This is a genomic window from Sphingobacterium sp. B29 (assembly GCF_001952815.1).
In the GTDB taxonomy this organism is placed as follows: domain Bacteria; phylum Bacteroidota; class Bacteroidia; order Sphingobacteriales; family Sphingobacteriaceae; genus Sphingobacterium; species Sphingobacterium siyangense.
Window position 1 is genome coordinate 3517957 of the sequence record NZ_CP019158.1, and the last position, 57671, is coordinate 3575627.

Below are 57671 nucleotides of genomic sequence, written 5' to 3' on the forward strand. Positions count from 1 at the left end.
AATTGATACTATTGATATAATGTAATCCTTTGTCAGAAATCAGATGTTTGAATGTCGTGTAGGGAATACGTAATTCTGTATTTCCCTCTGCATAGGATTTGATCTCATACACGTTATAATAAAATAGAATATCGTCCTTTTCAAACGTAAAATTATCTGCGAGCGAAAACCTACCATCTTCAAAAAAATACTTTCCACTTAAAGAATCGTCCGTACTTAAGCCTTCTTGTTTGCGGAAATATTGCTCAGCGATTTTGACAAATTTATCTTTATTCTCTTTTTGAATAATGTCATCAATCATAATCTGTTTGTTTGACTGTCTATCGAAGTTTGAATAAAGGGTGAAGTGATCACCATGTGCACCGCCCGTGTATTCGTCCTGCTTTGTTCTTAGTCCCAGAAACACAGGAGTATTGGCGATCACATCGACCTGTAGATCCCGGTTCCAGGTTGCAGTGGATTTGCCGTTATTATCCTCCACATATTCATTGTAAGAATTAATAAATCGATGGGCGGCCTCCTGCATACTTGTGTCGCCTTCGAGATGAACAATATTGGTGATAAGTTCATTAATTTTATCTTCCTGAAAAACAGGGTATCTTGCGCGAAAATACGTTGTATCCAATCGATCATCTTCTCTAAGAAAATAATTGCTATGCTCATCTATGCTTTTTTGACTATAGGAGAGTGTGTCTGTGGGCTGTGTCACTATAGCGGCCTTTTTGTGGTCATTGCAAGCAGACAGCAAACAGCTGATAACTAAAACTATTAAAGAAAAGTAAAATCGCATTGAATAGATTATCTCCGTTATTTAATAAGTGATTGACACATTGATCCATTCGGCATCAAAGTTTGCTTTATATTTTTCATAAAACTGTATAGCGGGCTTATTCCAATCGAGGACTTGCCATACCATGCCATGGAATCCACACTGTTTGCCGTAAGCTAAAGTTTTATCAAAAAGCAGTTTTCCTATCCCCAGACCTCGCATTCTTTCGGTGACAATCAGATCCTCCAAATAGAGTCTTCTGCCTTTCCACGTTGAATATCGGACATAATATAATGAAATTCCGACAATTTCGCCATCCACTTCAGCAACGAATGCGCCCCATACGGGATTCTTTCCAAAGCCAGCATCTTTAAATTCTTCAATTGATACTGTGACTTCGTCTGGTGCTTTTTCAAAAATAGCCAATTCTTTAATCAGCTCGAGCATTTGTGGGCAATCATTGTCGATAGCCTCTCGTATGGTTGCTTTAATCATTGTTTTTGAAGTGCTTAATTACTCTTTTACCAAATATTGTGCTTCCGATGCGTACCATTGTTGAACCTTCTTCAATCGCCAGCTTATAGTCTGAAGACATCCCCATGGAGAGAATATTGAAGTACGCTTCCTTCCGGTAAAAACTTGCTTTAATTCCATCGAATAACATTTTTAACTCATAGAATTCAGCTTTAATGACTTTTTCTTTATCCGTATTGGATGCTATGCCCATTAAGCCGCAAATTCGAATATTTTTTAATTCAAGAAACTCGTCGTCGCGAAGAAGCTCCACTAGCTCAGCATGGTCGAAACCAAATTTTGTTTCTTCTTCTGCAATATATACTTGCAACAAACAGTCGATTGTACGCTTCGCTTTCTGAGCATGTTTGTTAATCTCTTTTAATAATTTTAATGAATCAACTGACGCAATTAAGCTGATGAATGGTGTAATATATTTAACCTTATTTGTTTGAAGGTGGCCAATCATATGCCACTGAATATCTTTGGGTAAAAGCTCTGCTTTTTCAACTAATTCTTGAACATGATTTTCACCAAAGATACGTTGTCCTGCCTCATAGGCTTCCATAATGTCCGAATTGGATTTTGTTTTTGAAACTGCTACAAGTTGTACCCCAACAGCCTCGGTTTCCAATCTTAACGTTTCTAAATTACTAGCAATACTCATTTCCGATATAGTTTTGATGATGTAAAAAGTGCCAAATGTCGGTGCTTTTTGTAAATTTGTACAAAACTACGAAATGCTACGATTAATACTGAATCTACTTGCAGTGATTTTTTTATTTGGTTCTTGTGTCGGAACTGGGGGGAAAGATATTATCTCTCAAAGTAAGTTTGTGGATGCCTTGACAGAAATTCAGCTGACAGACTCTTATCTTAATATTTTACCCATTGATAGTGCACGTAAAGTGATGTTGCCTTTGTATCAAGTGACCTTTGATAAATATGGATTGGATTCGGTTTCTTTTCGAAAGAACTTAGACTATTATGGTAAGGATGCTGAAGTGATGTCTGCGATTTATAAAAAAGTGGAGGATAATTTAACGAGGGAAAATAAGATTTATGCAGATTTAGAACGGAAAAAACAAGATTCAATTCGAACGCGCGATTCAATCCAAAATATGCGTATTCAAGATAGTACCAATCGTGTTATGCGTGCACAGCAGGCTTATCAGGAACGAATTGCAGCCCTTATCCATTATCTGCCGAATAAGACGAAATTCAACTTTAGAGAAGCTTCTTCCTTGTTTAATACAAACTTTCAAACAAAGACCGGTATAAACTTGAACGGCTATCTCATGAACCAATTGTCGGTCGGTAATTCAAATTTACCAATTGAATCACCTTCTCCACAGAAAGATACGGTTTCCCAACTGAAAACACCTGGTACTTCAGTCAAGGATACTGTTGTGACACAAAAGCGTGTGGAGCCACAATTACCAACAAATGAATTGGAAAAAAGACCAATTCTTACGCCGCCGCAGCATATCAAGCCGCCGACGAAACTTTAACCATCAAAGAATATAATTTCTATGGTATATCCAATAAATGCAATTGATAAACTCGGGTTTTCCGAGATAAAAGATAAAATAAAACAAAAATGCCTAAGCGAGTCGGGGCGTGAGTTGGTTGAAAAAATTCAACCTCAAACTCGGTTTGACCAAATCGACCGGTTTCTAAGACAAACCAGCGAGTTTAAGGATCTTCTAATGAATGATGGCGCATTTCCGGTTGAAAATTTCTTTCCGCTTCGATCTATTATTGAGAAAGCTCGGGTAGAGGGGGCGTTTTTATTCGAGGATGAATTCTTTCGGGTGTTATTATCCCTCAAGACTGTTTACGCGATTATTCGTTATTTTAATGAACGGGAGGGACTCTATCCCAATCTAGAGGTATTATTTGAACATTTACCGATCGAGAAGGGAATTATTCGCGATATTGAAATGATCATTGATGAACGTGGAAAGCTTAAAAATAATGCTTCCCGATTATTGTTGGAAATAACTCAACAGATTCAACGAGCGGAACAGGAGGCACTTAAACGTATCAATAGTATCTTTAAGAGCGCACAGGACAGTGGCTGGACAGCGGACGGGAATCTGACGATACGGGATGGAAGGCTCTGTATTCCTATTCTTGCGGAAAATAAAAGAAAGCTCAAAGGTTTGATTCATGATGAGTCAGCTACAGGACAAACAGCTTATATAGAACCTGAAGAAGTATTTCAGTTAAATAATAAGATTAGGGATTTAGAGTTTGAACGTAGACGTGAGGTCATCCGTATTTTAGTGGAGCTAACGGACAAGGTCCGACCACATATTCCGCTATTGCTTTCCTATCATAGCCTATTGACCAAAGTAGATTTTGTGCGTGCGAAAGCACTTTTTGCCTTGGATATTGAGGCGGAAATGCCGGAGTTATCGAAGGAGGCCGAGATTAATTTGGTCAATGGTCGACACCCGCTTCTATTGCTGAATCAGCATCATACTGTTGTTCCGTTGAACATTCAAATCGATAATATTCAACGCATTATTGTTGTCTCAGGGCCGAATGCGGGTGGGAAATCTGTATGTATGAAAACTGTTGGTCTGTTGCAAATCATGGTACAATCGGGCTTATTAATACCAGCGGAACCGACAAGTAAAGTCGGTGTTTTTAAGCAAATATTTGCAGATATAGGCGATGATCAATCCATTGAAAGTGATCTAAGTACCTACAGCGCGCATCTGTCCAAGATGAAATATTTCACGGAATTTGCAAACGGGCGTACTTTGGTACTGATCGATGAGTTTGGAACAGGTACTGACCCTTTGTTTGGCGGACCTATTGCTGAGGCTGTATTGGAATCACTTAGCAAAAAGCAAATTAGGGGAGTTGTGACAACACACTATTCAAATCTTAAAGTTTTTGCTAGTAACACGACGGGTTTGGAAAATGCTTCAATGTTATTTGACAATCGCGAAATGAAACCGATGTATATCCTTCAAATTGGCAAGCCAGGAAGCTCTTATGCTTTCGAAATCGCGCAGAAAATAGGATTAGGTAAGGATATTCTGGAATCTGCTAAAAGTAAAATTGGTGTTCAGCAGAAGAAGGTAGATACACTATTGATCGATCTTGAACGAGAGAAGAAAGAGGTGTTTGATACAAAAATTGCTATTAATAAGCGCGAGAAGGAACTGGAGTCGATTAAATCGGAGTATTTGGAATTGCAAAGTTATTTGGAAGAAAATAAGCGCGTGATTTTGAAGAAGGCGAAAGAGGAAGCGCAGCAGATTATTAAAAGTTCGAATAAGTTAATCGAAAATACCGTAGCACAGATCAAATCTGCAAAAGCGGATAAAGAGAAAACACGTGAGTTGCGCAGCAATTTGGATCAGGCACTTCAAGCTGTTCTCCCCAAAGAGCAAAAACCAGCAAAGCAAATCGTCAAAGAGAAAACACCTGAAGCCACTGTATTAAATATTGGGGATTGGGTGCAGATTATTGATAATGGTGCTGAAGCGCAGATTGTCGAAATTGCAAAGAACAACCTTATTCTTGCCATGGGTGAATTGCGTACTGTTCAAAAGCGAAAAAATGTCGTTAAACTCGAAGGTCGGGAAGGGAAGAAGTCCGCAAAAAGCCTGTCAAAATCACTGTCTTCTGGTAGTGTTGCTGATTTTAAACCAGAACTTGATTTGAGAGGCATGCGCACAGAAGACGCACTGAATGAATTAGAACGTGTTCTGGATCGGGCCGTCATGATAGGTTACCCATCCTTAAAAATTATTCATGGTAAAGGCGATGGTATTTTGCGCAAATTTATTCGCGACTACCTCCGTAAATATAGCCATGTAAGCCGTTTTGAGGACGAGCATCAAGATCGTGGGGGCGATGGTATAACATACGCTTATCTATAGCCTATATTGCATGGAGCTGCGAATGTTCGGAGCTCCATGTTTCATCTTTCTGCAAAGTTTAGTATGGAGAATATTATTAACTTTTTGACTAGTGAGCCTTTGTTAAACGCGATCACTTCAATTCTGTGTGGCAGTTTAATTGGTTTTGAACGTGAATATAGGAATAAATCTGCTGGATTTCGAACGGTAGTACTTATTTGTTTCGGTTCGGCGATGTTTACTATTGTCTCCTGTTTGTTTATTGGAAATAGTACGGATCGCGTAGCTGCAAATATTGTGACTGGTATAGGCTTTATTGGCGCTGGTGTGATCTTTAAAGGCAAGCTATCGGTCAGTGGTCTCACAACGGCGGCCGTTATTTGGGCGACAGCTGGTATTGGAATGTTTGCCGGATTGGGGCAACTGGTTTATGCCATTTCCTTTGCTGTCTTTATGGTGGTAATACTCGCGCTTTTTCAGCGGATAGAAATTCTTCTGGCTCGTTATTACCTAATCCGTTCTCTACACGTGAAATTTAGTTCCAATGAGTTTTATCACTTACATGAGTTTGAACAATTGGCATTGGATTTTAAGATTAAAGCTACTAGACGTGTTATTGAAAAGATCAATGGTAAGTTGGAGGTAATGTATGATATTTCTGGCAAAATGACCGATCTAGATCGTTTTAACCAACAATTGGCAGGTTCATTAGTTATAGATGAGTTTTACTATAACAAATAAACACATCTATAACTAATTTCAGCATAGCTTAGGTTGTTTCTTTACCTCCAAAAGTAATCAAAACCATGCCTGAAATAATGACAAACATACCCAGTACTTGCTGCCAGCTCAATGAACTTTTAAAATATAGCGCCATCGCCAACTGGACGGTCAAAAACGTACCGCCAGAACATAAGGCAATTACGATGGGTTGAGAGACATTTTTAAATAACTGTACAAGAAACCAACTTGCTGATAAAAGAATAATGTTTCCAATAATTAAAGTTGTCCATTTATACTTCGGATGTACCCCGCCAAGTTTAAATAGGATAGATGAAATAATTTGACAGGCCCAAAATGCCACAAAATAGATATAGTTCAGCATAGATTTTTTATTCGTATCTACTGTAAGCATTGTTAAAAGATTGGCGCATCGAAGCGAATTGATTGATCACACTCTTTAGAAATTCTTCGTCGAGTAAATCAAATACCCCATTTACACCGCCAATTATATCCATTTCTGCAATTTTATAGGATTGTTCTAAGTTTCCTTGCTCAAATTTAATAATGAATTTTTGATTCATACCAAAAATTGAAATCTTGCAATCGGGATGGGGGAGTTCAGCTATTAATCTCATGTAAATTTCGTGTTTTTTAAAATTAGCATAAAAATATAAAAAAACGCCCAAATGCAATGCATTTGAGCGCTCAGGATTATGATATGATTAGAAAAAGGCGTGTTATACGATACCTTGTGCTTTCATCGCGTTAGCGACTTTTATGAAACCACCAATATTGGCACCTTTCAAATAATTAACGAATCCACTGTCTTGGCCATATTTCAAACAAGTTTCGTGAATGCTTTCCATAATAATTTTTAAGCGATTGTCAACTTCTTCTGTACACCATTGTGTCCGGATTGAGTTTTGAGACATTTCTAAACCGCTGACAGCAACACCTCCAGCATTCGCGGCTTTACCGGGTGCAAAACTGATTTTTGCGTCTAGAAAAACTTTAATAGCTTCTGCAGTAGAAGGCATATTGGCACCCTCAGCTACGCAGATACAACCATTTGCTACAAGCGCTTTAGCATCCGATTCTTCTAATTCATTTTGTGTTGCACATGGCAATGCGATATCACATTTAAATTGCCAAGGCTTTTGACCAGGTAAGAACTGGGCATTCGGATAACGTGCAGGGTATTGATCGAGGTTTCTTCCCAAGGTAGCTCCAAATGCCATTTTTTCGGCATCAAAACCATCAGGATCATAAAGTGTACCCAAGCTATTTGAAACTGTAATCACTTTGGCACCAAGTTGAACGGCTTTTTCAACAGCGTAAAAGGCTACGTTGCCAGCACCAGATACTGTCGCTACTTGACCTTGTAAAGATTTTCCTTGATATTTAAATATACAGTCAACAAAATATAGAAGCCCATAGCCAGTAGCTTCAGGACGAATATATGATCCACCCCATAATTCACCTTTACCTGTTAGAACACCTGTAAAATTGTTTTGAAGTCGCTTAAATTGACCAAATAGGAAACCTATTTCACGTCCACCAACTCCAATATCTCCTGCAGGAACATCTGTATCTGCACCAATATGACGATAAAGTTCAGTCATAAAGCTTTGACAAAAACGCATAATTTCATTATCTGATTTACCTTTAGGGTCAAAATCAGAGCCTCCTTTACCACCACCAATTGGCAGTCCTGTTAAGCTGTTTTTAAATACTTGCTCAAAAGCGAGGAATTTTAAAATACTTTGATTAACAGAAGGAGCGAAGCGGAGACCGCCTTTATATGGACCGATTGAACTGTTCATTTGAACACGATAACCACGATTTACCTGTACCTGATGGTTATCATCCAACCAGGTTACACGGAAGGATATAATCCGCTCTGGTTCAGTCAGTCTTTCAAGAATCTTTTGGTCGAAAAATTCAGGATGGTTTTCGGTAATATAAGGAAATAAATCCTCGGTAACTTCTTTTACAGCTTGTAAGAATTCTGGTTCATTTGGATTGCGTTTCTCAACGATTGAGATGAACTCGTTAAAATTTTTTGACATGTTTTAATTAGTAAAATTTCCCTTTGGCTGGCACTAATTTATGTATTTTTTAATGAAAAACCAATATTTGTTAATTATTTACAAATATTAATCTGTTTTAATGAAATTTCATATTTTATTTTTTTTGTCTAAAATCGATGATTCATTGGTGAAATGTGTGTGTAGTGATAAATTGACTGTATTTTGTTCGATTTTTATTATTGAAAAACGAAAATGATTCTGTTTTGATAAAATAGATTGAAATAGAGCTAATAATTATAAAATATCTAACATCTAATGCTTTTTTATGATTATTTGGCAAATATTTCAGCTTAGTTTTAACTCGGATGCCTATATCCTTTTTGTATATTAGTTATTTATAATTTATATTATGTTAAATAGTTGTTTTGAATACTCTCCTTTTATATTGATTCAATAGTATTTTTTTAAATCAACAGATTTTAATAATAAGCCGAATACTGAGATGTTCGTTGTAATAGTTGTAATAATTGTCTCTGCTTTTGTACTACAGCAAATATAAAAGGAACCCAAACATTGTCTGAGTTCCTTAAAAAATATTTAGGTTGAATATTTACGATTAATCGTCTTTGTTAGTCGACAGCTTGAATCATCAATGCGCCGACTGTTAAATTTGTCCGTGGATCAATAACAATGGCTTGAGAATTTGCGGCATTTTCCTGCTGTAAATCAAATACTAGATTCTCAGCAGATTTAAGGGTTATTCGACCAATATCATTTAGTTTGATCGGGTCGTGATATATTTTTTCCTGTGTATTGATATCAAATTTATACAACACATCTACGATCTTAACTTTGGTTAATTTACTGTGACTTTGGACAAGATACACTTGTGTTGTATCCAAAGGTTTATTGTCGAACCAACATAAATTTGCTTGAATATTACGCTCAAACTTTGGTGGATGTTTTACACTCGCAATGGTATCGCCACGACTAATATCAACATCATCACTGAGGTGTACAATAACAGATTGTCCGTTTTCAGCCCGTTGAAGTTGTTGTCCGTTTAATTCAATGGCGTGAATTGTACTAGATGTTTCTGCTGGATAAACAATAACCTGGTCACCAACCGTTAAGCCCTCTCCTAGTACGCGGCCTGCATAACCTCTATAATCGTGCAAATCATCTGTTTGCGGTCTTACAACCCATTGGACGGGAAACCGCCAGCTGGCTGCTTCCTGTTCGTGAATTTCCACATTTTCTAGGTAATCCAATAAAGATTCGCCTGCATACCAACTCATTCTTTCGGACTTATGGACAATATTGTCTCCTTTTAAGGCTGAAACTGGTATGAAATCAATATCCTTAAGTCCGAGATTGGTTGCTAAAGTTAAATAATCGGCTTTGATCTGTTCGAAAATAGAAGCGCTATAATCGACCATATCCATCTTGTTTATGCAAACCAAAACTTGTTTCATGGCCAATAATTTAGCAATGAAAGAATGGCGTTTTGTTTGCTCTATTACACCTTTACGTGCGTCAACCAAAATGATTATAAGATCCGAATTGGACGCGCCAGTTACCATGTTTCTGGTGTATTGGATATGTCCTGGAGCATCCGCTATAATATATTTTCGGTGTTCGGTCTGAAAATATTTATATGCTACATCGATTGTTATCCCTTGTTCGCGTTCAGCTTTAAGTCCATCAGTCAATATGGCCAAGTCTACTGTTCCGTCGTCATTTTTTCGGTTGGCACGTTGTATAGCTTCCAATTGGTCATCCAAAATGGAGTTTGTATCGTATAGTAATCGGCCAATCAAGGTACTTTTACCATCATCTACAGAACCGGCCGTTATAAATTTCAATATATTCATTGTTGTCAATATCAGGTATTTGATTTGAATTAAAAGTATCCTTGTTTTTTGCGTTCTTCCATAGCTGCTTCCGATACCTTATCGTCCATTCTGGCGCCACGCTCACTTACCGTTGAGGCCTTGATCTCAGCGATAATATCATCTAGCTCTGTTGCCGTTGAATCTACCGCTGCTGTACAAGTCATGTCACCCACAGTTCTGAAACGTACAGATTTGCGTTCTACGATATCCTCTGCATCGATATTTAAGAATGAGGCGGCAGCCATCAATTGCCCATTTCGGGTAATAACCTCCCGTTCATGGCTGAAATAGATAGATGGCAATGCGATCTGTTCGCGTTTGATATAATTCCAGACATCGAGCTCGGTCCAGTTTGAAATGGGAAACACGCGTACATTTTCACCTTTATTTATTTTGCCATTAAAGATGCTCCACAGCTCAGGTCTTTGGCGTTTGGGGTCCCATTGTCCAAATTCATCACGCACTGAGAAGATTCTTTCCTTGGCACGGGCTTTTTCTTCGTCCCTACGTGCGCCACCGATACAAGCGTCAAAACCATGTTTTGAGATTGTATCGAGTAAGGTAACTGTCTGCAAGGCATTTCTACTTGCATTTTTTCCCCTTTGCTCAACGACTTTACCCTGATCAATGCTGTCTTGAACATAACCAACAATAAGTTTTTCTCGTATATCTTCAATCAGTGAATCCCTGAAAGTGATTGTTTCGGGGAAATTGTGACCAGTGTCAATGTGAACTAATGGAAAAGGAAATTTACCGGGTCTAAATGCTTTTTTTGCCAAGTGGACAAGCGTAATGGAGTCCTTACCACCAGAGAATAATAGCGCTGGTTTTTCAAATTGTCCGGCTACCTCTCTTAAAATATATATTGCTTCCGCTTCTAAATGATCTAAATAGTCCATTCTCTGAAATAATAAAATTTGATTTAATGAATTTGGGTTTCTGCTTCGCTATTTTATGATTTAACACCGTGCAAACCACATTCTTTTTTACTTTGATCTTCCCACCACCATCTACCAGCACGGAAGTCCTCTCCTTCTTGTATCGCTCTTGTGCAAGGTTGACAACCGATACTTGGGAAGCCCCTGTCGTGCAACACATTGTATGGAATATGTTGTTCTTTACAATAATTTTTTACTTCCTCAAAAGTCCAGTCAAATAAAGGGTGGATTTTGAGGATTTGGTTTGCTTCATCGTATTCGATAAAGTCCATATCGTGGCGATTGATGGATTGATCTGATCGGATGCCCGTTACCCAAATTTTTTTTTCCTTTAATCGCACGTTGTAAAGGTTCAATTTTCCTTATCCTACAACATTCCTTTCGATTCTCAACCGATTCATAGAAGGAGTTTGGGCCTTTTCTGCTGATAAAATCTTCCAACAATGTTGTATCTGCAGTATAGGTTTTGATGGGCAATTGATAACGCTCCAAGGTACGGCTCCACAGGGAATAGGTTTCTTTGAACAGTCGTCCAGTATCCAGCGTGAATATTTCGATATTAATATTATTTTTACCAATCCATTCCGTGATTACTTGATCCTCAATACCGAAAGAGGTTGAAAAAACTACCTCATTAGGAAATAGTGATGCTATTGTTTGTAAGAGCTCCACTCCTTTTTTTTCGCCAATAATTTCTTTAATTTCCTTAACGTTCATAACGTAATATATTTTTGGTATGCTCGTTCAACTGCTTTACTTTGTATTCGAAATCTCCTCTAAGCTGCTCTCGATAAGTACTCATGAGTGACAGTGTTTCGTCAATTTCCTCAGGTAGCAGGTCATTTAATAGTTCTTTCACCCTTTTGGCAATTGTTGGTGATTTACCATTGGTGGAAATGGCTATTTTCAGGTCGCCTTTTTTAACAATGGATCCCAGATAGAAGTCGCATAAGTCGGGTTTGTCCGCAGCATTAAATAGGATGTTATTTTGCGTTGTTAGATTACGCAACTGCTCGTTAAGCTCTATGTTATTGGTTGCTGCAATGACAAGTTGTTTGTCGGTAAGGTCATCTGGTGTAAAAGGGCGAATGAAGAGCTGAATTTGTGCGTAATTTTGCAATAGTTCCTCAAATTCTGGGATGATTTCCCTAGTCACAATGGTCAGTCTTAATTTCTCATCATTGGAAATTAAAGCCTGAAATTTTTCCAATGCAACTTTCCCGCCTCCAACAAGTAAGGTGTCAATTTGATTTAGTTTGACGAATATTGGAAATAGCTGGTTCATATTTATAAAGCTAAAGCTTTTTCTTTAATGTTCTGGAATGAACGATGCTTAGCAACGACCTCGCCGATTACAATAATCGCTGGTACACCGACCCTTTTCTCAGTTGATTCATCAAGAATATTATCGATAGTACCCAGTACAACCTTTTCATTAGGCAATGAACCATTTTGAATCAAGGCTATTGGTAAATTGTGAAGATTTCTTTCACGGTAAATTTCCACGATCTCTGCCAATTTTCCATAGCCCATCAAGACAACGACGGTGGCCTTGGATTCTGCCGCCAGATAAAGATCTGTTGATAGTGAGCCATCCGATTTGGAGCCTGTGATGACCCAAAAGCTCTCACTGATTCCCCGGTAAGTTAATGGAAGTTGTTGTAGTCCGGTAAGCCCAATTGCGGAGGAAATACCCGGCACAACTGCAGTTTCAATACCGTATTGTTGTACGTAATCAATTTCTTCTCCACCACGACCAAAAACAAATGGATCACCACCTTTTAGACGGACCACATGGCCATAGTTTAAGGCATAATCAACCAAAAGGCGATTAATTTCATCCTGTGAAGTAGAGAGTTGTTCTGCTCGTTTTCCAACATATATCTTGATGCATTCAGCCTGTGCGTAATCCAGTAATTCTTCATTCACCAAGGCATCGTATAAAATGACATCTGCTTTTTCTATTGCTTTGATGCCCTTTAGGCTGATCAGATCCGGGTCACCCGGACCTGCTCCTACCAATGTTACTTTTGCTTTTATTGACATACCTATTCCCTCCTATACCAATACTGGTTTTAAATTTTTGCGTTGATAGACTTCATTGATAAACTTCGTTGCTTCCTGAAGATAGTTAATTGCAAAATGCTCCGTTGGTTCATTTTTACTCATCTGTAAGACTAATTCCGGAAACGTTTGGTCAAAATTATATTCACCTGTTTCCACGAAATGCGTTTGGAATTCGTTGATTACGATATTTTGTGTACTTGCGCTAACTCCCTTATCCAATAATAGGGCTTTTGCTGCTTGTACAAAGGCATTATAGGCATGATAAATTGCATCCGAGAATTTGGATTCTTGAAATGTTTCATTTGCCCATTGTAACTTTTCTTCCGCCTCATAGATCAACGTGGCAACCAAGTCAATAACGACACCCGCACACTCGCCAACCCCGATGGCTGTTTGGAAAGTTCCTTCATGCCCCCAGTCGACAAATTCGTCTTCAGCAAGATTGGTTAGATCCGATAGCGGTTTTAAAAGATTATAAAAGTAATTCTTACTTTGTCTGTCGTAGTAAGCATGGAAATTTTCATTTGCTTCCGCATTTTTTTTTATAATCATTTAGCACCCATTCGACAACATGTAGAACTCTTTTTGTTGGTACTTTGATAATACGCTCTGCGACACGCCCTTCACCATTGCCAATTGTTCCACCGCCAAGCATAACTTGTGCTGCAGGAACCACTTTGCCCTCCGCTTTGACGGAACTACCATGAAAGCCAATATGTGCCAGGCCATGTTGCCCGCAAGAATTCATACAACCAGAAATTTTTATTTTTAAATCACGATTAAAGACAAAATCTTGGTGAAATTCAGCGATATAAGATTCAATAACCCGAGCCATTTCGGTACTGTTTGAGATACCTAGATTGCAGGTGTCTGTACCAGGGCAAGTTGTTACATCTGCTGTACTATCAAAACCGACCTGAGCTAGATCCAAAGATTTAAGTAATTGATAGATATGTGGCAGTGACTTTTCTGTTGCGTATTTTAGCAGTAAGCTTTGGTTTTGCGTGATACGGATATCGTCAGCGACCAAATTGTTCAGACCAGCAACCAACGCGCGAGATTTATCTGTACCAATATCCCCCGTGGATACCCGCACATAAACACCATAATATCCGTCTTGTTTTTGCGCGAATGTATTGGTGCCCTTCCAGACCTGATAGTTTAAATCGCTATCTAGATCAATAGTAGATAGCCGGCTGTCATCTGGTGGTAATGGCTGTTCGATTTTGGTTCGGTCGATCGGATAGCTTTTCACCTTCGTAGCAATTTTTTCGGCTTCAATTAAATTTAGCACTTCTTCCAACCCTAATTTCTGAATAAGGTATTTGAATCGAGCTTTATTGCGGTTATTTCTTTCACCATAACGATCAAAGACACGAAGTGTAGCTTCTATATAAGGGATCAGTTCATCTTCTGGTAGAAACTCACTTGTTACTGATGCTAAGAAAGGCTGAGATCCCAATCCCCCACCCAATAGTACTTTAAAACCCCTCGTTTCCACACCATTGACAACTTTTAGTTTTGGAATAAAACCAAGGTCATGAATATAGGAAAATGCAGTGTCTTCATCACTGGCAGAAAATGACATTTTGAATTTTCTTCCCATTTCCGCACATACTGGATTGCGCAAAAAATATTCAAAAGTTGCCTGAGCATATGGCGAAACATCAAAAGGCTCCTTTGGATCGATTCCTGAACTTGGAGATGCTGTGACATTACGGACTGTATTCCCACAAGCTTCACGTAATGTAATATCGTCTTCAGCTAATTTGGACCAAAGTTCTGGTGTACGGTCAAGACTAACGTAATGAATCTGTATATCTTGACGTGTGGTCAGGTGCAGGTTGCGGCTTGCGTATTCGTCTGATATCGCTGCAATTTTGTTCAATTGCTTAAACGTAACCTTTCCAAATGGAAGTTTTATACGAACCATTTGAACTCCAGGTTGTCTTTGTCCATATACCCCCCTAGCCAAACGCAACGATCTAAATTTCTCGTCGGCAATTTTGCCCTCATGGAACAATCGAATCTTTTTTTCAAGTTCGATAATTTCCTTTTCCACGATTGGGTTCTCTAATTCTGTGCGGAAGCTTTGCATATAACAAATAAAATCTATTGATTTAGTATTCTTTTCTCGAGGTCAAATGTAAAAATATTTTTTTAATATTCTATAATATCTACCAAATTAATATATATTTGCCCTATAAAATTTAATATACAAAACCTGTAGACTTTTAGGTGTAATGATGAGAAAGTGTTTTATAGTTCTGATTTTAAGCTGTGTAATCGTATTTAAAATGACTTCCTGTGCGCCGAAAGTTAAAAATGGTTACAGCAAGGAACATGGTTTTGAAGGGAATATTTCTTTGTCCGGTGCATTTGCCCTTTATCCTTTGGCAGTGGTTTGGAGTGAAGATTTTAAAAAAATGCACCCGAATGTTCGCTTCAATATTTCAGCTGGAGGTGCTGGAAAAGGGATTGCAGATGTTCTTACAGGGATGGTTGATATCGGGATGGTGTCGAGAGATCTGCATGAGCAAGAAATAAAAAAAGGAGCTGTTCCGATTATTGTTGCTAAAGATGCTGTTATCTGTACAATCAATCCTGACAACCCTAATTATCCTGCTATTTTGAAGCGTGGTTTGAGTCGCGAAGAATTGTTGAATATTTTTGTGGATCGAAAGTTCAAGACCTGGAAAGAGATCGATTCTCAGTTTACGGCGGACCCTATCAACGTGTATGTGCGTTCCGATGCCGCTGGAGCAGCTGAAACATGGGCCAAATTTTTTGGTCATAAGCAGGAAGATCTGCAAGGTATTGGCATTTTTGGTGACCCCGGGATTGCCCAAGCTATTAAGGATGATATCAATGGGATTGGATTCAATAACATTAACTACGTTTATAATCTAAAAACTAACAAGGTCTTTGACCGTATTGCTGTTGTTCCTTTGGATCTGAATAAAAATGGACATGTTGAAGATGATGAGCAGTTTTATGGTACCCTATCTAATTTGACTGAGGCCGTTGCTACGGGGAAATACCCTGCTCCACCTTCAAGAGAGTTAACCTTTGTAACGCGTAATAAGACCGAATCCCTTCTGTTGAAGGAGTTTATTTCTTTTGTACTCCAGAAACAGGGGCAATCGCAACTCCTTGAAAATGGTTATGTCCCACTAAATGAAACACTGATAAAAGAAGAACTTAATAAGTTATAGCATGCTAAATACTCGTCTCGTTAAAGATACACTGGTCAAGCGATCCACTTTGCTCCTCTTACTGATTTCACTTTCAGTTGTGGTGATTATTGCAGTTGGTTTAACCATAAAATCGATTCCGTTATTTGAATATAGTAATATCTTTCAACTGTTAACCGACAAGGTTTGGTCACCAATGAAAGGGTCGTTTGGCTTTTTGCCTTTTATTGCAGGTACGCTTGCTGTTACCTTGATTTCTCTTGCTATTGCGATTCCGCTTTGTATACTGACAGCTGTTTATTTGACTGAATATGCTTCGGATGCCTTAAAGAATATGATGTTTCCGTTGGTCAATATTTTAGCGGCAATACCACCGGTTCTTTATGGTGTTTGGGGAGTGTTATTTATTGTGCCTTTAATTCAGTTGTATATAGCTCCCGTCTTTGGGGTTGTTACATCGGGTTATTCTGTGCTTGCCGGTGGAATTGTATTAGCGGTGATGATTTTTCCCATTATGATTTCTATTATGGTAGAGGTGCTTCAAACGATACCCTATGAGTTAAAAGCGGCTTCGCTATCCTTGGGTGCGACAAAATGGGACACCATCAAACATGTTATTCTGAAGAAAGCTAGACCTGGGATTGTGGCTGCAATTGTTTTGTCAACATCTAGGGCCTTTGGTGAAACAATTGCGGTATTGATGGTCTGCGGCAATGTTGCAAAAGTACCGACTTCGGTATTTGATGCGGGATATCCAATTCCAGCATTAATAGCCAATAATTTTGGGGAAATGATGTCAATTCCACTCTATGAATCTGCATTAATGTTCTCCGCGTTGCTGCTGTTTGTAATCATATTTGTTTTTAACTTAATATCTCGTCTTATATTGAGACGACTGGAAGGAGCTCAGCATGGATAATACGAAAAGACGGCTATTGAGTGAAAAGGTAGCCAAAGGTTTTATGCATCTCTCTGGGATAACTGTGACTGCTTCCCTATTTTTTATCGTAGGAACTATCTTGTATAAGGGGCTTCCTTATCTCAGTTGGGAGATGGTTAGTCAGTTACCAAAAGGTGGGTTTTATATTGGAAAAGAAGGTGGGATTTTGAATGCGATTTTGGGTTCTCTTTATTTAGCAGGTGTCGCAACAGCCTTGTCTGCAATTATAGGAATTCCGATTTCGTTGTACCTTAATGTTTATTTGGGAACAAAATCAAAAGTGACACAACTTTCTAAACTGTTGTTTGATGTATTGTATGGTGTCCCTTCTATCGTGTATGGGGCTGTTGGTTTTGGGATTATGGTTTATTTAGGTATTCGAGCTTCACTGTTGGGGGGAATCATTACAGTGACATTGCTGACCATTCCAATTGTGGTTCGTACCGTGGATGAATTGATCAAAACCATTCCTGAAGACCTAAAAAATGTCACTCTTTCGCTAGGGACGACACGCTGGGAATTGGCTAAGGTTATGCTAAAGAGCATCCGAACAGGGCTTCTTACTGCGATTTTACTGGCTTTTGGACGTGCTATTGGTGATGTTGCAGGCGTTTTATTGACAACTGGTTTTAGTGATAATCTTCCAAAATATATTGATGAACCGGCAGCAACGTTGCCATTGGCCATATTTTTTCAGTTAAGTAGTCCTATTCCTGAAGTTCAGGGTCGCGCTTATGCTTCAGCTTTAGTTTTAACAATCATTATTTTAATTATTGTAGTATGCACTCATATCCTTCAATCGAAACAAAAAAATCGTCGATAACAGACCCCTTGAGCGATCCACACATTGAAATCAAGGATCTTAATGTCCATATTGACGGCCGACATATACTCAAAAACATTAATCTTGCCCTGCCTAACAATAGTGTAACTTCTATTATTGGTCCTTCGGGTTGTGGAAAGACTACGCTTTTAAAGACGCTTAATAGATTGGTAGATGATACCAAGGGTGTTGAAATAACGGGTTCTGTTCTCGTTAATGGTGAGGATATTTATGGCAGAAATGCTGAGGTAACACATATCCGTAAGAAAATGGGTCTCTTATCCCAAAAGCCCTACCCGTTGCCAATGTCGATCTATGATAATGTGGCTTATGGCCCCCGTATACATGGTACACGAAGCAAAAAGGAATTGGATAGAATTGTAGAGACGCAATTGCGAAATGTGGCTCTATGGGACGAAGTTAAGGATCGACTTGGACATTCGGCCAGCGGATTGTCCATTGGTCAGCAACAAAGGCTTTGTCTTGCAAGAGGTTTGGCTGTAGAGCCTGAGATTATCCTTGGGGATGAATCGACATCAGCATTAGATCCCCTTTCTACTGCTAAAATTGAGGAATTATTAATTGAATTGAAGAAAGATTATACCATTGTATTGGTGACGCATATATTGCGGCAGGCGCGACGCGTTTCTGACTATATTTTGTTTGTCTATGGTGGAGAGATTCTTGAGTTTGGACCAACAGAACAAGTTTTATTGAATCCGCAGAATGAAATCACAAAACAGTATGTAAAAGGATTTATTTCCTAAAAGGTTAAGAAGCGTCCACGCTGGATCAAGTTTATGAGAAAGCAAAGAAGATTTGCTGATAAAAAGAAAAGGCCAAAGGTTTATTTTGAAGCCAAAAACGATGGTCTAATTTCTTCTGAGGGTTATGTTCCCGATAATTGTCAAGACGATTGCTTTGTTGGATAAACTTCAGTAAAATCAGCATGCTGCTGGTGTTGTTTCCATAAAATCAGTTTGTAAACTTTGTTTCAGGAATTATGCGGGACGATTCTAGTTAAAACATGAATAATCCCGCATTTTATTTTACTATAGTATCAGATAAGTTCTACTTCAGATGAAATAAATCATCAACGCCAAGTATCTTCTTTGAAGTAAACCCTTCCGCATATTTCGCTTGGATGTACCGTCCAAATTCTCGCGCTCTAGCAGCAGTTGATTCCATGAAATCCGGATTAGAAATATAAGTCTGTGGTTCATCCGGGTTTACATTTTCTCCGGTATAAAATTGAGTTTTGTAAGCTAATACAGATTTTTCTTTAATGTGATAATAATCCGTTATATCAATGACAACATCAGGTTTGATATAATAGTCCTGTACAAATTGCAGTACCAATCTGGGGCGGTAGGCCTCCTGGGAAATATTGTTCTGATCAAAAGTTTCCACTTTTCTCAAGCCGGCAAGAAAGCAGGCTTCGTTGACCATCTGTCCGGCTCTTCCGTGGTCTGGGTGACGATCCGTAATGGCATTTGTAATGATAATTTCCGGTTGGTATTTGCGGATGGCTCTTATTACAGCCATTTTTTCTTTTTCAGCATTTTCAAAGAAACCATCTCTTAGGCCAAGATTTTCTCTAACGGCCAGCCCTAATATTTCGGCAGCATCTTTTGCTTCCTGTGCTCTGGTCTCCGCTGTGCCGCGTGTGCCGAGCTCACCTTGGGTTAAATCAACAATTCCTACCTTTTTTCCTTCAGCAACATATTTTGCCATCACACCTCCGGCGCCTAGCTCGGCGTCATCTGGATGTACAGCAATGATAAGTAAATCTAATTTTAACATATAATATTTCTCTCTTTAAATTGGCTTCCCTTTTCATGGTAAATCATTCCAATTGACCGATGGATAGCTTTGGCAGAAAGCCTTTACTAATCCCGCGTAGTTATTGATGCTAAGTCGATATACAACTTGGCCTGCGCTGTGGGGAGCTGCCGCAAATGTAAGCAGTTTATAGATTACTCTTGTAAAAGACGCTCAATATTGCGGCAAATTTTACTTGACAATGGCGAAGTAGTCGGATAATAGAAATCAATGACCTCTCCTTTTTTGTTTACCAGATATTTGTGGAAATTCCAGGAAGGTTTACTATTAATGTGTCCATTTTGATCTTTGCTCGACAGAAAACTGTATAGAGGTGTTGTATATTCGCCGATAACATGGCTACGCTTAAAAACAGGGAAACTCACCTGTTGATTGATCCGGCAGAATGTCTCTAGCGTACCACCGGTTAACGGTTCCTGGTTACGAAAGTTATTTGCTGGAAATGCCAGAATTTCGAAGCCTTGGTCTTTATATTTTTGGTAGAGTTTTTCGAGCGATTTAAATTGTCTGGTAAAGAGACATTGGCTGGCAGTATTGACGATGAGTAAAACTTTACCTTCAAAGTCAGCGAGGGATTTTTTTTTACCGTTAAACTGAAGTGCGTCAAAGTCGTATACTGTTTTCATCTGGTTTTGGTTTGATTGGTCACATGACAGGTTGAGGTCTCGACTTTTCGAATTCCCTAATGATATTTTCAATGGCAAAGTCTTCTTTTGGGTCATAAGTTGACTTTAGGTTGTGACCGAATATTTTCGCAACTCCCTGATAGAAAAAAGCGGAAATCCCACCTTTCATTTCCTTTACCATTTCATAGCCAGTATGTCCCGTATAACGATCGATCAATTTAATGAGTATTTTGCCTTGTGAAATAGTCATATTTTTGATTTCTCGGTCAAACATCTGTTTTACGTCACTTTCACATTTTTCAACCAATGCTTTATGTTCCTTTTTATCCGAAGTCAGCGCGAGATCTCTGTCTAGCTGATCATATCTTTTTTGCGCATATATCGCATAAGGAAGAACCTTTAGAACATTTCTTCTAAAGCGGAGATATTCTCTTCGTGCTTCTTCACTTGACCAGGTTCTTTTGGCCACGACAGTGACCTCTGGGATCGGAAACCAGGGTAACACCTCTCCGGTTACCAAGGTTGTTGTCATATAACTGTTTACGGTCTCCTGCGCACCTTCTCCGTACAAAGGAAGAGTGAGTGATTGAGACTGTGCCCATACGGACAAAGTCCCTGTGAGGAAAAGCAAACAAAATAATATTGTCTTCATTTGGGCAATTATATAACGCTTTTTAATTTGTCAATGCTATAATATTTTGGTAGATTTATTACAAAATAAGTTAGCTTGAAAATAGTATTCAAGAATACATTAACTAAATTACACAAATTTACTCAAAAAACATCATTTACCTGCAACGTTTATGAAAGATTATGTGATTGATATTGAAGCAGAAAACAAAGAGATTAGGAAACGTTACCGTGCATTGTTGCGCGCTTGTAAGCCAACTTTACAACGCGGAGACAAGCAGGAGATCCGAAAGGCATTTGATTTAGCATTGGATAGTCATAAAGAGATGCGACGCAAATCAGGAGAGCCTTATATCTATCACCCTATTGCTGTTGCCCAGATTGCTGCTGAAGAGATTGGCTTAGGAACAACATCTATTGTATGCGCCTTGCTCCATGATGTAGTTGAAGACACCAATGTTACATTGGATGAAATTGAAGAAATGTTTGGTAAGAAAGTTCGCCGAATTATCGATGGGCTTACCAAGATTTCAGGGATTTTTGATCCAAATAGTTCCATGCAAGCGGAGAATTTCAGGAAAATGTTGCTCACACTGGCTGACGATGTTCGTGTAATTCTCATTAAATTGGCAGATCGATTGCACAATATGCGCACCATGGAATTTATGGCCAGGGATAAGCAGTTGAAGATTGCTTCGGAGACAAGTTACCTTTATGCACCATTAGCGCATCGTCTTGGGCTGTATGCGATAAAATCTGAATTGGAAGATCTCTCGATGAAATTTACCGATCCGGATACCTATAAATTTATCGCTCGAAAACTGAATGAGAAAAAAGCCGAGCGCGAAAAATTTATAGGCGATTTTATTGGTCCCATCAAAGAGATATTGGAGGAACAGGGTATTAAGGCGTCCGTATTTGGACGACCTAAATCAATCCACTCTATTTGGAATAAGATGCGAAAAAAATCGATTCCTTTTGAGGAGGTTTATGATTTGTTTGCTATACGTATTGTAATAGATGCTGTTGATGAGAAAGAAAAGACCGAATGTTGGAAAGTCTATTCTATTGTCACAGATTTATATCGCCCTAACCCCGACCGTCTTCGGGATTGGATTTCCTCTCCAAAAGGGAATGGTTATGAGTCTTTACATACTACGGTAATGGGGCCTAAAGGGCAATGGGTCGAAGTTCAGATTCGAACCAAACGGATGAATGAAATTGCAGAAAAAGGGTTTGCAGCGCATTGGAAGTATAAAGAATCAAATTCCGATTCTGGCCTGGATCAATGGATCAAAAAGGTGCGCGATGTCTTAAGTAGCCCGGATCAGAATGCGATGGATTTTGTGGATGATTTTAAGATGAATCTTTTCTCCGATGAGATTTTTATATTCACTCCCAAAGGAACGCTGATTCAACTACCCAACAATGCCACTGCTTTAGATTTTGCCTTTGAGATCCACTCTGATATTGGGGCAAGTTGTATTGGCGCCAAAGTAAATCACAAACTTGTTCCTTTAAGTCATATTTTGCAAAATGGGGATCAGGTAGAGATTATTACATCAAGCAAGCAGTCGCCTAAGGAGGATTGGTTGAATTTTGTTGTGACTGCAAAAGCAAAATCCAAAATCAGATCTTCTCTAAAAGAGGAAAAGAGAAGAGTTGCGGAGGATGGGAAAGAGATTTTGGAACGTAAGTTGAAATCGTTAAAAGTTACCTATAATACGGATAATATTAACAAAATTGCCAACTTTTTAAAATACCCCAGTTCGCAGGATCTTTTCTACAATGTTGCTAAGGGCATTGTTGACATTAGGCAACTGAGAGAATATGTAGCGCATGAAAAAGCAGTTGAAATTAATGTAAGTTCTTCATCAGGAAATCAATTTAATACCCATATAGGTGGACTAGTTGAAAAGATAAATAAGAAGGAATTCGATACGATCTTAATCGGGGACGATATGCAGAAAGTCGATTATACCTTAGCTCCTTGTTGTAACCCTATCCCTGGTGACGATGTCTTTGGCTTTTTGACCGTAAATGATGGTATAAAAATTCATCGTACAAGTTGCCCAAATGCATCCAAGCTGATGGCAAATTATGGTTATAGAATTCTAAAAGCACGTTGGGCTTCTACAAAAGATTCTGCATTTTTGACAGGTTTACATATCGTTGGCATAGATGATGTTGGATTAGTAAATAAGCTTACAACTGTTATTTCGCAAGAATTTGCTGTTAATATTCGGTCCTTGTCAATTTCAAGTAACGATGGTATTTTTGATGGTAATATTATGGTCTATGTGAATGATACTGCTCAGCTTGAAAGTTTGATGAGAAATTTAAAGCAAGTCAGAGGGATAACAGGTGTCAATCGATATGAATCGGAAAATTAATAACCAAGTGTTGGATTGAAAATTTCGCTAAGGCGACTACTATTAAGCACTATTTTTAATAGAGGAAATATCAATCTTAATTGGTAAATTTGTACAAGAATATTTTTACTATGAATCAAGCTGAAAATTTTGCAACTGTAAAAAAAATCTTTGAAGCCTACTTAGAAAATAAAAATCTAAGAAAAACACCAGAGCGCTATGCGATTTTGGAAGAGATTTATTCACGTACTGATCACTTTGATGTAGAGTCTTTGTATATTCATATGAAGAACAAGAAATATCGTGTCAGTCGTGCTACAGTTTATAATACCCTAGAACTTTTGGTCTCTTGTGATTTGGTTACAAAACACCAATTTGGAAGGAACATGGCACAATTTGAGAAGTCTTACGGGTTCAAACAACACGATCACGTGATCTGTATTGAATGTAATAAGGTTGTTGAATTCTGTGATCCACGTATCAACCAAATTCAGAGCCTCATGGGAGATCTTTTAAAATTTGACATTAAGCACCACTCACTCAATTTGTATGGTGTATGTCAAGACTGTCAACTTAAGAACAAAAAAGAAGAGGCCGTCGCTCACGAAGCTATTTCAAATTAATCTTATATTTTCTTAAATATAATAGTACATTTGTTCAGGAATGTTCAGGGGAAAAATTCCTGAACATTTTATTTTTAAATAGAGTCTATTTTTATTAATAACATTTTAATTACTATACTTTAAAAGCTATGCAAGTTGATGTGCTTTTGGGCTTACAATGGGGTGACGAGGGTAAAGGTAAAATCGTAGACGTATTTTGTCCAAAATACGATTTAATCGCTCGTTTCCAAGGCGGCCCTAACGCCGGACACACGTTGGAATTCGATAACAAGAAATTCGTACTCAACACAATTCCATCTGGTATCTTCAATGAAGGTACACTAAATCTTATTGGTAATGGTGTCGTTATCGATCCGATTATCTTAAAAAGAGAGTTAGACAACCTGAAGACAGCTGGTTTTGATCCGGTGGGTAAAGGCAATTTGGTTTTAGCGCGTAAAGCACACCTTATTCTGCCGACACACCAATTATTGGATGCTGCCTCAGAATCAAAAATGGGTGCAGGAAAAATTGGATCCACTCTGAAAGGTATTGGTCCAACTTACATGGATAAAACCGGTAGAAATGGTTTGCGTGTAGGTGATACAACACTTCCAGACTTTCAAGAGCGTTACCAAAAGTTGAAAGAAAAACATCTAAGTATTCTTTCGCACTATGGTGAAATACCTGATTTCAGTGAAAAAGAGAAAGCATTTTTAGATGCAATCGAATTCATAAAATCTATCCCACATGTGGATTCAGAGCATTTGGTGAATCAATATTTGAAAGAAGGCAAACGTGTGTTAGCTGAGGGTGCTCAAGGTACGCTTTTGGATGTTGATTTTGGTTCTTATCCATTTGTTACTTCATCTAATACCACAACAGCCGGAGCTTGTACAGGCCTGGGTATCGCACCAAATAAAATAGGTAAGGTATATGGTATCTTTAAAGCATATGCTACTCGCGTAGGTGGCGGTCCCTTCCCTACTGAACTTCACGATGAAACTGGCGAAAAATTACGTCAATTAGGTCATGAATTTGGAGCGACTACAGGGCGTGCTCGTCGCACCGGATGGATCGATATTCCGGCTTTAAAATATGCTATTATGCTGAATGGTGTGACAGACTTGATTATGATGAAGGCTGACGTTTTGGACACCTTCGACAAAATCTACGCATGTACACATTATAAATATAATGGTGAAGTGATTGATTATATGCCTTATGAAATCATCACGCATCAAGCAGAACCTATCTTAGAAGAAATTGATGGGTGGAAACAAGATTTGACCGGTATAACGTCTGAACAAGAAATACCTGAAGCATTAAAAAATTATATTTCTTATTTAGAGAAAGCTCTTGAAGTACCTATCACGATCCTATCGGTAGGTCCTGATCGTAAACAAACATTAGCTTTATCGAAATAAACTATGCGGATCGAAAGTTTTGATCTTCTCGATTCTAAAGATAAATTTCATCAAAAAGCCCTGCATTGGTCGGGGCAATTTGATGAAATTTCTTTCTTTAATAGTAATGGGATGTCGGATCAATGGGGCAAATTTGAACAGATACTGGCTGTCAAGGCATTATTCTCTTTCCGTGCAAATGAAAATGTATTTGACCAGCTCGACACTTTTTTGAGATTACATCAATCTCAGTTTATCCCTGGATTTCTATCTTACGACCTTAAGAATGAGATAGAAGAATTAAAGACAACAGGAAAGGATCAGCTCGAATTTCCAGAAGCTTATTTCTTTGTGCCAGCAATTACGCTTCGATGGACGGCAGATCAAGTGCATATAGAAGCCGAGGATCCTGTTAAAATCTATCAGGCCATTTCGGATACTCAGATTCCTGCGATAACCCCAATTTCTGTACAGGTAAAGTCGCGTTGGACAAAGTGTGAATATGTCAAAGCTTTTGAAAATGTACAGGCACATATTCAGCGTGGAGACATCTATGAAGTGAACCTTTGTCAGGAATTTTTTGCTGATGATGCTGATATCGCTCCTATGGAAGTTTATCATCGGTTGAATACCATATCACCTACGCCCTTTAGTTCATTTTTCAAGGTAGGAAATCATTTTATCATGAGTGCTTCTCCGGAGCGATTTTTAGCGAAAAGACAAGGAAAGTTGATTTCTCAGCCGATTAAAGGGACGGCCAAAAGGGGGGCAAATTCAACAGAGGACCAACAGATTATAGCTGATATGTTGAGGTCAAAAAAAGAGATCGCCGAAAATGTGATGATCGTTGATTTGGTTCGCAATGATTTGACACGAAGTGCTCTTCCCGGAACGGTTGAGGCCACTCGCCTTTTTGAGATTCAATCCTTCGAACAAGTGCATCAAATGATTTCAACTATTACCTGTATGCAAGACCCAAAAGTCGCCAATGTGGATGTATTTAGAAATACTTTTCCTGCAGGTTCGATGACAGGTGCTCCCAAAATTGCAGCTATGCAAATTTGCGATCAGCTTGAAGCTCGAAAGAGAGGTATCTATGCAGGATCTATCGGTTACTTTGACACCATGCGCGATGAATTCGATTTTAACGTTGTTATCCGTTCATTGCTTTACAATAAACAAAAAAGGTACCTTTCCTTTCATACAGGGGGAGCAGTTACTAATCAGCAGCTGCCGATCAGGAGTATCAAGAATGTCTTTTGAAGGCTTCAGGTATTCTTGAAGCTTTAGATGCTAGCTTGGGAGAATAAAACTATACTAATTTTGTAGAGAATATTTTTTGCTTCAAGTATTTTTTCGACCTTTGTCTCGTTGGCTACACAGATTCCCTATATCGATCTACACACGCATCGGAATTATCCGATGAAAGAACGTGCTACTCTTTCCATTAAGAATATCACCTTGAACCATTCGGAGATAATTTCTGAAGCGGATTGTTCAGTAGGTTTGCACCCATGGTATATCAATGAGAATACTGAACATGATTTGGGACTCATGGTGGATGCATTAGCGCTGAGTCAGGTTTTAGCCATAGGTGAATGTGGTATGGACAAAAATATCGCCACTCCCCTCGCCGACCAACAGCTTGTGTTTGATCAACAGGTTCGCTTGGCTAAAACGTATAGGAAGCCTTTGATCATTCATTGTGTTCGAGCTTTTCAGGAGATTGTTGGTTGTTTGAAAAAAGTGAATTTTAGCGAAGCTGTTGTTTTTCATGGATATCGTAAGAACTGGACCTTGGCTCAACAGTTAATCGATCAAGGGTATTATCTTTCCATAGGAAAACATTGTTTAAACGGAAGTCAAGACGAACTTTTAGAAAATATTTCACTCAGTCATTTGTTTCTAGAAACGGATACAGATACGACCGTAGAAATTGCTACACTTTACCGATACGTTGCTCAGATCAGATCGATCGAATTGGAAGAGTTAAAGCGGGTTTTATACCAAAATTATAAGAATGTATTTAATAAATGAGGCCATCATAGTCTGTTTATTCACGTTGTCGGATAGCTATAAGGTTTCATTATAATATAAAAAACAAATTTAGATAAATGAAAGATTTAAGTTGGCTGTCACGTACCGAAGCATTGATAGGTCGATCAGCGGTTGAAAAATTGGCAAATTCGCATGTGATGGTTTTGGGATTAGGCGGTGTTGGATCATTTGCTGCCGAATTTATATGCCGAGCAGGTGTTGGAAAAATGACCATTATTGATGGAGACACCGTAGATCCATCCAATCGTAATAGGCAGCTACCTGCCTTGGCAACTAATCATGGTGAAGCAAAAGCTGAGATTATGCGAGAAAGATTAATGGCGATCAATCCGGAATTAGATTTAACTGTGATACAGGATTTTATTATTCCGGAAAAAATACCAGCTTTGCTAGATTTAGCGCCAGATTATTGTGTGGAAGCTATTGATAGTATTACACCTAAACTATTTTTTATTCGGAGAGCATTAGAAGCCAATATACCATTTGTCAGTTCAATGGGCGCCGGTGGCAAAGTTGATCCTACAAAAATAAAAATTGCTGATATCGGTAAATCTTATAATTGTAAGTTGGCCCAGCATATCCGTAAGAAATTGCGTAAACATGGTATACGTGATGGAGTGAAAGTGGCATTTTCAACTGAACTTCCAAACAAGGATTCATTATTATATACTGATGGGAGTAACTTTAAAAAGTCTGCTTATGGTACCATGTCATATCTACCAGCAGCCTTTGGTGGGGCAATAGCTTCTGTTGCTATACGAGATCTAATAGAAAATGCTTAACTTAGGTATTAAATAAACATATGAACAAATGAAGGAAGCTACCCGTTAATCGATGGATAGCTTCTTTTCGTTGTTTAGCGACTGGTGACACCTTTCATATCAATACCTTTGGGCTTGATATGCTCTAATCTTTTCTTTAGTGTATCGATTTTTGATTTTTCAAGATTACCTGTCGCAATTATAATTCCTTCCTTCACCTGAGCCGTAATGGTTGGAAAATCTTCCAGAACAAGATTGACGTCTCTCGTTAAGGTAGAATCTATCGCGCCGCCCATAATTTCATGATATTTTTCACGGGCATCTTCTGGTTCAGGAAGATTTACAATGATATTGTTGTGAATGGATTTGATACCCTCTCCCCCCGCTAATTTTGTTCTGTTTTCTATATCCTGCTTGAGCGAATCCGAACCGATCTGTCCATCCAACGTTACATTCCCTTCCTCGACATCTACTTCGATGCCTGCAGTAGTTTCCAACGCTGCCTCGATTTTTGATCTTAGTTTTTCGTCCGATTCGGGCGATCTACAAGAGTGAATAAACAGTAAAGCGCCAAGTAAGAAGATTAAAAGTAAATTATTCAATTTCATGTCATTCTTCGTTTCTGTACTAAATAAGAACAGATGCATCGACATATTGTTTAATTTTTCGGTATTTTCATCACTTAGTAGATTGCAATAACTTTCTGATTAACGTTGTTAAAAACAAAACTATCACCTATTTTTTTTCCGATAAGTAGTTGTCCAATTGGAGATGCAGGCGAAATGACGAAGATATTATTGGTCCCTATTTTTACAGCTCCAATACTTGTGGCGATCAAATATAGACCAACACTGGTTTGAACAAGCGTTCCTAATCTGGCTACATCCATTACATCATTTGGTAATGATTCTATACTGATTAGCTGCTGTAGATCTTTATTGGCTTCGAGGAGTTGTTTCTGGTAGCGGTTGATGTCCTGTTGAATCATTTCACGTGAAGTTTCATATTTGTCTCCAGCACTACTTTTGGTATCGTCATTACTTGAATCTCTTGCTGTTTCTAAAGCAGATTCTATCATTGTGATACGTTCCTGAGTACGTTTTAGTGCCATGTCGAGGATCTCCCCTTTTATGTCGAAATAATTATTTGTCATTCCGAAAAATAAGGAATAAGTTTTATTCATTAAAAAATAAAAACAATACGCTTAGTCTCAATAGAATATAACAAATCCGATGGTAAATAACACGAATAAGGTTGCAATAAATTAAAAAATTGCTACATTTGTGCACTGAAACACGGAAAGGTGTCAGAGTGGTCGAATGAGCAGTCCTGGAAAGACTGTATACGGGATGACTGTATCGAGGGTTCGAATCCCTCCCTTTCCGCAAAAAAAAAAACCGTCTTTAACACTGTTAAAAACGGTTTTTCTGTTTTAAGTGTTATACCAACACCAAAATCAAACCAAAGGAAGAAACGTTCTATTAGAATTTCATCTTACAAAATCCCACGTATAATAAGAGCCAAATCTGGGGAGTCGTTTATGAATACGAAATTCTGAGGAAGCTTAATGAGTTTAAAAAAGTTTTACGTTCTCCAAGGATGCAGAAATAAACTGAGTTCACGATCTTCAAGAAAACGAAATAGTTGCCCGAGTGAAAAGTACTTCTTTATACCTTGTCGGTTTCCTGAGTTAGTTGTCTAAATTTTGACTTCAGCCCCTAAAAAATTCAAATCAGTATATAACTTAAACAATCAACTGTATAATTCTTTTGTATACTTTCTTGATAAAAAGAATATACGGCGTCTGTTAATTTTTATAATGGATTATGTTGCCAATTTAAAGTCGGTCTATCAAATTTCCTGCGTATTTTGTGTTAATATTTTTTTATATTATATTAATATATGTTTATATTTAATTGATCGTATAAGCTAATGTTAATTAATTTTTAAATGAAAAGGATAATTCAAGAAGAACAACTTGTCAAAACTGGAAAGATGAAAAAAGACCCATTCACTATGTCTGCGGATGAAAAGATTCAATGGAGGCAAGAATTACAAACGAGCATTCGCTCCTACTTGTTTTCCCGTGAACAGCCGTTGGTTTATAGCAAGGATGGCCAAATGGTTGAAGAGCATAGCGATGGGACAATTCAAAGTATCTGATCATGGCAACAATATATGTGATAACTGGTCCTCCTCATATTGGGAAAAGTACTTGTGGGCAGTATTTCATTCCCGAAGGGATCAAGATACTTGACCCTAATCTCTTTGTTCAAAGCTATGCTGCACTTGGTTTAAAATATGGATATAGGAGATTTGAGGAACAACTGTTGTTGCTGTTAAGTAACGATGAAGATTTTGCTGTGGAGATCAATATCGTTAATAAGACGCATCTTCAAATGCTACAAGATATTAAAGCCTTGTACCCTGAAAATAAGATTGAAATGATCTTTTTTTACACCGATAATATGCATATATGCCATGCGAGGTCTAAGGCTAAGAAAAGTACTAGTTGTGACTCCAGCACGGACAAAATAACTCATTTATATATTCATACCATTCCGCTTGTGAAAAGGCATCTAAATCTCTTTTCCTCTGTTAAGGGGGTCGATATAAGCGAAAACGACATGGTACCTGAAACTGTGTTTAAATACCAGGATGCTGTTTCAGAGATCGAGATATCTACACATCTCCCCATATGGGCTCAATGAAAGAACATCACATTGGCTTAAATTCTATCTTTGTTCGAGCACTGTTCGGCTTTTCCTCAAGTTGTCGTCGGTTGACTTCGATGAAGACTAAAGGAAAAGTATTTATTACTATATTTGGGGATAAACCGAATATAAAAAGCATGGATGACCGCAACTTTCAACTTACTCTTAGACCGACAGTATACACGGATTTAGAAACACATTATCAGTTTCAGCTTGATGAAGAAGCAAATTATCTCGCGGCTTTTACCTCAAGTAGTTCTTCAGATAAGAAAGCTTACCTTGAGAAGTATGCTAAATTTCTCAATGAGCCAAGTATAAACAATCAAACGATTCTGATTGATGGGACAATTGTAGGAAGTATTGCGAAGTTTGTTATTGAAGGTGATGCTGAGATCACTTATTGGATTGACCGAAAATTCTGGGGACGTGGAATTGCAACAAAGGGACTTAAAGCGTTTCTTTCAATTGAAACAAACCGCCCTATGTATGGGCGCGTCGCTTTCGATAATCTCGGTTCCCAAAAAGTATTGGAAAATTGTGGTTTTGTTAGGGTTGGTACAGATCGCGGTTTTGCTAATGCACGCCAAATCGAAATTGAGGAATTTATTTATAGATTAGATTAATGAGCGATTTGATCAGTCTATTTTTATTACCAGCCCCCCTCAGTCGGTTTCACACTTAGGTTTCGCGACCCTAACGAGAATATCCCAATCTTAATAGAGCTTATTGTATATACTACTAAACTGGCTATTTAGGATCGCTTTTATCTGAAAAGATCGCCTGTAATTTTTCTTCTAAATCTTTCCCCCTGAGGTTGCGGTACACAATTTTTCCTGTAGGATCCAACAAGAAGCTTGCTGGTATGGAATTGATGCCATAACGTTTTGCTGCTTGGCTATCCCAACCTTTTAAATCAGATACTTGTGGCCAGCTCAGCTTATCATCTGCAATTGCTTCGACCCATTGTTTGCGTTGAGCTACTTTATCCAAAGATATTCCTAAGATTTCGAATCCCGAATCTTTGTATTTATTGTAAAGCGCTACTAGATTTGGATTTTCTTCGCGGCATGGTCCACACCAACTAGCCCAAAAGTCTACCAATAGATACTTTCCTCGGAATTCAGATAATTTTAGACTTGTACCCATTTGAGTTTGAAGTTCGAGATCGGGGGCAACCTGTCCAACTTTGGTCCTGATTGACGATTCTAACTGCATGGGTATCTCTTTGGCCAAAGGATAGCTTTTGAGCTTCTCAGCTAAATCGGCATATATCCTTTTAACCTCGTCTATAAATTTCTCCTGTCCAGCAACAAAGGATAAACTGATTAAACTAAGGTAGGACGATGGATGCTGACGAGCAAATGCTAAATGAACACGATATAGGTCATCCATTAATCCTTTTTCCCGATCAATATAAGCCTCCCGTACTTTAGGATCGTTTTGTTGATTGGCTGAAAGTGCATAAAATTCTTTATTAAGTGCTGTAAAGTTATCATCTACGGAGCTACGCATCTTTTTAAAAGCATCTTGGTCGAGATTAATTTGAGATCCACTGATCGTTATATTTTTCAAGGAGTCGCTTGCTTGCATTTGCATAGTGACAGGCTCAAGGTAAAAACGAAAAAAATCCATTTGCTCATTGCGAGAGGGTCTATTTACATAAGGATTTTTATCGAGATATAGCGACGATGAAACAGGATAGTCTACCGTCCCAAAAAACGAAAAATTTCCACCTCTTGAAATAGTGGAATCAACAACAGACTTACCTTCTATTTCGTAGATCAAAAATACTTTGGAACCGTCCTTCAATTGAGGTATTACCCCATTGATCTGATAGGGATTTTGTCCACAAGCGAGGAAAGGAAGTATAAAAACCGCTATTAATAGCAATCCTGTCCATATTTTCATAATATAGCCTATTTTCTGGTAATTTACTATCATAAATATACGCAATTTCTCTGTTCTGAGCCCGTTACTATTTTCTTCCTCAAAAAAGTAATGGACAAGTTATTAATTTGTGTGTTTTACCAAACTTTTGCATCTTTGTGTATTAGCACCAATATTTAACAAAATCACCTTTATATTAACTTAAAGCTGTAAAATGCAAGACGAGATCATTAAGCACACGAAGAAAATTTATAAAACCGCAAAAGAGCCAAAGCATAGCCTCTCTGAAAAACTGAAAGAAATATCCATTGAGATCTTCATTATCGTTTTTGCAGTATCACTTTCTATATGGCTTCACGGCTGGAGCGAGCATCGGCATGAACAACGAGAAGTAAAAGAATTTTTGGAAGATCTAAAAGTCGACCTCCAAAAAGATGTCCACGATTTGGAAAAGCAAAATTCCTACTTGACAAATACAGCTGAAGGTTGTAAATTTTACGGAGAACTAAACCAACAAAAAATTGATAGCTTGGTGAAAGTCAACCCGAATGACCGTATTAAGATGAACCTTAATCCGATCTTTAAGATCAGAAATACCGGAAATTATGAAGGATTCCGATCTAGTGGGAAAATTGGTCTCATCAAGGATCGAAAATTAAAAACAGGAATTTTGGAATATTATCAAACCGTAGTGCCATCAAAAGACGATTGGCAAACCTACTACAACGCATTGGTTTTTAAGCTCGCCGATGAACTAGTATCCATTCCTAATGCAAATATAAATCCCGATATGATGTATAAAGCAGTTAATGCATCGCCAAAAGTAAAAGGAATCCTTATCAATGCAGCATCTCAAGCAAATATGATTATTCAGCTGAATAATCAGGTCATCAAATCTGCCAAAGAAATCATTGCCGAAATTGAGCATAATAATGAATAAATCGGTTTCGAATGAGTTCATAACGCCAAAAAAAGACAGCTTTTAAAAATTTAAAAGCTGTCTTTTTTTTAATTTGTTATAGAAATTATCCCAATGAATTTTCATTATTATCAATCATCGATTTCCATACGCATTTCCAGAAGATTTGGTCTAAATCCTGCCTTTGCATAGGCTTTTTTTGCACTCGTATTTTCTTCATAAACCTGAAGTCTTACTTCTGAAATATTTCTTTCTTTTGCCCAGTTGATCAATCGATGTAAAATCATTTTGTTGATACCCTGCCCTCGATATTCGGGTTTAACAAACATAAATCCGAGGTAAGCATACTTTTCATATTTTTGATAAGGTTTTGCATCCAATAATCTCGCATATCCTGATCCGACAACTTGATTGTCAACAATTGCAACAAGAACTTCAGCCTCCCTGGACCTGATCAGTTCTAGGAGATCATAATAATGAATTTCGCCTAACTTCAATGTATTATCAAAAGGTCGTTCAGCTTCAACAATTCCTTGTTCAAACTCGATTAATACATTGATTTCGCTTTCTTTTGCTTGTCTGATGATTATTTCCATAATTAAGAATCTACGTCTATTATTTTGCCTTTTGTTGGCTATATCCACTGTTTGCAAATTACAAAACGAATAGCAACTATAGTATTATTTTCATATTTTAAGTTCTTGTAGAAAGGAACTTAAGAACCTTTTTGCCTTTTCAAATACAAGTTACATGTTTTATCACTTATAACAGACGGCCTATTTATCAAGAACATACTCTCGTTTTTCCAATACCCCATTTTTGTATAGTTCAGTATAAACCAACGGGCCTTTTTTTTCTTGTGTTGATTATTGGTTCACCCGTTTCTTCATTATATTCTTGCAATAATTTATAACAGTTCCATTTGCCATCAGGAAGACCTCCTTTATACCTTGCTTCCAAGTACGTATACGAATCTGTAAATGATGGATATTCTTGTAAATCCACATACCGATTTGCTTTAAATTCTATCCATTTTCCTTCTTTGTGGTGATTTTTTATTGAGCCCTGTTCTTCATCAGTTTTATATAAACCATTCTGATCATAGTATCTGACAAATGTTCCGTTGTGTAAAAGCTGAAATTGATAAACAGGTTTCTGTCTAAAGGGATTTTCATTAAATTCATAATCCCGCAATGAGATTATAAAGTTTTTATCTATATAAAATAATGTATAGTCCGTGAATCCCATTTCTCCCTCATGATGAAGATATATTCTTTTTATATCAACTGGCTTCCCATTCTTTACTGAAATTAAATATATTTTTTCTATGAATGGCTCGCTATAAAGGACTGCATTATATACAGCTAAAAAATGCAGCGAATACCCTCTATAACTGAGAAAATTAGAGGCAATTTTAATATGACTATATTCTTTACCTATAGCTTGCTCAAATGGAAAAGAAACGTCATATGCTTCTGGTAGCACCATGAGATCGTTTTTGAGTAATTGCTCAAATTTGAGCGCATAAAGATTTTCTAAGCCACGATGATCTTGTATAGCAGACAATATGGAGTCGATAGGTAGTTGTTTTGAAATATTTGAATATCCAAATGGAAGTGCTATGCAGTTTTTTTTATCCGCGTTAAAAAAGGTAGATCCTTTAACAAATACAGGTATATTCAAGCTCTTATTTTCCGTTTGTGCTTTGCAGTAGTTGGAAAGAAGCATAAACAAAAGAAGGATAAAAGTATCGTTAACTTTATTAAGCATAAACTTTTTATTTGTTCACATTGATCATAACATTGCTCCACAAGTTTTAGGGCAAACTGAGTCGGAATCCCCTAATTAATCTAAAAAGCCACCTCCCTAGCTTTTTCTAATGTTTCTTCGATATTTTTACATAAAATCTTGGGAATAAAATCCTCTCTTGGTATTCCGTTGATATGATACAATCTTTCAGTCGGAAATTGAAATCCAATTTTTGTTTCTGTGAGACGGAAATTTGAAATTGCGCCTAATAGTCCCGCCATAGGTGTGCCAATAACTGTAGCGCTATCTAGCGCGTCAAAACCAATAGCTATCCCTTCTCCCATACTTCCTGTCCAGTGTCCCACGAGGATATACACATTACCCTTGTAGGTTTTCTTACGTGGACTTACATACTCTACCCAATGTCGTTTTGTGTCATAATCCTTCTCATCAAATTCGTGAATCTGATAAGGTAGAACTTTATTGACAAACCGGCCCATAATGGCCCTCGCAACAGTTGAATTTCCACCGCTAGGAGTTTCTGTCAAATCCAAAATAAGGTTTTTATTAGAAATCAAACTGTCAAGAGCTTTATCAAATTCACCGATCAAGTTGTCATTTCCCAGTGAATTATTGATTTTGACATACCCCGTGTTTTCATTTATAACTTTATAATACAACAATTCATTCCTATTGGCATAGCTCACTGGTTCAAATGTCTTGCGTTCTCCGTTTTCAACTACGGTAATCACTCGTTTTTTATCGTGAGTTCCTGCAAAAAGCATATCTAAAGCATACTGATACATCTTTGGACTGTGATAATCTGTAAATCGAGGTAAGAAACTTTTTAACTGTTCATCTATTGATACTCCGTTGAAAAGAGTTACTTGCATACCAATTTTTAACCCAGCTAAATCTGCACCAAAACCTTTTCTTAAGTCTTTTATTAAATATTTGTTCTGATCTTTTTCTACACGTATGTCGGACCACGATGGAATTAACCTGTTCGACGTATTAAGATTTATGCTTAATGATGAATGCCCATTGTACAGCTCATTCAACGTATTTTCAAGTAACTGAATAAACTCGTTGTCGTTTCTAACTTTTTCTGCTTGTGCTGAATAAATCTCTTTGACTTTATTCCAGTCGATATTTTGACTTTCTAAATAGGCGTAATGTTTATTGATGTCAGACCAAAACTCGTAAAAATCCTTTTGATATTTGGTTTGAGCGAAAATATTATTCTCTGTTAAAAATAAGAATGCTATAGTAAAAATAGCTTTAGTCAATAGGCTTAATTTCATCGTTGTGTTCTTGAATTGGTATTTCATTGGTTCAATAGGTAGCAAAAATAATAAAACCATCGTTAAAATAATACGGACTCTTTTGAAGTTACATTACTTTCTCATAATTCCTTCGCATAGATAGTTATAACTTGGAAAATCGTAGTTTTGTGATTCAGCAACTAAACTACTAACATCCCATAGGAGTTTTGATAATGATAAATTTGGTGAATTCTTTACCGTTGTCTTTACGACGACATGTGATCCGTAAAAAATACCGGCTTACGCTGACTGCTGATGGATATTCAGTTGGCGATTTTACTTTAGCCAAAAGTTTAAACCATTCTTCACCACAGTGCTCTTTTACTTTTTGTCTCAACTCGTCCATAGACACGCTAGGAAAGGATCGATAGTCCTGATCGGTATATTCTTCACTAAAAAATAGTCCATTCCTAACTTGTTTTAAAGACTTCCAGTCTGAGTTAAAATGTTTCCAATCAGTAAGATCACAATGGGGCCCTTCGTTCATAATAGTTACGCTGGTTTCATAGCGTTGTTCCACCATCAAATCACTAATCTGATCACTTAAAATAGAAATATAACTTCCCTCGATACTTTCTCCGACTTCTGCATCGATCTCTACCGTATCCCTTTGTAGCTGATCCATCTTTTCTGGATCAAAAATGGCCATTCCTTGAATTGAAACGACAAATTCATTGAACTTTATTGTTGTTGTAGCCTTCACGTTATTCGCAGTATGTGAGGTAGGTGCAGTATCTATCTGCTGCTGGGAGATTGCTACTTTTCCGTCAATAAGATGTTCTAATTGCTTCACATCCCTTTTTTGTTGGAGGATGCTAGGGTTGTTACAAGAGCAAATTGCGGCAGTTAAAATGATGATATTATGTCGTATTTTCATAAAGTTTTTAAGAGGTAAGTAGATACTACTTTACCTTATTAAATAAATCGATTCGTTATTACTCAAGTGATCAGCAAGTCACTATACCTTACTTGTTGTTTTCTTGTCTTAATCGGGCAGTGTAGTATGCAAACTGCTTGCTGTTTTCATTGTCAATTTTCTTAAGCGTAAAGGCTTTTATGATAATTGTCGTGTTATCGACCCATCTGATATTTTCCACTGCCCAATTGTCCGTTTCAAAACTGTTGTATTCGGAAAATTTGATTCGGAAAGGAGCTTTTCCACTATGGACGGCAATAACCCCAATAAAGCAACTATTCGAAGTATATACCTGATTGTAATAGTAAGCAAGAAAATATCCGTTTGGAGAAGGAATTGGTATTTCAACTGCTGCGTCGCCAATTGAAGCAATTGTATGTTGACTACCATTGGTGCTATCGATTAAAACCAGATCGCTAAAACCTAATGATTCGGAAACATGATTGCTTACGAGAATATGCATTTTTAGTTGGGGAAGATAGCCTTTATACTCCCAGCCCCGAAATCCATCACCCTGATTTGCTGAAAAACTATATTTCTTGAACTTTAACTCGCCTTTGCCAGTTTGAATCAAAAGGTTTTTTCCTTCAATAGTAGGAGTTTTATTGACAATATTATTGGAGCTAATTGCTTTACGATAGTCTTCTATTGTAGCCGTATTGAATACTAATTTAGGAAGGCTATTATACCGATCTCCATAACCTACTGTTAAATTTGGTATAGATTGACCGTAAACAAGGTTTATCGAAAAAAAAAATATCAACATCAATTTCATATTTATTTCTTGATTTTAGTAAGAGAAGGATCCTATCTGAGATGAACTTCCTCGCATCGTACGATAAAATAGATCAATTCATTTAAAAATGAATTTTTGAACTGATTATCTTATAAAGATAGGCCACAAGCCACAAGAGTTAAAGACCATTTTATATTTGCATGCGGCGATTTATTATTCGCTATATTTTTTTTTAAAAGAAGAAGATTTGATGCTGCTGTATCGTTATGCAACTCTCCTGTTTTATTTCAACATTTGATCCTTTTGAAAACGAGGAATTCTACTTAGCGTCATCCTCCCAATAGAATGGCAAAAACATACAATAATAGCGGGTTGTTCCCAAACAATTGCGAATTAAAATGTGGTTTAAAATGATGTCTTTATTTATTGGATTTGCAGATTGATCAATTTCGCTTAAAGACTGTCTTCCCTTCTTTGATGGTTTCAACTACTTTGACATCCCGTAATTTTTTTGGGTCAATTGTTAACGGATTCTGATCCAAAATAACTAAATCAGCTAGTTTTCCTTTTTTAAGAGAGCCTTTATCTTTTTCTTCCTGATACTGATAGGCAGCATTGATCGTAATTGCTTTGAGCGCGTCCCTTACATCAATTCGTTCATCTGGCCCCAATAACATACCCGAACGTGTCGTCCGGTTGACCGCAGCATACACCCCAGTCATTAGATCGGGAGGTGTTACAGGACTATCATGATGGATGGTAAACAATATTCCTGCTTTTTTTGCTGATTGAGCTGGACTAATAAACGCCGCACGTTTGGGGCCAAAAACACTTTGATAGTGCCAATCCCCCCATAAATAAACATGGGACGAAAAATATGAAGGAATAACACCGATCTCTTTTATCTTGGCGATGTGATCAGGTCGGCTGTTCTGCACATGTATCAAGGTTGCCCTAAGCTCAGGCTTATAAATTCCTTCGGTTTTCAATTTGCCGATCACACGAAGTGCTTGATCAATAGCCGCATCGCCGTTAACATGTAATTGCGCCGTAATATGATTTGAAAACACTGTTTTTAAATCATTGTAGAGGGTCTCATCTGAAAAAATTGGAAAACCTTTGTAGTCGGCCGATTGGCCTTCTGGGGGAATGAGGTATGGTTCTGTCAACCAGGCTGTCTTCCCTTGAGGGGAACCATCGTCCGAGAATTTAAATCCACCAAATTTCAAGTGCTTTTCGTATTTCATGTAATTGGGTTTAAAGGATTTCCATTCGGCTTTGTTTGCTTCAAAATCCGGAAAATAAACCACGTCAGCCTTTAAAAGATTTTTCGAAGCGGCTTCCTTTAACAGGCCAACACTCACTCCCATCGAACGTCCATCACAGATCGTTGTCTGACCATAGCTAAGCCATTCGTCCTGCGCTTTGACAAAATCTTTTAGGGATTGGGATAGTTTATCTTCTGCCTGTTTGGGCTTGGGAATCATATCCGTTAACTTCACCAACGCGGCGAAAGAAGCATTTTCTTCCAATTTACCGTTTAGTCGATTATCAGGGCTTCGGCCATAATGCCCTCCCTCGGGGTCTTTCACATTTTCGGCAATACCTAATAACTTCAACATCGCACTATTGACAACGCTTGCATGACCAGAAGCATGAATGACAATAATGGGATTTGTCGTACTGACTGCATCCAATTCCTGACGAGTCGGATGACGATGCTCAAGCATGATGGCGTCATCATAACCATTTCCTAATACAGGAACAGCCGCCCCCAGTTTTGTTTGCTTAATAACTGTTAATAGAGCCTTTTGAAGATCGGGTATTGAATTAACGGTACCGTATGGACTTGGAGATAAATCTACTGCCTGTTCCATCCCTGCTCTTGAAGTGATATGGCCATGGGCGTCAATAAAGCCGGGCAATAAAGTTTTTCCTTTTAAATCGATCTGTTTGGTGTTTTCTCCTATATAGGGATCTGCTTCTTTCCGGTTACCAACGAAAAGAATCTTCCCGTCTTTTAATACTAAAGCATCTACTTGAGGAAAATCATCTTCCATCGTTACAATATTTCCACCAAAATAGAAGGTATCCCCTTTTTGCTGGTTGCTCTTACAGCTTAAAATAAAAAGAGGTAAAAAGAAAAATAGATATTTCGTAATTATTGCCATGTGAAAGGTTAACTGTACTAATGAATAACAAAAGAAATCAGTTAATTGTTTCGCAGCTCTTTGCAGGGGAATAGTCAGTTAATGCTTTGTGTTCGGCGATAAACAGATCGTCGACCTAACCGCGAGGATCATTTTGACGAATGCACTGAACCGACTGCAGATCGGTATGGAGGATAACGATTAAAAATAGTGGTATTGAAATGACTAAAAATGCGCATCTAGATACGCATTTTAGATTAAAGCAGAATCGGTAGTAGTTGATTCAGACTTTCTACCTGAAGAAAATTGCTTGGTTTAATCTCATCACTAGCTTGCTCATGTGTCCAGGTCACATGGTAAGGGACATGTATTGCCTGCCCTCCCAATTCCAATACTGGCAGCACATCGGAGTTGATTGAATTTCCGATCATGATAAAATTTTCGGCGGGGCATTCAATTTTGTTCAATAATTTTATGTAATCCTCATTTTTCTTGTTGCTCATAATCTCCACATGATGGAAATGCTTTTGGAGCCTCGATTTTTTTAGCTTTCTTTCTTGATCCAAAAGGTCACCTTTTGTGGCTACAATTAATTTATAATGTGGACTAAGCCTTACCAGCGTATCTTCGACACCTTCCAATAATTCAATCGGCATCTTTAATAAATCCTGTCCAATCGCTATGATTTTGTCTATTGTCTTCAGCGATAGCTGTCCAGCCGAAATACGGCTGGCAGTCTCTATCATACAAAGAATAAAGCCTTTCACACCATACCCATAGAGGGACAGGTTGTTCATTTCTGTTTCAAATAACTCTTTTGATACTGCATGTTGTGGAAGATAATTTTCCAATAGTGCGCAAAAATCATGTTCTGCTTTTTGAAAATATGGCTCGTTTATCCATAATGTATCATCTGCATCGAATGCAATGACTTTAATGGCAGTTTTATTGATAATCATTCTAATTTTAATTCAATTTAAGTAGTTTACTTGATCTTGGTACCATCATATTGTTCCCTTAGCCCCGTCAAGTTTAGGTCTGAATCATATACGGCATTAAAAGCAAACAGTTTTCCCTTAGCCACATAATCATAAATATAAAGATCGGTTAAAGGGGTCGGAATAGATTCCAGTTCGTCTGCAGAGATCCATTCGAGGTCACCCTCATTACAATAGGGTGCCTCTATATATTCGATATCCGATACATATACATAGCTGATCCAATTGTAATTGACCGGTGATGTTTCGGTTAACAAGCCACAAAATTGTTTTGAAGTGATATGGATTCCTGTTTCTTCCATGACCTCACGAACCACTGCATCGTCCGGGTTTTCAAATGGGTCTAATTTCCCACCAACGGGAACATACATATCTTTATTGGGTTCTTTAAGGCGCTTTAGCAATAGAAACTTATCTTTATTTCTTAATATACATAGTGTGGCTACGCGCTTCAAACCTGTCACTTCATTGCTCATCTCTTTTCTGTTTGTAACAAAAATAGAAAATGTTGCGAGAGTCTTCAAGCATTTTTAGCGAATTCATTCAGCTTATATCTCCTAAGTGACGACTTGCGTATCTATCTGATCGACATAAATCGCTTTGGTGACAGCTTTACCACGAGGCGAGCTAATAATTCCTACGCACTCATCTTTCATTTTGAATAGCTCTTTAAGAGGATAATATGGTTTCAATATTTTCATGGATCTAGGCTTATAACTTCGTATAAATGGGAAAGCCCATTATCCGATGAACTATCGGCATAATGGGCTATATCTGTAAAATAGATATGAATCATAGGGATCTTAAATGATAGGCTTTAGGCTGAACAAATGCCCGAATACCTTGAGCCGACAAAGTTGAACCTAAACCAGAATTTCTCCGCCCGGACCAAGGTACATTAGGGCTTACTCTGTCGCAGCAGTTCCAATATACTGTTCCTGTATCCATTTTGCCAAGGATATTCATTGCTCTGTCCTGATCGGAAGAAAACACTGCTGCAGTAAGGCCATACCTCGTATCTTGCATCAGCATTATTGCCTCCTCGTCTGAAAATACCTTTTGTATACCTATCAGCGGGCCAAAAGTTTCTTCACGCATAAGTGCCATATTGTGATTACAATGTTCGAATACAGTTGGGGCATAATAATATCCCTCACCTTCTAATGCGTGTCCGCCCAACCGCAGTATTGCTCCCTTTTCAAGGGCATCTTTCACCTGCTCTTCAAGAACGTCCAGTTGAGCAGCTCTGGTTAAAGGGCCAATAAATGTATCTTCAGCACATGGATCGCCCACCCGATAGGACGCTACCTCCTCAATAAATGCCTCGACAAACTGATCGTATATCTGTTCTGAAACATAGATGCGTTCAACAGCACAACAGCTCTGCCCATTGTTGTAGAAAGCGCCCTCAGCTGCCGACACTGCCGCCTGTTTTATATCTTTGACATCTTCAGTGACATATAGCGGATCCTTTCCGCCCAACTCAAGCTGGACTGGAACTAATTTATGTGCTACGGTCGTGGCAATATGCACTCCTGTCTTATAGGATCCAGTAAAAAAATAGCCGTCCAATGGCAATGATAAGATATGCTCGCCAATCCGCCCATCTCCTACAACACAATGAAATACATTATCAGGTACGCCTGCCTGATAAAGATATTTTGCAAACTGCAAGCCTGTCAACGTAGCAAATTCAGAAGGTTTATAGAGAACAGCATTGCCCGCAACCAAGGCATAGAGAAAAACATTGAAGCCGACATTATAAGGAAAATTCCATGCAGAAATATTGGCAATTACACCAAGTGGTTCATATCGAATATGTTCTAGCGTTGTGCCATCACGCACAATAACTTCTTCTGAAAGCCATCTTTCAGCATTTTTTCGGAGATGTTCAATGCGGTTCTGTGCTCCGTTAATTTCATTAAGCGATTGTATTATGGGTTTGCCCGTTTCTTTGGTAAGGATCTCTGCAAGCTCCTGTTTATTTGCCAAGATCAGCTGCCCAAATTGTATGATGCACTCTAAACGATCCTTTAAAGGAACTTTTGCCCATGTGTGCTGTCCTTGCTTTAGTAAGGATAGTGTATTTTCCAACTCAACTGTTGTGGTGGAAGGCAACGTTGCCGCTACAGCGCCAGTTGCAGGATTTCTAATTTCTATGTTGTTTTGCATGTTCAATAAAAACATTAAAAATCAAATTTTCATCTAAAAGTATTCCCTTCTGTGTTTGGGAAAATTCGGGATGCCATTGAACACCCATAACTTTCCCGGTCGCTTCTTTGGTATAACCAAATGCCTCGATAAATCCATCTTCTGAACGCGCATACACTTCGAGATCACGGCCAAGATCTTTAACAGCCTGATGATGTACCGTGTTGACCAATGGATTGGCAACATGGCCATATAGTCTGTCGAAAAGTGTTCCTGCCTCTATATGGACCGGATGATTGATTGTATCATATAAACTTGCTGAGCGATGAACAGCCGAATGAGGAAGCTGACTAACGATATCCTGATACATTGTACCTCCAAAATACACGTTCATCAACTGAAATCCCCGACAGATGCCTAAGACCGGCTTATGATTTCTGATGGCATAATCCAATATTTTTAGCTCGTATTGATCCCGATAAGGGTCCCCTTTCCAGGGGCCGATAGGTTCCTCGCCATAATGTTGAGGAGCTATATCGCTTCCACCTTGAAGAACTATACCATCCATCTGGTGTAAGATGTCCGCTAACAATGATTCTTCAAGATCCGGCAATAATATAGGAAGAACACCTTTTTTACTTATCCATCGAGCCATATCATTTTCCATATAACTCAGTGATTTGTGGCCAAAGACTGTCCTCTCGGGGTCTGGATAAAAAAAACAGGCACTAATACCGATTTTTAACATATCATTTTCCTTCGTATGCGGTTTCATAAATTGCAAGAAAATCTGCTTTACTAACAGGCTTGGGGTTCGATGGGTGACAGAAATCTGCAAGCGCAAGTTCTGATAAAGGTTGCAAATGTTCCTTTTTTACGCCAATTGCGGGTAACTGTGTAGGCAGTCCCAAACGCACATTGAGGTCAAACAGATAGTCAACAACCTTGTCTCCAGCATTGTTGCCAAGCCCCAAAGCCATGGCCATCTTATCGAAACGATCTTCAAAACCCGCATAATTAAACTGCATGCCGTAAGGAAGATTTACCGCGTTGGCCAGTCCATGATGAGTATCGAGGAGCGAAGAAAGCGGATGCGCTAAACTATGAACGACTCCTAATCCCTTCTGAAATGCAACAGCTCCCATCAATGATGCCAAAAGCATTTTAGAGCGCGATTGCAAGTCAGATTCTTTTGTAGCGCACTCAATCGAAGTAGCCACCATGGCCATTCCTTCAAGCGCAATACCATCACACATCGGATGGTACCCTTTGGCCAAATATGCTTCCATATTGTGGGTAAGTGCGTCCATTCCCGTTGCCGCCGTAATAAACGGTGGCAGGTCCATTGTAAGCAAAGGATCGGCAAATACAATTTTTGCCATCAATCTCGGACTAAACAGAATTCGTTTTTTCTTGGTTTCATCTTCTGAAATAATAGCACTACGGCCCACCTCACTCCCGGTCCCAGCGGTCGTAGGTACAGTAATCAATGGTGGTATCTCGTTGGTCACATAGATATCGCCTCCGATCAGATCGTCGTAATCAAATAAATCACGATGATGATTTGCGCGCAAGGCAATTGCCCGTGCTACGTCGAGTGCTGCTCCACCACCAACGCCAATAATTGAATCTCTATTTTGCCCTCTAAAGACATCTCCTCCCAAAAGGACATCAGATTTTACTGGATTTTTGTGCAAATCATGAAAGACAATAACGTCGATCCCTTTGTTCGTCAGCTTTTGTTGAACTTCCTTAAAAAATGGCAGTTCGGCAATAGTCGGATCCGTTACCAATAAAGGGCGACTAAGTCCATTGGCCAATAAATAGCCTGGGAGCTCGTCGATCACTCCAGCACCAAAACGGATCGGTGTAGGAAAATTAAAACCATAAATTTTTGCTGTATCCATCGTTCAGTTATATAATTTCAAAATATCTTTTTGTTTCCCAATCTGTTACTTGCTCTGAAAATTGTCGCCATTCCCATAACCTTGATTTACAAAAATGATCGACAAACTTTTGGCCAAACAACTCGGATGCTATTTGCGATTGCGCCATTCGAGTGGTCGCATCGTAGAGATTTCTTGGTAATACGCCATGTTGCAGATCTTCATAACCATTTCCGATAGTATGTCGATTGTCCAATGGCAATTTATGTTTGATGCCGTACAACCCGCTAGCCAAACATGCTACTATGGCCAAGTAAGGGTTCACATCTGAACCGACAACACGGTGTTCAATGCGCGTGGCTTTAGGGCCACCTTCAATGACCCGGAGTGCTGTGGTACGATTATCTATGCCCCAGGTCAGGGTTGTAGGTGCCCATGCTCCTTCAGTCAGCCTTTTATAACTGTTAACAGTAGGCGCCAATAACGGTAGAATATCAGGTAAACAATACAATTGCCCAGCAAGAAAATGCTTCATCAACTGGCTCATTCCGAGTTCATCTTCTTTATCATAAAAGAGGTTACTCTGTTTGTTGAGATCCCAAAGACTTTGATGCACATGGCCGCTGCAACCTGGTAAATCCTTTGTCTGTTTAGCCATAAAACTCGCGGTAATATTATGTTTTTTCCCAATTTCTTTAACGGCAGATTTAAAGAGCGTAGCCCTATCAGCAGCTTCAAGGGCATCACTACATTGGATAGCTGCTTCCAGTACACCTGGCCCGGTCTCCGTATGTAGACCCTCAAGAGGTACGTCGAATCTTTCGAGCATGGCTAAAAGATCCTGAAAAAAACCATAATTGTCGGACATCCGTAAGATAGAATAGCCAAACATACCAGATGTGATTGGTGTCATATCTGTGAAACTATTTTGGGAAGAGGCATCATTGGCTTTCACGAAATTAAACCATTCAAATTCCTGTGAAAAAATTGGTTTAAATCCAGCAGTCTCCGATTGTGAAATTATGGTTTTAAGGAGAGCTCTTGGACACACATTTTGGTCCTGAGAAAGCGGAGATTCAAAATCAGCTAGAAAAAAGGGAATATCCTCCTGCCAGGGAATCTGTCGAAATGTATTTCCATCAATACGTGCCGGGAAATCGCCGTATCCCGTATGCCAGCCTGTAATTTCCACATTGTCATAAACCTGATCGTTAACATCCCATCCAAACACCACCGAACAAAATCCAAATTCATTGTCCAGTGCAGAGATAAACTTATCGCGATGCATGAATTTTCCACGTAAGACCCCGTCTATATCTGCAACGGCAACTTTAACGTGAGTACTTGTGCATGCTTTTAGTTTGGAAATAATTTCATTTTTAGTTATCATAATTCGATGGTTTTATCCTTGTCAAGGAAGATTAGGAAATAAAGGTATGATAAGATGACAAGCCCAAAGAATAATAGAGCTGTCAATGGGTTATAATATATCATTGCAATGAGACAAACGACAGCGATAATCAACGCAATCGCTGGAAACAACGGATACAACGGAACTTTGAATGGGCGTTCCAGATCAGGTTCCTTTTTTCGCAAGGCAAAAAATGACCACATGGATATAATGTAAAGACAGATTGCCCCAAAACATGCGATGGTAATAATACCTGCGGTCTTCCCGGTCAGTAATGCTATGATGCCAATAGCCATATTGATTAAGAGTGCATTGGCCGGAGTCTTAAATCGTTGATGTACTTTTCCAAGAATCGACGGTGCATAACCCACTCTCCCAAACTCGAAGGTAGCTCTGCCACCAGCGAGAATGATACCATGAAATGAGGCTATAAGACCCAATAGGCCAACACCTATAAGTAATTTATAAAGAATATGGCGATTATCAATGACGTGTGCAATAGCAAGTGGCAACGGCGAATCTGACGGTTCAGTACTTCCGACAGGATACACAACAGCCTCCCAACCGCCGACACCCACCGCCGATAAAAATGTAATGATACAAAGCACAACTAAAGTCACTATGGCCGATCCAAAACCGATTAACACATTTTTCTGTGGATTGATAGTTTCCTCAGCGACATTGGCCACACCTTCAATAGCGAGAAAAAACCAGATAGCAAACGGAATAGCAGCAAAAATGCCAGAGAACCCATTGGGCAATGCGTTGTGCTCAAGGTTAGAGAATTCGAAAGCTGGAAATGTAACCCCTGCAAATATCAGTAATTCAATAACCGCAAGAACAGTTACAACCAATTCAAATGATGCAGCGAGCTTAACCCCCAGTATATTCATTGAAGTGAAAATCACATAGGCCCCAATCGCAAAAATAAGATAGTCAACCGAAGGATGCAGTAAATGTAGATAAGCACCTATAGCAGCGGCAATGGCAGGCGGTGCAAAAACAAACTCGATATTTTGTGCAATACCGGCGACAAATCCCAAATGCTTGCCCAGTCCTCGATTGGCATATTCAAAGGCTCCGCCAGCCCTAGGAATCGCACAAGCCAGCTCTGTATAGCTGAATGTAAATGTAAGATACATGATAATAACGAATACTGTAGCAATGGCCAATCCCAATGTGCCGCCTTCCGCCAAACCGAGATTCCATCCAAAATACATTCCCGAGATAACATAGCCTACACCTAATCCCCATAACATAACAGGACCAAGGACTTTTTTTAATTGAGGCTCACTCATAATTTTATTTAGGTTGGTAAATTGATAGTAATTAACTAATCTAAATTTACTACATATAGTTTAAATGATAGTGTTATATATCTGTGATTATAGCTATTTTAGTAAAATAATATGGTTAGATATCATTTACTAGTGTATACGATCTAACTATAGTCTTAGATATACTTTTTTTAGATTTAATTTACTACGATCATGAAATTGGATGAGAAAGACCTCATGCTTCTGGACCTGTTGCAACAGGATGCGAATATAAGTAACAAGGAAATATCTGACCGTGTTAATTTATCGATGACTCCCGTATACGAACGTATTAAGAAATTAATAGCAACCTCTGTTCTTAAACAGAAAGTCTTTCTGCTGGACAGAAGAAAACTTGATCTTAATCTAATGGTACTCGTATCCATCAGTATGGAAAAACATTCCAATGAAAGTGCCTTGTTATTTATGGAAGAGATACAAAAATTTCCAGAAGTAGTCGAGTGTTTTCACGTAACGGGCGCATTTGACTATCAAATAAAGGTCATGGTTAGGGATGTCGATCACTATCACGAATTCAATTTTAATAAACTGGCAACAATCAAGGGAATCAGACATATGGAAAGTTATTTTGTGATGAAAGAAATCGTGAATACAACTCGTCTCCCAATCTTTCTTTGATAATTTAGTCTAGCGTATTTTGGATTTCAAATGATTCAGCTTTCCGATTCTGCACTGATGACTCTCCTAATTTAGCCTCCCAAAATTGATGGATTTCATTGGTATAGCAACTGCACTTAGGCAATGGTTCATACCTGCAGAACCATGCCCTTTGTATGTAAAGTGTTGTTTATAGGAGGACAATATTCTCAAGCGATACGCCTACTCCCTTCAGAGCAGCATAGGTTAATTTGTCCATTGATGCTCCGTCAAAATCAATAGTTTTAAGACTCTTATAATATTTATTCGTAAGCGCAAAGGTTGGCCGAAAGAAAACATTTCTAAGAATCACCCCGCTAAATGAACTGTTTGCTAGGTCTGCATTATCGAATTTTACATCCATAAAAACTTGCCCATCGAAGCTTATGCCTCTCATATCACAAGACTGAAAGCTAACACCATTAAATTCACAGTCTTCAAAAATAGTTCTTCTGAGATCCGACGCTGTAAATTTTACATCAGCCACCTTTATACCAATACCTCCAGTTGTAATTATGCTACTATCGTTGTATTCTAACAACTTCGCGTTGTTACCCATAAAATATAGCCCTATGCAGCTGTTTAAACAGGATTTTAAGTGAAAACTCCTAAAAGACGAACCTTTGTTTATAGTGACACCATCCAATATTTTAAATCTTGGGGTAAAGTCAAAGACAAATTTTGCCTAATTTAGGAAGATTTACCATAGGAATATAAGTTAAAACATGTTGCCTTCAATTGTCCAGTTGGTAGATGACTTTCTTGTAGCAATTCGTAGGCAACCATGAATACCGCCAAGCTAGTTTAAATATTTCTAGAAATTTGATCTATATTTATGTACCTAAAATTTACATATGTTGGAGAATTTTGAGTTTTACCTTTTTTTAGTTCTACTAATCACTATGTTGATCATGTTGGCGAAGAAAATTCAGGTTGCATACCCTGTTTTACTCGTATTAGCGGGACTTGTAATAAGTTTTATCCCGGGAGTTCCTCCTATAAAGGTAGAACCCGAATTGATATTCATTATTTTTTTACCGCCACTCCTCTACGAGGCCGCTTGGTCAACTTCCTGGAAAGAACTCTGGCGATGGCGTCGGATTATCTTCAGCTTTGCCTTTGTTGTCGTCTTTTTTACAGCATTATCCGTTGCCGTTTTTGCCAACTATTTTATTCCAGGATTCTCCTTAGCTCTTGGCTTTCTATTGGGTGGAATAGTTTCCCCTCCCGATGCGGTTAGTGCTGGTGCAATTTTAAAATTCGTGAAGGTACCCAAAAGGCTGGCGTCCATACTGGAAGGTGAAAGTTTGTTGAATGATGCTTCCTCATTAATAATTTTTCGCTTTGCAATGATTGCTGCTGCTACTGGCCAATATGTTTGGTACCAAGCCGCCGGAAGCTTTATTTGGATGTGTATTGGTGGAGTGGGAATCGGACTTACAATTGCCTATGTTTTTTTGAAAATGCACAAACTTTTACCAACCGATTCCAATACAGATATATTGCTAACTTTTATTGCACCGTTCTCGATGTATTTGGTAGCGGAACAGCTCCACGCTTCTGGGGTTCTTGCGGTTGTCAGTGGCGGCTTATTTCTCTCTTATCGTAGTCACGATTTTTTGAGCAGTGCATCCCGGATCCGGACAGTAACCGTATGGGAAAGCTTCTGCTTTCTGTTGAATGGCATCGTCTTTATGCTTATCGGATTAGATTTACCGGAAATTGTTTTTGGATTGGGTGATACCAATATCTCTACTGCTATTGGATATGGCGTAGCAGTTACAATAGTCCTTATTCTTGTACGAGTTTTTGCAGGGTATGCTGCAGTAATTACCACCTTGATTATGAGAAATTTTATAACGGTCGCAGATGCTCAATCCCCGGGTTGGCAAACGCCAATGATTATCGGCTGGACGGGAATGCGTGGTGTCGTTTCTTTGGCAGCAGCACTATCCATCCCATTAACTTTAGCTGATGGATCTCCTTTCCCTCAACGAAACCTTATTCTTTTCATCACATTTGTTGTGATTCTGTTGACCCTACTCGTTCAAGGCTTGACGCTCCCTTTTATATTAAGAAAAATCAAATTAGTAGATAGAGACTTTATTAGAAGTGAAAAGGAGATCGATTATGAAATTCAGAACAGATTGGCCCAAGTCGCCGTTGACAAGATTCGTAATGATTACGCGGACAAAGTTGAAAGTTTTCCTACCTTGAAGGATCAACTACAGAAGTATGAAAATCAACTGCGGAGCTCCGAGATCATCATTAATTACGCCGAATACCGTAAAATCTATATCGATATCCTCGAAACCCAGCGCATTTGGCTTATCAATAAAAATCGTGAGGAACTTTTATTGGACGAAGAGATCATTCGAAAACACCTTCGTTTACTAGATCTTCAGGAAGAAAGATTGAATATGAGAAGTTAGTTTATCCCTAGATCAGCCTAATACTGTACATTAATGATCGACAATACCGTTTGAATTGTCGATCATTAATAGCTAATTTACTTCATCTTCATCCAAATAAATGTCGTGGACAACAAAACGAATATTTTTGCTAAACACCAACATATCCTCCACATCTTCAGAATCTATAGCATAAAGTGTTTCTACCCCACCTTCATCCAGAAGTTCGGAATCTGGTATAAGTTCAAAAAAAGTGATTCCTTCAACAATGGATAATTCTTCAACTTTAATATATGATACATCCTGGCTTTTCCAAAGTGAGAGAATTTCCTTGGAAAACAATCGATAATTATTAGCTTGATTTGACATGGTCGCAAATTAGCAAAAAAAAAACTCATTATATTTCTGTTATAACGTTTCTAAAATCTTACTGACTTTTTCATTTTTAGGATTAATTTCAAAAACTTTTCGATAATTCTCCTTAGCGCTATCTATTTGTCCTGACTTCAGGTAGGCTTCCGCTAAACTATCATACACATTTTCACTTTTAGGATATAGCATCGTATTCACCTTAAATATATCAACAGCTTGATTTATTTTATGCTGATTGAGCAGTTCATAACCTACGCCATTCAGGAAACCTTCTGAAAGCAAATCATTGGAACTATCCTGTTCTTTTGCTTTTTGATAAGCTTTTAATCCATCCTCGAAATTTCCTTCTAAAATAAGCTCCAGCGGAGTCCGGTCATTTGCATTGACTTTCGGATTTCTGGAATAAATCTTTTTATCGCGCAAAATCTGTACAAGCTCATATTGACCGCTTTCGGTATCCTTTGAAAATATGACGTTTACGTTTCGATCTCGCATAGCAAATGTATTTGCCGACACTTTAACCAATTCTACAGGCTTGTCTAAATTTTGGGCTGACATTAGCTTGCCATTTTGATTATAGACCCTTATAACACCATATTTTCCAGATCTATAACGTCCACTATTGTCATGCAGTTCTTGAGGACTTAGTGGCAAAATTTTATTTATTGGAGCTAGATAATTGGGCCATTGATAAGTTAATGCGACCGCTCGGACAAGTTCGTTGATAAATTCAGGTTTGTTTGTGTTCGTAAGAATAACTACTCCATCACCGCTTGTTTTATTTCCAATAAAATAGGAGCTAAAGCCTTCGTTCCATCCACCATGGCAAAAATAAGATGAGCCGTTATAATCTTCTAGGAATACACCTAATCCTATAATAGGTTCAATATAGGGACTTGTGAATTCTTCTGCCATCTTCTTAGAGATAACAAGACTACTTTTGCCATTTAAAGTCCGTTGAATATCGATTACGAATCTAGCGTAATCTTCTGCTGTTGACCATAGGCCCGCAGCCGCCTGTTCTGGGTAGACATGATATCTTCCTTCTACCTTTTTGCCATCCATCGTATAAGCCGTCGCCGCAAATTGTCTTTTCGATTCAGGAAGAGGCTGGGCAAAAGTGCTATTTTTCATACCCAAAGGTGAGAGTACCTTTTCTTCCATAATACTGCCATAATCTTTTCCTTCAATGTCAACGAGCATCTGTTGAAGTACCGTATACCCACCGCCTGAATATCGAAAATCTGAGCCGGGAAGTTTATCAACATAAACCATAGGTGTATTAGCTGGCTTTACACCACTCAGTACTTCAACCGCTGTAGGAATTGGGTCTGTTATCCGATACCCCGGGAATCCACTTACAGTAAGTCCCGCAGTATGGCTAACGATATTTTTGAGTGTAACATTTTCCCTTTTGGTCCAGTCATTTTTAGGTATTTTCCAAGATTTTAGGTACAAATTCACATCGACATTCGATTCCAACTTGCCAAGCTCAACTTCCTTCAGTGCGGCATATGCACTTACAGGCTTGCTCATGGAGGCCACCTGAAATAAGGTATTTGACCTGACAGGCGTTTTCGAATCGAGATCGGCAAAGCCATAAGTTTTGCTCCATAATACTTCAGAGTTTTTTATCACAGCGATGCTTACCCCTGGAACCTGATAGAATTCCATACGCGATATAATATTCCATGTCGGTTCACCCTCAAAACGAACAGGGGGTATTAGACTGGATTCTACATGAGAAATCTCATTTATTTTTTGGTGGGCCGTTTGAGCAAATGCGGTTGACACTAGTATCGCAAAAATTCCAGTAATTGGTAAAGCTTTCATTTTATTTATGATCATTTAAATGGTAATACAAAGCTTCTATCCTATCAATCTTTAGCTTTGTAATTCTTCATTGAAATCTAATGCCAATTTTATTGCCAAAAACATAAGCCACTATAAGACAGTTTGATATCATACTGTTTTAATATAAATTGATCGTATTCGGACATTTAATGTCCGAATACGATCAATTTAATTAGGTAAGTGGTACCTCGATTTTCTAATATCATCACCTGTCTGCCTTATCGCATGTTCGCATGCAGCAGCCATCTTCATTGTCGTAGTAGGATCGTAAATAAAAGTTTCCTTTGGATTGTATTGCGGAAAATATGAGCGGGGATACTAGCCCCGCTACATCATTTGATTAATTGATACTTAATGATTAGGATTACCATAGTAGTTTTGGTAATTCTGAATGGTAGCGCTAAACCATGCTCCACAGCTACTATAATACATATCATTGGCTCCATAGCTGGTGTATGTTAGAACTTGAGTTTCGATCAACTGACCACTTGTATTATAGATACTCATCGTCAATCTACATAGCGTACGAGACTTTCCGAGTTTGATCTCTTTGGCTTCGCTCACAATATTCAAATTAGTTTTTCCAGTTTGTGATTCGTAAATCGTTGATTTTTCAACAACGCTGTTGTCGACCGATTTTGGACCTGTTTTTGCAAAAGTAGCAGATGACATTAAAGCCAAGGCTACGACGCTCATCATTAATTTTTTCATGTTTTTAAGTTTTAGATAAATACATTGGAGGACCAGCCTCTCTGTTAATTAATCCAAAACTGCTAATAAATTTAATTCAGTAAACCCTGTAATAAATATCTGTTGTAGTGGTAACAATATTCGGTTAGTTTGATCAAATTTTTGAAAATAAATAAGAATTCAAAAAATTCTACTACCTTTGCAATCATCAGATGATATGATTATATGAAGACTGAAGCTATCGTACGAAGATCCTTGGCGGAGGAAGTTGCCGCGGCAATAGAAGAAAAAATCAAATTGGGTGAATTTCCTGTAGAATCTAAACTTCCTACGGAACCAGAATTGATGAAGCAATTTGCTGTGGGCAGATCCAGCATTCGTGAAGCTGTCAAATATTTAAGTCAATCAGGCTATCTAAATGTGCAACAAGGGCTTGGTACTTTTGTCAAAAGTAGTACGGGGCATCATGCCCTTGATTCAAAAATTGAGAAAGCCAATTTTAACGATATTTTTGAAGTTAGACACGTATTAGAGTTGCGAATTATTGAAAAAGCAGCCTTAAATCGTACTTCGAAAGGTCTCAAAGATATGGCGCAAGCACTTAAAAATAGAGCTAGATACGCCGAAATGGGAAATTTGACCGCATGCGTTAATGCTGATATTGCCTTTCACAGTGCAATTGCTGAATCATGTGGAAATAGTATTTTGACCGCTTTATATACAACCTTATCTGAGCATGTCAATAAGTTCTTCATGACGATTTATAAGGATACAGTCCCCTTCTTAACTTCTCAACAGCAACACGAGGAACTGATGTTGGCAATTAAAGATAAAGAAGTGAAAAAAGCTGTTGATATTGCTAACCGAATTATCCAACAACTGTAATTTTCCTGTAGCATATACAAACTATCATTCTAAATATATTCAATTTTTATAAACTAAAACATCAGATGACCTGATGAATATTTCCTTTATGAAAACACAATCACTAAACCCGAGTGGATCTTGGAAAAGTTCCGAAACCGTCTATCCGATTTTATTTGCGATTAGTCTTTCACACTTGCTCAATGACCTGATTCAATCTGTCATCCCAGCAGTGTATCCCATGTTAAAGTCAAATTATGCCCTTAGTTTTACCCAAATTGGTATTATAACGTTGGTTTTTCAGCTTACCGCCTCTATTTTGCAACCTTTTGTAGGTTTGTATACAGATAAAAACCCTACTCCCCGGTCACTTGCTGTCGGTATGCTTTTTTCTTTAGCCGGATTGATATGCATTTCTTTTGCGTCAAACTTTATCTACATTCTCCTTTCTGTAAGTCTAATTGGGATGGGTTCGTCTATATTTCATCCTGAAGCTTCTCGAGTTGCTCATTTAGCTTCCGGAGGCAAAAAAGGTCTCGCCCAGTCGATCTTTCAGGTCGGTGGTAATGCTGGTGGTGCGATAGGTCCCCTTCTTGTCGCACTTATTGTGATCCCTTTTGGCCAACAATACATCGGTATGTTTGGGGTATTGGCCATTGTAGCCGTTATGATTCTTACTTATGTTGGTAATTGGTATCAAATACACCTCAAGCCTAAGGCACAAACAACTTCCGTTGCTGCTTCAAAATCTGATCTGTCAAAATCAAAAGTAATTTTTGCACTTGTAATTTTATTGATACTCATTTTTTCCAAATATTTTTACATGGCTTCAATGACCAGCTACTTCACCTTCTATTTGATCAATAAATTCCATGTTTCTGTTCAGGAATCTCAGATTTATTTATTTATATTTCTTGCTTCTGTTGCCGCTGGCACTATATTGGGTGGTCCCTTGGGCGATCATTACGGACGTAAATTAATAATTTGGGTATCAATTCTTGGGGCAGCGCCATTTACGTTACTATTACCCCATGTAGGACTTGGACTAACCATTGTCCTTGCTATTATAATCGGTTTGATCATCTCCTCGGCATTTTCTGCTATCTTGGTTTATGCGACAGAGCTTATCCCCGGGAAAGTTGGGATGATTGCAGGCTTATTTTTTGGTTTTGCCTTTGGCATGGGGGGCATTGGTTCGGCTGTATTGGGCTGGCTTGCAGATCGCACTTCAATTGAATATGTATTCAACATCTGCGCTTATCTTCCATTAATTGGAATCGTTACAGGATTACTACCTAATATTAGTCAAAAGAAAAACTAGTTATTAATAAGAAAAACTTCTACTATTAAAGAAGGGCTTTTTCTTATTAATAACCTGGATTTTGAATTAGTTTAGTATTTCTATTTATCTCATCTCTGTGTATAGAGGTAAAATACATTTTGTCGTCCCAACTTCTATTTTCAATTCCTGGATCAATATTTGAAACAGCATAGGTATAGGTGTAATTCTCTGGATTATATTGGTAAAGAGTCACATTTTTACCAGCCTTAAGGGTTCCCGTGATATTTATAATGTTCGCCTTTCTGCCTAATGTCTCAGAAGCAATCATCCAACGCCTAGCGTCAAAAAAGCGATGTTCTTCGTAAGCTAGCTCAATCCGGCGCTCGTTTCTATAGCGTGCTTTTAATGCCATACCCGTTTCGCTTGTGGATATTGCGGGCATTCCTGCTCTGAATCGGATTTTATTTAACCATATTTTAGCTTCATTCTCTTCCCCTAATTCAATACATGCTTCTACATAGTTCAATATCGCTTCCGTATAGCGAAACATTGGCCAAGGAATACGTTGTCGTGTATTTTGATCTTCCATTGTAGGATCTGGATCTGTAAATTTACGAATATAATACCCCGTCCTCGAACCATTCCAGTCTTCAATTGGACTCTTTCTTGTATCGAGACCAAATTGAATAACCTTCTGTCCTTTCGCATTAATTACTTCGTATTGTCCAGTTTGAATTTGATTTGCCTTATCTCTTTCAGCAACATCTGCTGTCCTGGGCTTCCAATCTGCACCATCATATAAAATCGTTGCCTTTAAACGTGGGTCGCGGTTTTGATAGGGGCTTGCGGCCATAGAAGGATTGGACCAATCAAATTTTTGGCCATTACTAGTCTCATAGTCGTCTACCAATAGCTGAATCGGTGTATTTCCTGCCCAGTTATGATAACCATTTGGCCCGTTGTCACGTCCTACCCAACCACCTCGCTCGTCTTTTTCATCAATAAAGAATCGACCTAAAATTATATCTTTTCCAGCTGTAAAATCAACGGTCTTACTACCCCCTCCTAATGATACAGCCATATAGTTGGCCGTTCCCTCACTAGGTGACGCTGGTTGAGTCAAGTCTAACTTATAGGCGAATTCTGTATGATCCAATACGGCTTTTGCTGCAGTTTTTGCTTTAGTCCAGCGTTCCATTTGACTACCATTGGTATACATTAGATACTCGGGATTTTTATATGCTGCTAATAAGGTAGATTTTGCTTTTGCTTTACTTCCATCATGGAGGTCACTGGCAGCATATAATAGCACT

57 protein-coding genes, 1 tRNA gene and 1 pseudogene (2 of these 59 only partly in view) are annotated in these 57671 nt (G+C 38.3%); 22 read left to right on the forward strand and 37 right to left on the reverse strand.

Going from position 1 to position 57671, the window contains the following annotated elements; all coding sequences use genetic code 11:
- The 3 genes from BV902_RS14815 to BV902_RS14825 all read right to left on the reverse strand — a co-directional run.
- Nucleotides 1-709 carry the 5' portion of a DUF3298 and DUF4163 domain-containing protein gene (locus tag BV902_RS14815; RefSeq protein ID WP_172840689.1) on the reverse strand. It extends 2 nt beyond the left edge of the window, so 709 of the gene's 711 nt are visible here — the first part of the coding sequence; it begins with the start codon at nt 707-709; the stop codon is cut by the window's left edge — 1 of its three bases falls inside, at nt 1.
- 102 nt (nt 710-811) lie between these two features.
- On the reverse strand, nt 812-1264 hold the full coding sequence (locus BV902_RS14820) for a GNAT family N-acetyltransferase (RefSeq protein ID WP_075992608.1): 453 nt from the start codon (nt 1262-1264) through the stop codon (nt 812-814).
- On the reverse strand, nt 1257-1949 hold the full coding sequence (locus tag BV902_RS14825; protein ID WP_075992609.1) for a YggS family pyridoxal phosphate-dependent enzyme: 693 nt from the start codon (nt 1947-1949) through the stop codon (nt 1257-1259). Before BV902_RS14825 ends, BV902_RS14820 begins: the two co-directional genes overlap by 8 nt.
- Nucleotides 1950-2022: 73 nt before the next feature.
- Here BV902_RS14825 and BV902_RS14830 point away from each other — a divergent pair, with 73 nt between their 5' ends.
- The 3 genes from BV902_RS14830 to BV902_RS14840 all read left to right on the forward strand — a co-directional run bounded on the left by BV902_RS14830 (nt 2023) and on the right by BV902_RS14840 (nt 5904).
- Entirely contained in the window at nt 2023-2793 is a 771-nt protein-coding gene (locus BV902_RS14830; protein ID WP_075992610.1) for a DUF4296 domain-containing protein, read from the forward strand.
- Between the two features lie 21 nt (nt 2794-2814).
- A complete protein-coding gene (locus BV902_RS14835) occupies nt 2815-5184 on the forward strand; it encodes an endonuclease MutS2 (protein ID WP_075992611.1) in 2370 nt (789 codons plus the stop codon).
- Between the two features lie 63 nt (nt 5185-5247).
- A complete protein-coding gene (locus tag BV902_RS14840; RefSeq protein WP_075994794.1) occupies nt 5248-5904 on the forward strand; it encodes an MgtC/SapB family protein in 657 nt (218 codons plus the stop codon).
- Between the two features lie 28 nt (nt 5905-5932).
- On the opposite strand, the gene BV902_RS14845 is transcribed toward BV902_RS14840, so the two are convergent.
- The 10 genes and pseudogenes from BV902_RS14845 to BV902_RS14885 form a co-directional block, all read right to left on the reverse strand.
- Complete coding sequence (locus BV902_RS14845) at nt 5933-6298, reverse strand: hypothetical protein (protein ID WP_237241648.1); 366 nt, start codon at nt 6296-6298, stop codon at nt 5933-5935.
- Entirely contained in the window at nt 6276-6521 is a 246-nt protein-coding gene (locus BV902_RS14850) for a hypothetical protein (RefSeq protein ID WP_075992612.1), read from the reverse strand. The genes BV902_RS14845 and BV902_RS14850 overlap by 23 nt, the downstream gene beginning before the upstream one ends.
- Nucleotides 6522-6623: 102 nt before the next feature.
- On the reverse strand, nt 6624-7955 hold the full coding sequence (gene gdhA / locus BV902_RS14855; RefSeq protein WP_075992613.1) for an NADP-specific glutamate dehydrogenase: 1332 nt from the start codon (nt 7953-7955) through the stop codon (nt 6624-6626).
- Nucleotides 7956-8545: 590 nt separating this feature from the next.
- Nucleotides 8546-9790: a sulfate adenylyltransferase subunit 1 gene (locus BV902_RS14860; protein ID WP_083663627.1), complete on the reverse strand. Its 1245-nt coding sequence runs from the start codon at nt 9788-9790 to the stop codon at nt 8546-8548.
- Between the two features lie 29 nt (nt 9791-9819).
- Nucleotides 9820-10710 (reverse strand): sulfate adenylyltransferase subunit CysD, encoded by an 891-nt coding sequence (gene cysD, locus BV902_RS14865; protein ID WP_075992615.1) that lies wholly within the window; start codon nt 10708-10710, stop codon nt 9820-9822.
- A 53-nt stretch (nt 10711-10763) separates the two neighbouring features.
- Entirely contained in the window at nt 10764-11021 is a 258-nt protein-coding gene (locus BV902_RS28565; protein WP_443019206.1) for a phosphoadenosine phosphosulfate reductase family protein, read from the reverse strand.
- Nucleotides 10999-11466 (reverse strand): phosphoadenosine phosphosulfate reductase family protein, encoded by a 468-nt coding sequence (locus tag BV902_RS14870; RefSeq protein ID WP_335682238.1) that lies wholly within the window; start codon nt 11464-11466, stop codon nt 10999-11001. The genes BV902_RS28565 and BV902_RS14870 overlap by 23 nt, the downstream gene beginning before the upstream one ends.
- Entirely contained in the window at nt 11456-12034 is a 579-nt protein-coding gene (locus BV902_RS14875; protein WP_075992616.1) for a precorrin-2 dehydrogenase/sirohydrochlorin ferrochelatase family protein, read from the reverse strand. The genes BV902_RS14870 and BV902_RS14875 overlap by 11 nt, the downstream gene beginning before the upstream one ends.
- Before the next feature lie 2 nt (nt 12035-12036).
- Entirely contained in the window at nt 12037-12795 is a 759-nt protein-coding gene (cobA, locus tag BV902_RS14880) for a uroporphyrinogen-III C-methyltransferase (protein WP_075992617.1), read from the reverse strand.
- A gap of 12 nt (nt 12796-12807) precedes the next feature.
- A pseudogene (locus tag BV902_RS14885) lies at nt 12808-14914 on the reverse strand (HEPN domain-containing protein).
- A 199-nt stretch (nt 14915-15113) separates the two neighbouring features.
- Between BV902_RS14885 and BV902_RS14890 the strand changes: the two are divergent.
- The 4 genes from BV902_RS14890 to BV902_RS14905 are packed head-to-tail and all read left to right on the forward strand — an operon-like array spanning nt 15114 to nt 18540.
- Nucleotides 15114-16031 carry a PstS family phosphate ABC transporter substrate-binding protein gene (locus BV902_RS14890; RefSeq protein ID WP_237241650.1) on the forward strand — a complete coding sequence of 306 codons (918 nt, stop codon included), beginning with the start codon at nt 15114-15116 and terminating at the stop codon, nt 16029-16031.
- A 1-nt stretch (nt 16032) separates the two neighbouring features.
- Nucleotides 16033-16929, forward strand: coding sequence for a phosphate ABC transporter permease subunit PstC (gene pstC / locus BV902_RS14895; RefSeq protein WP_075992619.1), 897 nt, complete (start codon nt 16033-16035; stop codon nt 16927-16929).
- Entirely contained in the window at nt 16922-17773 is an 852-nt protein-coding gene (locus tag BV902_RS14900) for a PstA family ABC transporter permease (protein WP_075992620.1), read from the forward strand. Before pstC ends, BV902_RS14900 begins: the two co-directional genes overlap by 8 nt.
- Complete coding sequence (locus tag BV902_RS14905) at nt 17731-18540, forward strand: phosphate ABC transporter ATP-binding protein (RefSeq protein WP_075992621.1); 810 nt, start codon at nt 17731-17733, stop codon at nt 18538-18540. The genes BV902_RS14900 and BV902_RS14905 overlap by 43 nt, the downstream gene beginning before the upstream one ends.
- 304 nt (nt 18541-18844) lie before the next feature.
- Here the strand turns inward: BV902_RS14905 and bshB1 are convergent, their stop codons facing one another.
- The 3 genes from bshB1 to BV902_RS14920 all read right to left on the reverse strand — a co-directional run bounded on the left by bshB1 (nt 18845) and on the right by BV902_RS14920 (nt 20893).
- Complete coding sequence (gene bshB1, locus BV902_RS14910; RefSeq protein WP_075992622.1) at nt 18845-19576, reverse strand: bacillithiol biosynthesis deacetylase BshB1; 732 nt, start codon at nt 19574-19576, stop codon at nt 18845-18847.
- 173 nt (nt 19577-19749) lie between these two features.
- Entirely contained in the window at nt 19750-20241 is a 492-nt protein-coding gene (locus BV902_RS14915) for a glutathione peroxidase (protein WP_075992623.1), read from the reverse strand.
- 19 nt (nt 20242-20260) lie between these two features.
- The gene (locus tag BV902_RS14920; protein ID WP_075992624.1) at nt 20261-20893 is read right to left on the reverse strand and encodes a DUF4294 domain-containing protein; all 633 of its coding nucleotides are present in this window, start codon (nt 20891-20893) and stop codon (nt 20261-20263) included.
- A gap of 151 nt (nt 20894-21044) precedes the next feature.
- Here BV902_RS14920 and BV902_RS14925 point away from each other — a divergent pair, with 151 nt between their 5' ends.
- The 6 genes from BV902_RS14925 (at nt 21045) to BV902_RS14950 (ending at nt 28091) form a co-directional block, all read left to right on the forward strand.
- Nucleotides 21045-23264 (forward strand): RelA/SpoT family protein, encoded by a 2220-nt coding sequence (locus BV902_RS14925; protein ID WP_075992625.1) that lies wholly within the window; start codon nt 21045-21047, stop codon nt 23262-23264.
- 110 nt (nt 23265-23374) lie between these two features.
- Complete coding sequence (locus tag BV902_RS14930; protein WP_075992626.1) at nt 23375-23866, forward strand: Fur family transcriptional regulator; 492 nt, start codon at nt 23375-23377, stop codon at nt 23864-23866.
- Nucleotides 23867-23994: 128 nt separating this feature from the next.
- On the forward strand, nt 23995-25272 hold the full coding sequence (locus BV902_RS14935) for an adenylosuccinate synthase (protein ID WP_070564133.1): 1278 nt from the start codon (nt 23995-23997) through the stop codon (nt 25270-25272).
- Between the two features lie 3 nt (nt 25273-25275).
- Nucleotides 25276-26514, forward strand: coding sequence for an anthranilate synthase component I family protein (locus BV902_RS14940; RefSeq protein WP_237241652.1), 1239 nt, complete (start codon nt 25276-25278; stop codon nt 26512-26514).
- 108 nt (nt 26515-26622) lie between these two features.
- Nucleotides 26623-27288, forward strand: coding sequence for a TatD family hydrolase (locus BV902_RS14945; RefSeq protein ID WP_083663628.1), 666 nt, complete (start codon nt 26623-26625; stop codon nt 27286-27288).
- 77 nt (nt 27289-27365) lie between these two features.
- Nucleotides 27366-28091 carry a tRNA threonylcarbamoyladenosine dehydratase gene (locus BV902_RS14950; protein ID WP_075992627.1) on the forward strand — a complete coding sequence of 242 codons (726 nt, stop codon included), beginning with the start codon at nt 27366-27368 and terminating at the stop codon, nt 28089-28091.
- Nucleotides 28092-28165: 74 nt separating this feature from the next.
- Here BV902_RS14950 and BV902_RS14955 read toward each other — a convergent pair whose 3' ends face one another.
- Together BV902_RS14955 and BV902_RS14960 are read right to left on the reverse strand one after the other, a co-directional pair.
- A complete protein-coding gene (locus BV902_RS14955; RefSeq protein WP_157698454.1) occupies nt 28166-28717 on the reverse strand; it encodes a BON domain-containing protein in 552 nt (183 codons plus the stop codon).
- A 35-nt stretch (nt 28718-28752) separates the two neighbouring features.
- Nucleotides 28753-29253 carry a GreA/GreB family elongation factor gene (locus BV902_RS14960; protein WP_083663630.1) on the reverse strand — a complete coding sequence of 167 codons (501 nt, stop codon included), beginning with the start codon at nt 29251-29253 and terminating at the stop codon, nt 28753-28755.
- Between the two features lie 114 nt (nt 29254-29367).
- On the opposite strand from BV902_RS14960, the gene BV902_RS27360 reads away from it, so the two are divergent.
- The 4 genes from BV902_RS27360 (at nt 29368) to BV902_RS14975 (ending at nt 31407) form a co-directional block, all read left to right on the forward strand.
- Nucleotides 29368-29455, forward strand: a tRNA-Ser gene (locus tag BV902_RS27360).
- A 565-nt stretch (nt 29456-30020) separates the two neighbouring features.
- On the forward strand, nt 30021-30233 hold the full coding sequence (locus BV902_RS14965) for a hypothetical protein (RefSeq protein ID WP_075992629.1): 213 nt from the start codon (nt 30021-30023) through the stop codon (nt 30231-30233).
- Nucleotides 30234-30235: 2 nt separating this feature from the next.
- A complete protein-coding gene (locus tag BV902_RS14970) occupies nt 30236-30781 on the forward strand; it encodes a hypothetical protein (RefSeq protein ID WP_075992630.1) in 546 nt (181 codons plus the stop codon).
- Nucleotides 30778-31407, forward strand: coding sequence for a GNAT family N-acetyltransferase (locus BV902_RS14975; protein ID WP_237241654.1), 630 nt, complete (start codon nt 30778-30780; stop codon nt 31405-31407). The genes BV902_RS14970 and BV902_RS14975 overlap by 4 nt, the downstream gene beginning before the upstream one ends.
- 124 nt (nt 31408-31531) lie before the next feature.
- On the opposite strand, the gene BV902_RS14980 is transcribed toward BV902_RS14975, so the two are convergent.
- Nucleotides 31532-32692: a TlpA disulfide reductase family protein gene (locus tag BV902_RS14980; protein ID WP_075992631.1), complete on the reverse strand. Its 1161-nt coding sequence runs from the start codon at nt 32690-32692 to the stop codon at nt 31532-31534.
- 193 nt (nt 32693-32885) lie between these two features.
- Here BV902_RS14980 and BV902_RS14985 point away from each other — a divergent pair, with 193 nt between their 5' ends.
- Nucleotides 32886-33611, forward strand: coding sequence for a DUF6090 family protein (locus BV902_RS14985; RefSeq protein WP_075992632.1), 726 nt, complete (start codon nt 32886-32888; stop codon nt 33609-33611).
- Between the two features lie 110 nt (nt 33612-33721).
- Here BV902_RS14985 and BV902_RS14990 read toward each other — a convergent pair whose 3' ends face one another.
- The 13 genes from BV902_RS14990 to eat all read right to left on the reverse strand — a co-directional run bounded on the left by BV902_RS14990 (nt 33722) and on the right by eat (nt 48210).
- A complete protein-coding gene (locus BV902_RS14990; RefSeq protein ID WP_075992633.1) occupies nt 33722-34186 on the reverse strand; it encodes a GNAT family N-acetyltransferase in 465 nt (154 codons plus the stop codon).
- A gap of 232 nt (nt 34187-34418) precedes the next feature.
- Nucleotides 34419-35360: a hypothetical protein gene (locus BV902_RS14995; RefSeq protein WP_157626090.1), complete on the reverse strand. Its 942-nt coding sequence runs from the start codon at nt 35358-35360 to the stop codon at nt 34419-34421.
- A gap of 80 nt (nt 35361-35440) precedes the next feature.
- Nucleotides 35441-36670, reverse strand: a complete 1230-nt coding sequence (locus tag BV902_RS15000) for a S41 family peptidase (RefSeq protein WP_083663821.1) — start codon at nt 36668-36670, stop codon at nt 35441-35443.
- Nucleotides 36671-36812: 142 nt separating this feature from the next.
- Complete coding sequence (locus BV902_RS15005) at nt 36813-37457, reverse strand: hypothetical protein (protein ID WP_237241656.1); 645 nt, start codon at nt 37455-37457, stop codon at nt 36813-36815.
- A gap of 172 nt (nt 37458-37629) precedes the next feature.
- Nucleotides 37630-38346 carry a hypothetical protein gene (locus BV902_RS15010; RefSeq protein WP_157626092.1) on the reverse strand — a complete coding sequence of 239 codons (717 nt, stop codon included), beginning with the start codon at nt 38344-38346 and terminating at the stop codon, nt 37630-37632.
- Nucleotides 38347-38759: 413 nt separating this feature from the next.
- Nucleotides 38760-40487 (reverse strand): amidohydrolase, encoded by a 1728-nt coding sequence (locus tag BV902_RS15015; RefSeq protein ID WP_083663632.1) that lies wholly within the window; start codon nt 40485-40487, stop codon nt 38760-38762.
- Between the two features lie 236 nt (nt 40488-40723).
- Nucleotides 40724-41425, reverse strand: a complete 702-nt coding sequence (locus BV902_RS15020) for an HAD family hydrolase (protein WP_075992636.1) — start codon at nt 41423-41425, stop codon at nt 40724-40726.
- Between the two features lie 26 nt (nt 41426-41451).
- Nucleotides 41452-41940, reverse strand: coding sequence for an NUDIX hydrolase (locus BV902_RS15025; protein WP_075992637.1), 489 nt, complete (start codon nt 41938-41940; stop codon nt 41452-41454).
- A gap of 316 nt (nt 41941-42256) precedes the next feature.
- Nucleotides 42257-43636, reverse strand: coding sequence for an aldehyde dehydrogenase family protein (locus tag BV902_RS15030; RefSeq protein ID WP_157626094.1), 1380 nt, complete (start codon nt 43634-43636; stop codon nt 42257-42259).
- Nucleotides 43614-44390 (reverse strand): gamma-glutamyl-gamma-aminobutyrate hydrolase family protein, encoded by a 777-nt coding sequence (locus BV902_RS15035; RefSeq protein WP_216640358.1) that lies wholly within the window; start codon nt 44388-44390, stop codon nt 43614-43616. The genes BV902_RS15030 and BV902_RS15035 overlap by 23 nt, the downstream gene beginning before the upstream one ends.
- The gene (locus BV902_RS15040) at nt 44365-45522 is read right to left on the reverse strand and encodes an iron-containing alcohol dehydrogenase (protein WP_075992639.1); all 1158 of its coding nucleotides are present in this window, start codon (nt 45520-45522) and stop codon (nt 44365-44367) included. Before BV902_RS15040 ends, BV902_RS15035 begins: the two co-directional genes overlap by 26 nt.
- A gap of 7 nt (nt 45523-45529) precedes the next feature.
- A complete protein-coding gene (locus BV902_RS15045) occupies nt 45530-46891 on the reverse strand; it encodes a glutamine synthetase family protein (RefSeq protein WP_157626096.1) in 1362 nt (453 codons plus the stop codon).
- Nucleotides 46888-48210, reverse strand: coding sequence for an ethanolamine permease (gene eat / locus BV902_RS15050; protein ID WP_075992640.1), 1323 nt, complete (start codon nt 48208-48210; stop codon nt 46888-46890). Before eat ends, BV902_RS15045 begins: the two co-directional genes overlap by 4 nt.
- Nucleotides 48211-48402: 192 nt before the next feature.
- Between eat and BV902_RS15055 the strand changes: the two genes are divergently transcribed.
- Entirely contained in the window at nt 48403-48867 is a 465-nt protein-coding gene (locus tag BV902_RS15055; protein WP_075992641.1) for an Lrp/AsnC family transcriptional regulator, read from the forward strand.
- Between the two features lie 169 nt (nt 48868-49036).
- Here BV902_RS15055 and BV902_RS15060 read toward each other — a convergent pair whose 3' ends face one another.
- Nucleotides 49037-49444 (reverse strand): pentapeptide repeat-containing protein, encoded by a 408-nt coding sequence (locus BV902_RS15060; RefSeq protein WP_075992642.1) that lies wholly within the window; start codon nt 49442-49444, stop codon nt 49037-49039.
- A 295-nt stretch (nt 49445-49739) separates the two neighbouring features.
- Here BV902_RS15060 and BV902_RS15065 point away from each other — a divergent pair, with 295 nt between their 5' ends.
- The gene (locus BV902_RS15065) at nt 49740-51317 is read left to right on the forward strand and encodes a Na+/H+ antiporter (RefSeq protein WP_075992643.1); all 1578 of its coding nucleotides are present in this window, start codon (nt 49740-49742) and stop codon (nt 51315-51317) included.
- A 72-nt stretch (nt 51318-51389) separates the two neighbouring features.
- On the opposite strand, the gene BV902_RS15070 is transcribed toward BV902_RS15065, so the two are convergent.
- From BV902_RS15070 to BV902_RS15080, 3 genes are all read right to left on the reverse strand, one after another.
- Nucleotides 51390-51665 (reverse strand): hypothetical protein, encoded by a 276-nt coding sequence (locus BV902_RS15070; RefSeq protein ID WP_075992644.1) that lies wholly within the window; start codon nt 51663-51665, stop codon nt 51390-51392.
- A 39-nt stretch (nt 51666-51704) separates the two neighbouring features.
- Nucleotides 51705-53501 carry a serine hydrolase gene (locus tag BV902_RS15075; RefSeq protein ID WP_172840690.1) on the reverse strand — a complete coding sequence of 599 codons (1797 nt, stop codon included), beginning with the start codon at nt 53499-53501 and terminating at the stop codon, nt 51705-51707.
- A gap of 372 nt (nt 53502-53873) precedes the next feature.
- Nucleotides 53874-54221: a hypothetical protein gene (locus tag BV902_RS15080; RefSeq protein WP_157626098.1), complete on the reverse strand. Its 348-nt coding sequence runs from the start codon at nt 54219-54221 to the stop codon at nt 53874-53876.
- Between the two features lie 216 nt (nt 54222-54437).
- On the opposite strand from BV902_RS15080, the gene BV902_RS15085 reads away from it, so the two are divergent.
- Together BV902_RS15085 and BV902_RS15090 are read left to right on the forward strand one after the other, a co-directional pair.
- Nucleotides 54438-55097, forward strand: coding sequence for a FadR/GntR family transcriptional regulator (locus BV902_RS15085; protein WP_075992647.1), 660 nt, complete (start codon nt 54438-54440; stop codon nt 55095-55097).
- Between the two features lie 88 nt (nt 55098-55185).
- Nucleotides 55186-56397 (forward strand): MFS transporter, encoded by a 1212-nt coding sequence (locus tag BV902_RS15090; RefSeq protein WP_075994804.1) that lies wholly within the window; start codon nt 55186-55188, stop codon nt 56395-56397.
- 46 nt (nt 56398-56443) lie between these two features.
- Here the strand turns inward: BV902_RS15090 and BV902_RS15095 are convergent, their stop codons facing one another.
- Nucleotides 56444-57671: the 3' portion of a RagB/SusD family nutrient uptake outer membrane protein gene (locus BV902_RS15095; RefSeq protein WP_075992648.1), read on the reverse strand. It continues 650 nt past the right edge of the window; only the last 1228 of its 1878 coding nucleotides appear in the window; its start codon lies off the right edge, out of view; its stop codon occupies nt 56444-56446.

What these genes read in the sequence shown, in the direction of transcription:
- BV902_RS14820 (WP_075992608.1), bottom strand. Translation starts at nt 1,264, where the DNA reads ATGATTAAAGCAACCATACGAGAGGCTATCGACAATGATTGCCCACAA.
- BV902_RS14825 (WP_075992609.1), bottom strand. Translation starts at nt 1,949, where the DNA reads ATGAGTATTGCTAGTAATTTAGAAACGTTAAGATTGGAAACCGAGGCT.
- BV902_RS14830 (WP_075992610.1), top strand. Translation starts at nt 2,023, where the DNA reads ATGCTACGATTAATACTGAATCTACTTGCAGTGATTTTTTTATTTGGT.
- BV902_RS14835 (WP_075992611.1), top strand. Translation starts at nt 2,815, where the DNA reads ATGGTATATCCAATAAATGCAATTGATAAACTCGGGTTTTCCGAGATA.
- BV902_RS14840 (WP_075994794.1), top strand. Translation starts at nt 5,248, where the DNA reads ATGGAGAATATTATTAACTTTTTGACTAGTGAGCCTTTGTTAAACGCG.
- BV902_RS14845 (WP_237241648.1), bottom strand. Translation starts at nt 6,298, where the DNA reads ATGCTTACAGTAGATACGAATAAAAAATCTATGCTGAACTATATCTAT.
- BV902_RS14850 (WP_075992612.1), bottom strand. Translation starts at nt 6,521, where the DNA reads ATGAGATTAATAGCTGAACTCCCCCATCCCGATTGCAAGATTTCAATT.
- gdhA (WP_075992613.1), bottom strand. Translation starts at nt 7,955, where the DNA reads ATGTCAAAAAATTTTAACGAGTTCATCTCAATCGTTGAGAAACGCAAT.
- BV902_RS14860 (WP_083663627.1), bottom strand. Translation starts at nt 9,790, where the DNA reads ATGAATATATTGAAATTTATAACGGCCGGTTCTGTAGATGATGGTAAA.
- cysD (WP_075992615.1), bottom strand. Translation starts at nt 10,710, where the DNA reads ATGGACTATTTAGATCATTTAGAAGCGGAAGCAATATATATTTTAAGA.
- BV902_RS28565 (WP_443019206.1), bottom strand. Translation starts at nt 11,021, where the DNA reads ATGGACTTTATCGAATACGATGAAGCAAACCAAATCCTCAAAATCCAC.
- BV902_RS14870 (WP_335682238.1), bottom strand. Translation starts at nt 11,466, where the DNA reads ATGAACGTTAAGGAAATTAAAGAAATTATTGGCGAAAAAAAAGGAGTG.
- BV902_RS14875 (WP_075992616.1), bottom strand. Translation starts at nt 12,034, where the DNA reads ATGAACCAGCTATTTCCAATATTCGTCAAACTAAATCAAATTGACACC.
- cobA (WP_075992617.1), bottom strand. Translation starts at nt 12,795, where the DNA reads ATGTCAATAAAAGCAAAAGTAACATTGGTAGGAGCAGGTCCGGGTGAC.
- BV902_RS14890 (WP_237241650.1), top strand. Translation starts at nt 15,114, where the DNA reads ATGACTTCCTGTGCGCCGAAAGTTAAAAATGGTTACAGCAAGGAACAT.
- pstC (WP_075992619.1), top strand. Translation starts at nt 16,033, where the DNA reads ATGCTAAATACTCGTCTCGTTAAAGATACACTGGTCAAGCGATCCACT.
- BV902_RS14900 (WP_075992620.1), top strand. Translation starts at nt 16,922, where the DNA reads ATGGATAATACGAAAAGACGGCTATTGAGTGAAAAGGTAGCCAAAGGT.
- BV902_RS14905 (WP_075992621.1), top strand. Translation starts at nt 17,731, where the DNA reads ATGCACTCATATCCTTCAATCGAAACAAAAAAATCGTCGATAACAGAC.
- bshB1 (WP_075992622.1), bottom strand. Translation starts at nt 19,576, where the DNA reads ATGTTAAAATTAGATTTACTTATCATTGCTGTACATCCAGATGACGCC.
- BV902_RS14915 (WP_075992623.1), bottom strand. Translation starts at nt 20,241, where the DNA reads ATGAAAACAGTATACGACTTTGACGCACTTCAGTTTAACGGTAAAAAA.
- BV902_RS14920 (WP_075992624.1), bottom strand. Translation starts at nt 20,893, where the DNA reads ATGAAGACAATATTATTTTGTTTGCTTTTCCTCACAGGGACTTTGTCC.
- BV902_RS14925 (WP_075992625.1), top strand. Translation starts at nt 21,045, where the DNA reads ATGAAAGATTATGTGATTGATATTGAAGCAGAAAACAAAGAGATTAGG.
- BV902_RS14930 (WP_075992626.1), top strand. Translation starts at nt 23,375, where the DNA reads ATGAATCAAGCTGAAAATTTTGCAACTGTAAAAAAAATCTTTGAAGCC.
- BV902_RS14935 (WP_070564133.1), top strand. Translation starts at nt 23,995, where the DNA reads ATGCAAGTTGATGTGCTTTTGGGCTTACAATGGGGTGACGAGGGTAAA.
- BV902_RS14940 (WP_237241652.1), top strand. Translation starts at nt 25,276, where the DNA reads ATGCGGATCGAAAGTTTTGATCTTCTCGATTCTAAAGATAAATTTCAT.
- BV902_RS14950 (WP_075992627.1), top strand. Translation starts at nt 27,366, where the DNA reads ATGAAAGATTTAAGTTGGCTGTCACGTACCGAAGCATTGATAGGTCGA.
- BV902_RS14955 (WP_157698454.1), bottom strand. Translation starts at nt 28,717, where the DNA reads ATGCATCTGTTCTTATTTAGTACAGAAACGAAGAATGACATGAAATTG.
- BV902_RS14960 (WP_083663630.1), bottom strand. Translation starts at nt 29,253, where the DNA reads ATGAATAAAACTTATTCCTTATTTTTCGGAATGACAAATAATTATTTC.
- BV902_RS14965 (WP_075992629.1), top strand. Translation starts at nt 30,021, where the DNA reads ATGAAAAGGATAATTCAAGAAGAACAACTTGTCAAAACTGGAAAGATG.
- BV902_RS14970 (WP_075992630.1), top strand. Translation starts at nt 30,236, where the DNA reads ATGGCAACAATATATGTGATAACTGGTCCTCCTCATATTGGGAAAAGT.
- BV902_RS14975 (WP_237241654.1), top strand. Translation starts at nt 30,778, where the DNA reads ATGAAAGAACATCACATTGGCTTAAATTCTATCTTTGTTCGAGCACTG.
- BV902_RS14980 (WP_075992631.1), bottom strand. Translation starts at nt 32,692, where the DNA reads ATGAAAATATGGACAGGATTGCTATTAATAGCGGTTTTTATACTTCCT.
- BV902_RS14985 (WP_075992632.1), top strand. Translation starts at nt 32,886, where the DNA reads ATGCAAGACGAGATCATTAAGCACACGAAGAAAATTTATAAAACCGCA.
- BV902_RS14990 (WP_075992633.1), bottom strand. Translation starts at nt 34,186, where the DNA reads ATGGAAATAATCATCAGACAAGCAAAAGAAAGCGAAATCAATGTATTA.
- BV902_RS14995 (WP_157626090.1), bottom strand. Translation starts at nt 35,360, where the DNA reads ATGCTTAATAAAGTTAACGATACTTTTATCCTTCTTTTGTTTATGCTT.
- BV902_RS15000 (WP_083663821.1), bottom strand. Translation starts at nt 36,670, where the DNA reads ATGAAATACCAATTCAAGAACACAACGATGAAATTAAGCCTATTGACT.
- BV902_RS15010 (WP_157626092.1), bottom strand. Translation starts at nt 38,346, where the DNA reads ATGTTGATATTTTTTTTTTCGATAAACCTTGTTTACGGTCAATCTATA.
- BV902_RS15015 (WP_083663632.1), bottom strand. Translation starts at nt 40,487, where the DNA reads ATGGCAATAATTACGAAATATCTATTTTTCTTTTTACCTCTTTTTATT.
- BV902_RS15020 (WP_075992636.1), bottom strand. Translation starts at nt 41,425, where the DNA reads ATGATTATCAATAAAACTGCCATTAAAGTCATTGCATTCGATGCAGAT.
- BV902_RS15025 (WP_075992637.1), bottom strand. Translation starts at nt 41,940, where the DNA reads ATGAGCAATGAAGTGACAGGTTTGAAGCGCGTAGCCACACTATGTATA.
- BV902_RS15030 (WP_157626094.1), bottom strand. Translation starts at nt 43,636, where the DNA reads ATGCAAAACAACATAGAAATTAGAAATCCTGCAACTGGCGCTGTAGCG.
- BV902_RS15035 (WP_216640358.1), bottom strand. Translation starts at nt 44,390, where the DNA reads ATGAAACCGCATACGAAGGAAAATGATATGTTAAAAATCGGTATTAGT.
- BV902_RS15040 (WP_075992639.1), bottom strand. Translation starts at nt 45,522, where the DNA reads ATGGATACAGCAAAAATTTATGGTTTTAATTTTCCTACACCGATCCGT.
- BV902_RS15045 (WP_157626096.1), bottom strand. Translation starts at nt 46,891, where the DNA reads ATGATAACTAAAAATGAAATTATTTCCAAACTAAAAGCATGCACAAGT.
- eat (WP_075992640.1), bottom strand. Translation starts at nt 48,210, where the DNA reads ATGAGTGAGCCTCAATTAAAAAAAGTCCTTGGTCCTGTTATGTTATGG.
- BV902_RS15055 (WP_075992641.1), top strand. Translation starts at nt 48,403, where the DNA reads ATGAAATTGGATGAGAAAGACCTCATGCTTCTGGACCTGTTGCAACAG.
- BV902_RS15060 (WP_075992642.1), bottom strand. Translation starts at nt 49,444, where the DNA reads ATGGGTAACAACGCGAAGTTGTTAGAATACAACGATAGTAGCATAATT.
- BV902_RS15065 (WP_075992643.1), top strand. Translation starts at nt 49,740, where the DNA reads ATGTTGGAGAATTTTGAGTTTTACCTTTTTTTAGTTCTACTAATCACT.
- BV902_RS15070 (WP_075992644.1), bottom strand. Translation starts at nt 51,665, where the DNA reads ATGTCAAATCAAGCTAATAATTATCGATTGTTTTCCAAGGAAATTCTC.
- BV902_RS15075 (WP_172840690.1), bottom strand. Translation starts at nt 53,501, where the DNA reads ATGAAAGCTTTACCAATTACTGGAATTTTTGCGATACTAGTGTCAACC.
- BV902_RS15080 (WP_157626098.1), bottom strand. Translation starts at nt 54,221, where the DNA reads ATGATGAGCGTCGTAGCCTTGGCTTTAATGTCATCTGCTACTTTTGCA.
- BV902_RS15085 (WP_075992647.1), top strand. Translation starts at nt 54,438, where the DNA reads ATGAAGACTGAAGCTATCGTACGAAGATCCTTGGCGGAGGAAGTTGCC.
- BV902_RS15090 (WP_075994804.1), top strand. Translation starts at nt 55,186, where the DNA reads ATGAAAACACAATCACTAAACCCGAGTGGATCTTGGAAAAGTTCCGAA.